Genomic DNA, 57,671 nt, shown 5'->3' on the forward strand with positions numbered 1-57,671 from the left:
ATCCGAGAGCAATAAAACCAAAGGCAAAGAAATACCCCAATAAAAAGAAAGCCAGTCAGCTTAACTGACTGGCATTATCCATTAGGCTCTTTTTTATACAAGTAAACCTCAGTTACTTTGAGTAACTCTTTTTGTCTCTAAAACGCTCTTATTAAAGAAATCTGCGCACTTGAACCTTATCTACCTGACTAAGCTCAAACAGCTTTACGTCTACAGGCAAGGGGATGGAATCTTTGGCATGGTCTTCATTTTTCTGGTCAATTTCACCAATCCAATAGGTTTTCCCTTTAAATAGGAATGAGACCGCTTTTTCGATAATCATGAGGAAAATCTGCAAGCGGATTTTGAATGATGTTCCTGATAAGGAGAAAACATACATGGCAAAGTACCTCGATATACATGGCAATGAAGAAGACCCAAATGAACTAGCGAAACTGCCAGAGGTACGGTTCAACGTTTTTCAGCAGCAACTCCCGATATAGTAACACTCTTAATCGATACGGTGCCCTATGCCTCGATTGCGGGTGTTCTAATTGCATGGATTAGAATTAAGCAAAAGTGTATAGGCTCAATCCTATCAAACATTGAAAAATTTCACCCAAACAAATACTGTTTATATATACAGTATTTGTTTGGGTGTTTTTATGTCTATCCGTAATCTGCAAGATTGCTCTAACAAGCCTTGGTTGTGTGAATGCTACCCACACGGGCGAGGTGGTAAGCGCGTGCGTAGGAGGTTCACCACCAAAGGTGAAGCAAAAGCGTTTGAGCTGTTTACCATGAAAGAGGTCGACGACAAGCCCTGGCTCGGTAAGAAGGCCGATCACCGTCGGTTACAAGACTTGCTTGATACCTGGTGGTCGGTTCATGGCCATACCGTCAAAACTGGTAAGAACTCCTACGCAGTAATGGAGAAAACCATCAAGATGCTCGGTAACCCACTCGCACGTTTGTTCACCGCGAGCGACTACTTACAGTATCGCGCCAATCGAGTCAGCCATCATCCAACAAGACCAGATATTGTCATCTCAGCTGCTACGCACAACATCGAACTTAAAACATTTCGAGCGATGTTTAACAAGCTGATTAAATACAACCAGTGGGATTTGCCCAACCCTTTGGAGGGAATCGAGTTAGTTGCGAGTAGTCAACGTGAGCTGGCGTTCCTGGCTAAGGAGCAGATCACGCCTTTTCTAGAGCGAGTGCGCCAAGATAACAGCCCTTCAGCCGAGCAAATCTGTGTGGCTTGCAAAGTATGTTTAGCGACAGGGGCGAGAATAGGGGAGGCGTTAAACTTGAAGCGTTCTCAGGTCAGTCAGTACAAATTGCTATTTACAGAAACGAAAGGCAAAAAGAACCGTTCCGTTCCAATATCTCGTGCTTTGTATAACGAGCTACACAATGTGGCGGTCAATGACTATAAAGTGTTTGATGTAAGTTATCACGCAGCATGGGAGTGTGTGAAACGCGCGTTACCTGAGCATGTTCCAAGTGGGCAAGCGACTCATATTTTGAGGCATACATTCGCTAGTCACTTTATGATGAATGGGGGGGGATATACTGGTACTGCAGCGTATTCTGGGCCATAGCAAAATCGAACAAACCATGGCTTATGCGCACTTCTCACCAGACCATCTTATGCAGGCTGTTCAGCTAAATCCTCTCGAAAACTAGCAATGAAAAAGTGGCGACAAAGTGGCGACAACTGTCAGTTAACCTCGGTTTTTGTCGGTTATTGTCAGTAAATCGCCACTATTTAGTTAAGCTGGTTTGTAATTAAATCAACTAGTTACGCTACATCAGTCTCTTCTGCTATGAATCCGCCTGTCTGATGAGCCCATAACTGGGCGTAGATACCGCCACTTTCAACTAGCTCTTGGTGGGTGCCTTGTTCAACGATTTCGCCTTTATCTAACACGATTAAGCGATCCATTGCAGCGATGGTCGATAGTCGGTGAGCAATCGCAATTACAGTTTTGCCTTGCATAAGCTCGTTAAGACTCTCTTGGATTGCCGCTTCTACTTCCGAGTCGAGAGCAGAGGTGGCTTCATCAAGGATAAGCAGCGGCGCATCTTTGAGTAGCACGCGAGAGATTGCGATACGCTGGCGTTGGCCACCCGAAAGTTTCACGCCTCGTTCACCTACTTGAGCATCGTAGCCCGTGTTACCAAACGGGTCACTGAGCGCTTGAATAAATTCATCAGCATGGGCTTGTTTAGTCGCTTTTAGAAGGTCTTCTTCTGACGCGTCAGGGTTGCCATACAAGATGTTATCGCGAATCGAGCGGTGTAGCAGGGACGTATCTTGCGTCACCATACCAATCTTGCTACGTAGGGAATCTTGAGTGACGTCTGAGATCACCTGACCATCAATTTTAATCTTGCCGCTTTCAACATCGTGGAAGCGCAATAGCAAGTTGACTAAGGTGGATTTGCCCGCGCCCGAGCGACCCACTAGGCCCACTTTTTCACCCGGCTTGATATTGAGATTTAAGTGGTTGATGACCCCTTTCTTTTTATCGCCGTAATGAAAACTGACGTCCTCAAATTCAATACCGCCTTGCTTAACTTCCAACGGCAGAGCGTTTGGCTTATCTTGGATATCAATTGGTTTCGCCATGGTTTTCATGCCGTCCACTACCGTACCCATGTTTTCGAACAGCGCACCGACTTCCCACATGATCCACATCGACATACCGTTGATACGCAGAGCGAGGGCGATCGCAATCGCGATAGCGCCGATACTGATTGAGTTGTCCATCCATAGATAGATCGATAGGGCACCAATTGAGAAGACTAAGATGTAGTTAGTAATTTCAACCGCGACATCAAAGCCCGTGACCAGTCTCATTTGGCGATAAACAGTGTCAAGGAAACCCGTCATGCCTTTTTCAGCATATTCAGTTTCCCTTTTGCTGTGTGAAAACAGCTTAACAGTAGCGATGTTGGTGTAACTATCTACGATACGCCCTGTCATAGTTGAACGGGCGTCTGCTTGCTCCGACGCGACTTGCTTCAGCTTTGGTACAAAATAAATTTGGATGCAGATATAGCAAGCTAGCCAGATCACCATTGGGATCATCAGACGCCAGTCAGCTTGAGCAAGTAAGACGACGATAGAGGTAAAGTAGACCGAAACGTAGACGAACACATCCATCGACTTCATTACCGTTTCTCGCACCGCAAGAGAGGTCTGCATGACTTTCGTTGCCACACGACCAGCAAAGTCATCTTGATAAAAGTTGAGACTCTGTTTGAGCAGATAACGGTGTGTGAGCCAACGAATCGACATTGGGTAGTTACCCAGTAATGTCTGGTGTACCAAAAGTGAGTAACAGACAACAAGAATAGGCATCACTACCAGAAGCAACATTCCGTAGAAAATGAGCGCGCTCTGGTTATCTTGCCAAAATGTCTCTGGGTTACTGTTTGACAGCCAGTCAACCAGATTGCCCATTGCGCCAAACAGGGATACTTCGACGATCGCAACAATGGTTGACATGATCGACATGATAATCAGCGGGATTTCAAACCCTCGAGTATAGTGACGGCAAAAGGCAAAGATGCCCGTTGGCGGCTGATCTGGCTCCTGTTGTGGGAAAGGCTGAGTAAAGCCTTCGAACTTCTTAAACATATGTATTTCCTAAACACGCAAATAAAGCAGAAGAGATGCCGTAAGGCACTAGCGTTCGTCCATAAATAGGAAGGGTTCGGTTATGGTATACCCTCGTTCTATGAAATGTAACCAGTTTATTATTCTTTCCCTTGCATAATATTCATCGACCTCTGGATGAGTTTCGTTCTGGCAGTAACTTTAACTGTTATACGTGGCTGGCTCAGTTAAACTTACTGAAATGAATGCATAATAACAGGTCAATTCAGTAATCTTTCGTTTAACAATATGTCTACAATTGGCGTTAGTGAGTGAGATTAATTGAGTTTGTCACAATGTTGAAACAGCAAGCCATACTAAAAACTAAACCATCTTCAGTACAGAACGCTAACTGCGTGGTCATGGTTCCACCTAAAGAATTTGCGTTTAATGCTGAAACGGCAAAAGACAATGAATTCCAGCATCAAGTGTCGGAATCGACCAGTCAAGTGCGTGAAAAAGCAATGCAAGAGTTCACGACTATGGTCGATACGTTGCGCAAAGCGGGTGTTCAGGTTGTGGTATTTGATTATCCGCTCGGTGGTGTCGAAACACCTGATGCGGTGTTCCCAAACAATTGGTTTAGTACCACCGCAGACGGAACGCTTTACACGTTTCCTATGGCTTGTAAAAACCGTCAGCAAGAAGTTAAGACCGATGCTTTGGTTGAAGCGTTAGAGTTCGCGGGTCGCCCTGTTTTAGGTCAGGATAGCCTGACTTCTTACCTAGCTCATGATGCTCATTTAGAGAGCACAGGTGTCATGGTAAAAGATCATGTTAATAAAACTGTCTACGCGGCGCTATCTCAACGTTGTGATCGCGAAGTTCTTGAAGACTACGCACAACGTATCGGTTATGACCGTGTGGTCTCTTTCCAAACCGCGCTGCCGTCAGGTAAGCCTATTTATCATACCAATGTGATGATGGCGATTGGTGAGAGCTTCTGTGTCGTTTGTGATGAAGTGATCCCTGAGTTTGAGCGTCGTTTTGTGATTAAGTCGCTGGCGAAAGATAAGCAGGTGATTTCAATCTCGATTGATCAGATGAACCAGTTCTGTGGCAACATTCTTCAGCTAGAAACGGTCAACGGTGAAAAAGTGATTGCGATGTCTCAGTCTGCATACGATGCATTTTCTCCAGCGCAACGTGCCCAGTTATCGAGCCATGGTAAGCTGTTGCCATTCAACGTAAAGACGATTGAAAACATTGGTGGTGGTAGCGTTCGCTGTATGCTGGGTGAAGTGTTTTTACCAAGCCGTACCCATCAGCTTTAAGCTGGGAACCGCAAATGAAACAGACAAAATCGACGCTTATAGGGCGTCGATTTTTTGTTTTTCTGGCGGACGAATGTGCTTCGGATACTGAGTGTTCGTACTACTGGTAGTATTTTTCAAGATAGTCGCGCAATACGTCAATATCGACGGGGACAATCCCGCCTTTATCAGGCCCTTTAGCCACTAATCCTTCGCTGATCAGTTCATGGATAATACGTGTATACGCTCTTTCGGTGCAGCCAAAGCGTTGTGCTTCCTGATACATATAGGTATGGCCGGATGAACGGGCGCTGTTACTGTATCGACTGACGAGATCTTTGATGATGTTAAATTTAAGCGGATACAGCGAACGCTCTATCGCAATATGCATAGTATTGAGATAGATGTTGGACATTCTATGTGTCATCCAAAATGCGACACTGCCGTCAGAAATCAGCAGTTCAGCAAACTTATCCCGTGGGATCACGATCAGTTGTGCATCTGTGGTGGCGATGACGCTGAATGGGCTGGGGGCATCGGAGAAAAACTCCATCTCACCAAAAAAATTATCTTCTATGTAATAGTCACCCAAACTGAGTGTTTTGCCATTTTCAGCGGTGTGCAGAACAGAAAATTGTGCCGCCTCTGACCAATAGACATCATTGACTTCGCTATGCTGACGTATGATGTGGTCGCCTTTTTGCACTTGAATAGTTCGGTATTGTTCATCTTTCACTAACTGACGGATTTTGTTCAGTCCATCATTTAAAATCTTGTTCTTATCCATAGTGAATTTTCTTTATTCAACAAAGTGTTGAATGATTTAGCCTCTGACCGGACAATTGTCGTGTTACTTATGTTAGATAATCATATAACATGAATTTTATTGTAATCAAAAACAAAGGATAAAGTGTGTGAATCACGATTATTGCTATAGTTGCAATAGCGTGTTGTTTTACCTCTTTATCGTATAAGCAGTGAAAGTTAGGACTGAACCCGATGAACTATTTTGATCTCCCGAAAATTGATCTCCATTGCCACCTTGATGGTAGCCTTCGCCCACAAACGGTAATTGATTTAGCTGCCGAGCAGAACATCGAGCTGCCAAGTACCGATGCGGATGTCATCAAAGAGATGATGGTTGCTCCAGAGACTTGTCCCAACCTGCAAGAGTACTTAGATCGTTTTGCACTGCCAATTAAAGTGATGCAAACAGCCGAAGGCATTGAGCGTATTTCGTTTGAACTGTTCGAAGATGCCGCAAAAGAGAACGTAAAATACTTAGAAGTGCGTTTTGCGCCACACCTTCACATTCAAAATGGTCTTAGCCATGAGCAGATTATTGAAAGTGCAGTAAAAGGTATGAAGCGTGCGGAAGCGCTGTATGACATCAAAGGTAACTACATTTTGTCTGCGGTTAAGTTCCTACCTTCAGACACAATCCCTCCAGTATTGGATGCGGGTGAAAAGTTCCTGGGTGATGGTGTTGTGGCGTTTGACTTGGCTGGCAGTGAGTTGGACAACTTCGCCCACGATTATGTGACTTACACTCAATATGCTCGTGACAAAGGCTACCGCATTACTATTCACGCGGGCGAGCAGGGCTGCGGTCAGAACGTTTATGATGCCATCGAATTGCTAGGCGCTGAACGTATTGGTCACGGTGTTGCCATTAAAGACCATGCGCAAGCTTACCAACGCGTTAAGCAAGATGCAGTGGGTCTGGAAGCGTGTCCAAGCAGTAATGTGCAAACGAAAGCGATCTCTGAGCTTAAGCTTCATCCGCTGAAAGATTTCCACAAAGACGGCCTACCGGTAACGATCAATACTGATAACCGTACGGTTTCTAATACCACCATGACTCAAGAAGTTGAAAAAGTGATGGAACTGTTTGAGCTAACGGCAGAAGACTATGCGCAAATCTACCGTGCAAGTGTTGAGCAGTGTTTTGCTAGCGAAGAAGTGAAACAGAAGCTGATGCAGTACATTTAAACGCTGAGGCTGAAAAGTGAACATGAAAACCGCCCAAAACAGGGCGGTTTTTTTCTTTTAGGTGATTAGAACTTAGGTGATTAGAACTTCACTTGGTAGTTTAAGGTGAATGTACGACCGCGACCTTTGTACTGATAAAGGGCATCGCTGCCTGTGTACCAGTATTGAGCACGTTGACTCCAAGTTGTGTAGTAGTCTTCGTTAAATAAGTTCTTGATCCCGAAGCCAAGGCTACCCACTGGAAGCTGATAAGCGCCACTAAAGTCAACCACGGTGTAACCATCGAGCTCACGCTGATCGGCATCTTTGTAATCAAACATAGTCAGGCTTTGTAGCTTCAAGCTGTAGTCATTGTCATACCAGCCAACCCAAGCCCCCGCTTTAGAGGTACTTGCTTCCATCACTTGGTGATCTTCCCATCCTGCATCGGTTTTGGTTTGTGTTACGACATAGTGGCCAGACAAACCAAGTTGCAGCATGTCTGTGGCCCAGTAGCTGACTTGAGCTTCTGCACCGTAGACACGTTTAGGATCGGCCAGTCCAGAGATAGAGAAATCATCTTCGTACTGAACTGTTGCGCTAGAGTGTGAGTAGTAAATCGCTGATTGCAGTGACAGATTATCTAGGTCATTGCGATAACCGATTTCGTAGCTGTCTGTTTTGATTCCTTCGAGTTTAGATGCCGCGACATCTTGCGTCGCACTCTTGCCATAGTAGCGATACAACTGAGGGATATCGAAACCTTGCGAGAAGTTAGCCCAAACTTGAGATGTTGGATCTAAGTGATAAATCGTACCAAGGTTGAAGAGACCTTCAGCGTAGTCGGTTGAACCACCAGGAACAAACGTCGAGCTTGGTGTAGCTTGAAAATCGGCAACATCAATGTCCATGTATTGGTAACGGTAGCCCGTTTGAACAGACCAGTCATCGGTGATTTGGTACTCCGCTTGAATAAAGCCAGCGAGAGATTGGCTGTCAATGCCAGGGTAACGGCCTTGGATGTCATTGATGACATGAACTAGGCCGCCAGTCGCCTCGGTCGTGGCCTGATCGTAGACGGCTTTGTCGCTATCGAATTTATCTATGTAACCATCAACACCGTAGGTCAACGTTAATGAGCCTAATGATTTATTCAGCGCCGCTTTCATCGCCAAAATATCGGTGGTTTGGCGAGAAGAGTTGGTTGAGAGTGTGCTTTTACCGTCGGATGTGTACGGCATGAACGTATGGTCTTCGGTTCGGTAGGAAAGCTCGGCAATCAGCTGGTGGCTCAAGAAGCTGTTATTGGTGTATGCCGCACTGAGCATTACACGCTCTGTCCCCTGCTGACGCTCTGCTGAGTATCCTTCTCTAACATCGACAAACTGAAACTTGCCGCTACCGTCTTTTTCAAAGTAGAGGCCGTAAGGAGTATCTTGCTGGCTATCGTAGTATTGCGCCAACAGATTTAGCTGCTGACCAGGTGCAAGATTGATTTGCAGGTTGCCCAACAGATCGATGGTTTCGTTGAACTGTGTTGATCCTTGTGTAATGTCGGGGGTAACGATTTTGCCATCAGCATCAAAGTAACCCTGAGTTTTGGTGTACGCGACCGACGCTCGACCTTGAACTTTTTCATTGCCACCTGCGATTGATTGCGCCAGTTTGTAGTCAAAATCTTCGCTGGATGAGAAGCCAGAAGTACCGCTGACAAAGGTTTCAAACTCAACGTCGTCACCTGAGGCTTTCTTGGTTACGATATTGATGACACCACCTGCCGAGCCCGCTCCATAAATCGACGTTGCGCCAGATAGAACTTCGATGCGTTCGATGTTGAATGGATCAATGGAGTCCAACTGACGGCTTAGTGAGCGGACAGACTGAAGCGACACGCCATCAATCATCACCATCAGGCTTCGACCACGCAGATTTTGCCCCGAGTGCGTACGGCCACCGCTGCTGACATCTAGCGAGGGAATTGTGGCAGCTAGAATCTCATCGAGGCTCTTGCCACCACGGTACTCCTGCTCGATGGTTTGTGAATCGATATACCAGACCGTGCCTGGAATATCGCTGATGGCTTTTGGTAGATGGCTTGATACCACGACCATCTTCTCATTGCTGGTGTATTCTTGGGCTTGAGCGGCAAATACCGTAGTCGCAGCAGCAACAGCAATAGCAATAGCGACAGTAGATAGTGGAAAACTTCCTTTTTTAACGTTCATTTTTTTCTCTATGTTTAATGTATAGGCGCGACAAGACGCTATGTCTTGTTCAATGGCCTTAGTTTCTTGCTTTGATAAATAGGTCTCGATCTACGCAAAGAGACCAAGTACCTAAATGGATCAGATCGTCGATGCCTTGCTAACAGAGGTTGGGCTAAGCCAATCGATCATCCCGCGACCGGAATCGGTCTCAAACAGTGTGTCTCCAGCCAGACTATTGATGATCCTTGCGCTTCTCCAAGCCATCAGACTGAGCTGCGGCTCAGCAATTCCGTGGCTGTGCATGCCTGCGTTTACGGCAAAGATTTTGTTGTTGTGCTGACCTTCCCATTTCAGTTCGAAATCGGCACTCATCTGATAGCGGTTATCCTCATCCATATCGAGTAAAGGCAATATGTCGCGCAAACAGGCTGGGTAGGGCGCTTCAAAACCGGTCGCGAGAATGACAACATCCGCATGATGTGTTTCAAGGTTTTGCCCCAGAGCGTTGTTGGCGGCTAACCTGAATCCATCAGACTCGTTGCTAATGTGAGTCACGGTGCGATGAGGCAGTAGTCTTACCCATTTCTCTTCTTTCAGAACGTCGAAGCGTTGGTAAAGCTCTTGATAAATGGTCAGCAGCGCTTTTTGTGTAATGCCGTCAGAGGTGAGTTTCTGATTGGCAATCTCTTTGTGTTTGACTGCTGGAGAGAGGTTGATAAATGCATCCACATAGTCTGGAGCGAAGAACTCATTGGTAAACGATGCCTCATCAAGTGGTTGGTAGTTTGACCGACGTGATAACCAGTCTAAAGATTTAGGCTTGCCCCATTTATGTTGCAGTGCGTTGATGAAGATATCGGCACCGCTTTGTCCTCCGCCAATGATCATCACACGCTTGTTGGTAAAATCTCGCTGGCGAAGACCGATTTCAGCAGCATGGAAAACACGTTCACCGATATGCGCTTTGGCACAGTCTGGAATAAAGGGCACTTTACCTGTACCAATACACAAGTTGTCAGCTTGATAGACACCTTGGTTGGTATGGAGATGGAAGGTTTTGCCCGTGTATTCGACTTGCTCAACGCGAGTGGAGAATTGAACGTTGTCCATTTGATGTGCCGCCCATGCCAAATAGTCCGAGAACTCATGACGACTGATGCACTGGAGTTCGGCCGACAAAAAGCGATAGAACTTTTTGTTTTTGACCAGATAAGAGAGAAATGAGTAGCGGTTTTCTGGGCTGATTGCTGTCACTAAATCTTTGAGAAACATGGTTTGCATGTTGGTGTTATCGAGTAACAACCCTGGATGCCACGCAAAGGTATCTCTGCTTTCGAAGAAGCGTGACGTTATTTGAGGTTTTTCAGTCAATAGAGCAGCAATACTGAGGTTAAACGGCCCAACACCGACACCTGCTAGATCGAGTTTGACGTTGTGAGTGTGTTCCATGATCACAATCCTTTTCTTGGTTTACTTTATGCGGCTTAACTTGCCGTTATGTATTGTTATAAGTCTTTAAATTTGGTGTTCTGCTCGCAGTGCTGTCACCAGTGGGTTGTCAAGCATGTCATCCATATCGGGTAGCATTCTTGATGAGCTGGCATCGGTACTGTGGCGGAACTTGGCTAAGTTAAGTCCGATACGCAATATGCGTGGTTTGAATAGATCGAACTTGGCGAATCGGTGCTGATAGTCAGGATGTTGTGCCATGTAGGCTTTGATACGTTGGCCTAACAGCGCGTAAAACTGACGCTCAGAAAAACCGAGTTTGGCGACTAAAGGCGAGATAAAACGTAGCGTCGTTACGAAGTGACCGGTTTGCAGATCATGAATGATCAACGCTTCGTCGAGTCGCACGGTGACCTCTTTTACCCTTGGGTCAAGCGTTGACTGTTCTGGGTAGTCATTTGAAACAAGACGCATGTCACCTTGGAAGTCTTTGAGTAAAATTCGTTTCGGCAGATCGTTTTCTAATACTAAGGTGACGTTTTGCCCGTGAGCGATCAGTGATACGCCATAGACACACAGCAGGTGGTAGTAAGGTATGACAACCGCATCAAATAAATGCGTTAGCCATGTCTCTACTGAGACGCCTGAGCGGTTTATGTACTCACTGATGAGTGAGTTGCCCTGATTGTCACTTTCCATCAGCGCGGCCATTAAGCTCGCCTGCTCGCCCTGTTTTAGCTTCGATGCCGCTGATTCACGCCAGATAACCCCAAGCAGTTCATGGTAGCGATAAGGTGCATGCTGCAAGGCGTGGTAATCGGCTTGAGCGGCGAACGCAGCCGCGGGCTCCTGAAGAACCTCGGCTTGAGTCTTGATCAACACCTCGTCATGGCGAAATAGAGATTCAATCCAATCGGATGCGATTGGGCCAGCAAGAATGTAGCGACCAGGAATTCCCCTGTAGCAGGAGGTGTTCATGATGGTTAGCGGCAATTTGATATCGTAGCTATCCGGTCGAGTGACGTTACTCAATGTGCGTAGAGAGAGCTGTGGTAGGAACTGATCACCAAACTCACCGATGTAGATCAGCTTTTTCTCACTCAGTTCACGAACAAAGAGCAGCGATAACTTCTGGCTCCATTGCCACGGGTGAACGGGCAAATAATGATAGTCTGCGATGTCTACGCCATAGGATGTGACGATACTGTCCATCACTCTGCGCTCCGACTCGCTGATTGAGCCATTGAGCAGATCTTGCCAACTGACTCTATTGTTCGTTGCGAGTTGCAGTATTGAATGCTCGACAGCAACCCAACCGAGTTGGAAAACTCGTTGGGACTCGGGAGCGTAGCGTTTGAGATCATCGCTTCCCCAGCCGCGTCGCCCTTTGTTGAAAGCAAACTTAGGATGTCCGTCAAAGTAGGTTTGTTGTTGTTCACATGGCATTAGTGACAAATCGAGTGCGGATATCCCTTCTTTTTTGAGCATCAATTTACAGTCGCCTAATAAGGTCGCATTCAGATCTTCTAGGTGCTCAGCAAACGCATCGTCCGACATATTGAGAAGCGTCTGTAAATCGCGCATCAATAGAGCTGCGGAAATGGTATTTTCCGGCTGGCGGCAAAGCGTTATTGGCTCGATGACGACCTGTCCCCAGATGTTTTCAGAGCCTTGGAATCGGTAGCTAACACCATTACTCAACGAAAGAGAATAGCCCGCATCCTCTTGGTTGAAGCGAAATGCCTGTTCATACGCAAATTCACTGATGATCTTGGCGACGAGTTTCTGGTTAGCCAAAGGCCAGTATTTATGTAGTGCTATCTGGTCCATTACCACTGCTCCGAGAAGAAACGGTCACGGGTCAACATCAGTAACGCAGAGCGTTTGTGAGGGAAGTTGAACTCAAAACACTTTTCATAGCCGAACGGCAAAATTCGATTGAATAGTCGCTGGTTATCCGATCTTGGTTCGAGAACCAGTCGTTGAGTGCGCACATCATCAAGGAAAAGATAGTGGCTAATCGCTTTCATCCACGCATTGAAGTGCTGAGGTCCACGAAAGTCTTGCTCGCCAACGAGAAGATGAATACCACGGTCATAGTCTTGTACGTCGTAGTAAGGGCTCAGCCTGTCTTCGGCGACCCAATAGACTTCAACGTAGCCAAAAGGTTGGCCGTTGAACTCTCCAATCAGTGGAATAATATGTGGGTCAGCCATACGCTGATGAAGGAATTCAGCCAGTTTTTCCTCACTCCATGCTTGTTCCCAGAAATGGGCGACGCGCGGGTCGTTCATCCAGCGCGTAAATCGAGCTAGATCCTTGTCGATATCGACGACACGGAAGCTGACTTGCAAGTCTGCGTCCTTGTCATGTCTCTGATAGACGCAACCTTCTGGCTTTGACGGCCTTAAAGGGTGAGGTCGGTATTGGTCGTTCGACTGAACTAAACGCTTTGGGAAATGAGTTGACGTTTTGTGCCTATGCCAAAGCAGTGGTAACTGGTAAAAACTCTTTCGGTGCAGCTCTCCATCGCTTAAAGAGAGCTCTTGAGTGACTTGCTGCTTAAGCTGTAGGTCATCAATAATCAGTGTCAGCGATTCAAGCTGTTTGTTGAGACTAAACAGTTGGTCGAGTTCGTTAACGAAGGTCTCGAACAGCGTAGGTTGATCGAGGTCGCTGGCTTGGAGAGTGACACGCGCACTTGGTGTAGGGTTATCTTGATAGATAACCGTTTTAAAATCAGACATGTGCAGTTTCCTTAACGCAAGCAAGAGGATTAGGAAGGTCGAAGTAAATCACCGCAGGATCGGGGATAGAGTTTTCGTTGAAGTTTTGCAAGTAGCAGAAAAAGTTACCTTTACAGCACAGCGTCTTACTTTCTAAAACATAGCGCAAACAGCGGTCATCATTGACCCCTGTTTCGAGTAGTGCAGTGAGCTTTTTATACAGAATCTCGACTAACTGTGACTCTTCAAGGTCGAGGTTGGTGCAAATCGCTGAGATAACATTGAACGTTGAATTGATGATTAGGTAATACGCAAAGTAACGTTCGACCTTCTCTTGGCTCCAGTAGTTCTCTAACGTGTCGTCTTCATCTCCTAATCGATCACCAAAGCGCTGCAAGGCGAGATCCGTGTAGCCAGTTCCCTGACAGTCACGATAGTACATACCGACAGGGAAGCCTTGTTCCAATTGCATCACGATATTCTGCTGGTGGGCTAAGAACACGATGCCGAAGTTGGCTTGAAGGTGGAAGAGAGATATCACGCAATGAGTACAATAGGCTTCAAACCATTGTTTTGCCGCTTGTTGCTGCGAAAGTTTGTTTTGCTGAGCGTAGTGACGAATTCGGGCGGCCACAAGGCTTTCACCGCCATAAGGATTCTGCTGAGTTAGCGTGGCGAGTACGACCGCTTCCTGCTGTGGTTTGTGTTCCAGTGGGTTGTCTCTAAATGCCACAAGACTCTCGTCAATAGTATGGCCGTCGATATCTTTTAGGCCAATATAAGCTGGCTCTTGCATCAGTTGGAAACCAAAGCCTTTACCCAGTTGCTGATCAAGCATGTCTTGTTGGAAGAGGTCGTTCAAACGTGTCCCGCGAATCACTTCTTTGAGTGATAGGTTACGAATTGAATTGGTCAGCTTTACACTGAGTGAGAACTTCAGCATATAAGGTAGCGACGGCGCATATAGCGAACGGGTTGATGAGGTCGGGTACCAGTTCACGCCGAATTGACCGAGATTATCGATTTGTCCTTTGTCTAGATAGTGAGTAATGGAAGGATTGTTGGTCATCACACGCCATTGCCAAGGGTGAACGGGGAGCAGACACTTGTCTTGGAGTTCTGCATCAGCGAGTGCCTGTGTGAGTTTGGGGTCATGGGCGACTAAGTCAGACATACGTTGCTGGCATGATATATTGGCAGAACTGCCTTGAACGATGAGTTCTTTGTCTACGCTGAGCCAGTAAAGCTGGAATTGCCCGCCAAGCTCTGGGGAATAAACCTTGGCATCTTCCAAGCTAAATTGTTCGCGACTCTTGGGTGCTGGGTGGAAGGAGTGCCCAATCAGCAGTCCCTGTTCTGCGGTCTTAAAATCAAGAGCGTCGCTGAAGAGTTTCGCTTGGTATGGGGAGTGTTGCACGCCTTGGCTCGTATTACGTTGACTCTCCAGTACTCGAGTGGCAAAGATCTGTTTTTGCTCGTCACTAATCAATCCGACAATCGCGGGCTCGCCAACAATTAAATCGATAAGCTCGTCGACTGATAATGCGGTCAGTGAGTCACCGTTAACCAGCAGTGCTGGCAGTTGGTATTCGTGACTTCCTAGCGATGAATAATAGCTAAGTGGAATATGAATAGATCGGTCACAAGACAGTGTTAAATGATAGGTGATGCTGTTCTCATGTGAATCGATGTGAACGGCTTGGCTTTCTCGGGCAAGCGAATTGAGAAAACATGCTAAGGCGGGGTCATTGTTGGTGACCTGTTGATTTGAAATCTCGCGGTTGAGCGAAGCGCTGGGATTCATTTTCTTTCTCGAATTATTATTAATTAAACTGACATCACGAATGCTAATTATTATCATTCTCATGATCAACTGTTTTTTAATAAATTATCGAATTTAGTAACAAGCTGGGTAAGTGTTGGTTTTATCAATAATTATATAGTATGGAATTCTATTGCTAGAGCGCCATACTATCGCCATCGCGCAGCTACGCGTTATTTCCTCATCAAATAGAGGAAGTACCCCCCACCAATTAATGACGCAAGTAACCCAGCAGGGAACTGCCACGGGAACCATAAGGTGCGGCCTATCCAATCTGCGCTGACCATGATAGTTGCTCCCAACAGCGCCGCCGTGATCATTTGCGGCAGAGCCCGGTATTGGTGTAGTGACCGTGCCATGTGCGGAGCGAGTAAACCAATAAAACTGAGTGGGCCAATAACGATGGTGCAGAGGGTGGTAAGTGCCGCAACAACCATCAGCAGTACGAGCCTGACCATGGTTGCGTTTAGGCCGATGCTGTTGGTCGTGACTTCACCGAGAGTGATCAATGTGATCCAACGCTGAAGCGAGAACGCTATTGCTCCCATCAATAAGACACCAGCCATCAGCAACCACATATCTTCACGACTGACCAGATAAGTGGAACCCGATAACCAAGTAAGCAATGCGGCTGCGTTGTCGTGTCCTGAACTCATCGCGACTCTCAACAGAGCATCGAGTCCTGCACTTAATGCAATACCAGTCAGTAAAGTGTGGGTTGGCGCGAAGTTGTGTTTTCTCCCCATTAGCCATACCAGACCTGTGACCGACACTGCACCTAGCGTGCCGAGTAGCATTTGTTGGTCTCGCTCTATCGCTATACCGCTTAGTGTGCCGAGTACCAAGGCTAAAGCCGCTCCAGAGCTTATACCGAGCACTTCGGGACTCGCCATTGGATTGTTTGATAACCGTTGGATGATGGTGCCTGCAAACGCGAGCCCAATCCCAGCGAGAAGTGCAACCATAACCCTTGGAAACCTGAGCTCAAATAGGGACTGGGTCAATGTTGCGTTCCAACCGATGGGAGTTCTCCCAACAGTAAGAGCAATGATGGTGGTGGCGAATAACATGCCCAGCAGTAAGGCGACAATCTTTGTTGGATCGACAGCTTTGTACTGGCTAAAAGATTCGTTTCTCGCTTTAAGGTATGACTGCAATTTGGTTCGCTGTAATAACCATAGCAAAAACGGCGCGCCGATTAGAGCGGTCATGGCCCCGGTAGGTAGCAACTCACCGCCAACACCAGAGAAGGGCTGAACGACGAGATCGACGATAAGTAGGAGTGTACTGCCGACTATTCCACTGACTAGGATCTGTTTCATCAATGAACGAGCGCCTAACATTCTGGCTATTGCTGGTGCCACGATGCCGACAAACCCGATCAGCCCAACCTCACTAACGACCGCCGCAGTGATAAAAATGGCCAGTGATAGGCAGGCAAGCTTAATTTGTTTGATATTCACGCCTAACGAGGTCGCGATATTGTCACCAAACTGCAAAACCGATAGCGGCCGTTGCAGGACTAACAAGAGTAGCGTGGGTAACGCGATAAGCGGCAGCAACAGTTGCGCACTCGTCCAGTCATTTTGGTTGAGTACGCCCGCACCCCAGACAAAGATGGTCGTGAGGCGTTGTTCATGCAATAACAGCAGCATGGTGTTTACTGAACCAAGAAACAGGCTGACGACCAACCCCGCTAGTACCATATGCAATGGCGAAAAACCTCTGCTGGAGCTGAGAGTAAACACCAGTCCTGTCGCTAAACAGCCACCAATAAACGCTGGGATAAAAGTAGCAATCCAGGTCGTGCTAGGCAGCAAAAGTAGCCCCATCACCATGCCAAACTCTGCCCCAGATGCAACACCGAGCGTCGTGGGCGAGGCGATAGGATTGCGCAGGACAAACTGCATAACGCATCCAGCAACCGCAAGGGCAAATCCACACATTACCGCGACAGTTAATCTTGGTAGATAGGTGTAATGGGTAATAATGTGCTGATAGTTTGTCTCATCAAAATGAAACACAGTTTGCCAGAGTATGCCAATCCCTTGTGAGTATGGCGCCGTAATCTGTAGCAGACCGCCAATCACCACCATACAGGTGACAGTTAGGAGTAAATAGCCGCTATTTGGGTATTCTCTGGTTTGTAGAAGCTTGGTCGCGTGCATTAAGGATGAACAAGTTGTTGGGTAATGTGGTCACTGAATCGTTGGGCGGCGATAAGACCACCAAAAGTCCAAATTGCAGGAAGTTCGTAGACTGAATCAGTACGAGTAAATGTCATTGCCTGCCAAAGTGGTGATTGAGCAAGGAGTTTGCGTTCCTTCTCTTTCAGAGGACCAAAGAGAAACAGATGGGTGTTTTGATGCTCGGCTAGCTTTTCAGTCCCAGCGGTGGTGAACCCCCACATATTGGTTGTTTCTTGCCAGTTATTACGCAGTCCCATGGCTGTAACTGTGTCTTGCGCTAGTGAACCTTGGCTGTGAATACGTAGAGTCTTGTCGTTGATAAAGCGTGCAAAGATAACCGGTTTATCGGCTAAGCCTGCCGCTTGAATCTTAAGTCCGTTGTCTGTCAGTCGTTGGCGCGTCTGATCAATAACATGCTCAGCTTGTTGCTGCTTGTCTAACAGTTGCCCTAAAGAACGGGTGATGGATTCCGCTGATTTAAGAGGCTGTTTGTCCTCGTTGTAGATGGTAAACACTAACACGGGTGCAATCTGACTGAGCGGTTGGTATGCCGCAGCCATATGTTTACTGATAAGTATCACGTCTGGTTTGAGCTCACTGAGCAGTTCAAGGTTAGGCTCTCTGCGTGAGCCGACGTCTGTCGCTGACGCATTTAAGTGAGGCTCTTCTACCCACTGTTGATAGCCTTGAGGATTTGCTACGCCATAGAGATCGACACCTAAACTCAAAACGGTTTCCGTTAATGCCCAATCTAACGCCACCACTTTCTTTGGTGGTTGGTCGAATGAGCTCACTCCCATCTCATGAGTAATGTCTATCGCGTGACTTTGACTAGAGGCGATGGCAAAAAACAAGATTAAGAAAAATTTTTTCACTATTCATTCCTTTGTGGTTTAGGGGATATAACTGATGGGCTGACCCGTATCGGGGTGGGGGAAAAGAGCTAGCTCCATACCGTATATCTGCATGAGAGTCTCTGGTGTCATCAAATCTTTTGGGGTACCTGACGCAATCACTTTGCCTGAGTGGAGAGCGATCAAGCGGTCGCTGAATTTGGCGGCCATGTTTACGTCGTGCAACACCATGATCACCGTGATTCCCAGTGACAGGTTGAGTTCACGAATTAAAGCGAGCAACTCGTGCTGGTGGGCAACATCCAAAGCGGAAGTGGGTTCGTCAAGTAAGATACATTGGCTTTGCTGAGCAAGTAGCATGGCGACCCATGCTCGCTGCCGCTCACCACCAGATAGGGTAGCGACATAGCGTTCAGCGAGCGAGGTCAGCCCCACTTGTTCGATTGCCGAATCGACGATAGCGTGATCTTGTTGGTTATAGCGACCAAAAGCGCCTTTCCAAGGGTAGCGGCCAAAGCAGACAAGTTCGCGAATGGTCACTCCATCGGTGAGTGGAGGATGTTGTGGCAGATACGCAACTTGATGAGCAAACTCTAGATGACTGAATGAAGCCACAGGCGAATCTTGGAACAATACTCTACCGCTACTGGCACTGTATTGTCGGCTTAGTAATTTCATCAGGGTCGATTTCCCACAACCGTTATGACCGAGTAAGGTGGTTATTTTTCCTTGCTCGAAATCGAGATTGGTTGAGGAGAGTATAGCCTTGCCGTCGATTTCAAACGACGCATCGACAAGTCGGTACATAGTAAATATCAAGTTGTGTTATTGATTCCGAGTCAGTAATGTTAACATATCGAAATATAAATGATAATTAATTTCATAATCATTTGGTTCGTGACGGTCTTTATGACTACGTTATGAGCTTGATTACGTATACAGTGCCTTCAATATGTTGTCAGTTACACAAAATAAAACCGCCCAATTGGGTGTTGTAGGCTTAGCGGCCGCATTAATGGGAATAGGTCAGAATGGCCTGTTGGTGTCATTGCCTTTTCTGGTTGAGCAATCTGCGTTTAGCTTGCCGACATGGTCGATACTCATTGCGGTTGGCAGCCTGCTGTTTCTACCATCGGCTCCTTATTGGGGAAGATATAGCGATAGATATGGCCCCAAGACCGTGGTGATAAAGGCCCTTGCGGGGATGGCGATCAGCTTTTTACTCCTGACTCTGTTCGCCTTCTTGAGTAAAGGACAAGAGACTTGGCTTAGCGTGTATTTAGCGGGGCTTTTGCTCGCGCGGATTATCTACGGTTGCACTGTGTCGGGTATGGTGCCTGCCAGTCAACATTGGGCGATTATCTTGTGTGGTGAAAATAACCGTTTACAGGCTATCACCTCAGTAAGCATTGGATTAAGTACGGGAAGATTAATTGGGCCACTTATCTCAATTCTGGCCTTGAAGATATCGCCTTATGCTCCGTTAATGGTGATGGTCGCCTTGCCTTGCTTCGCTCTGCTGGTTGCCCTCTATCTTCCAGCCCCCAAGGTCGATCCAAGCACAGGCTCTAGTGAGAAACCGCCCTTAGCTTGGTTTCCAGAAAAGAAACTGCTGCCTTTTTTAACCAGTGGGTTACTGCTCTGTGCTGCCATTGCGTTACTACAATATAGTTTTTCGCCTTTGATCAGCACAATCACGTCGTGGACAACGGCGCAAATCAGTGACGCAATCGGTGTTTTACTGACAGTTAGCGCCGCCTGCACGTTTGTCACTCAGGTGCTTGTGATTAAGAAGAAAAAACTGTCACCGCTAGCTATGTATCGAATGGGGTCTCTATGCTTAGCGTTCGGGTTCATGCTTTTTCTTACTGAGAACATATGGATATTTGGGATAGCGATGACGATAGTGGCTTGCGGTGCGGCGTTGCTTGTCCCTGCCTACACCTGCTCTGCGACCGAACAACAGCAGGATTCGCCGGGCGCTGTCGCTGGGTACATTTCGATGTTTCATACCATCGGATATGGGGTCGCTTCGTTGCTTGCATTTAGTGCAACGATATCCGCCAATTATCCAATATATCTTTGCGTCATGTTCGCTATCGCGATCGGTATCCTTGCCTACTTCTTTGCGGGCAAGCGACGGACTGAAGAGCAAAAAGCGTATTAGCGTTTGTTGTCTGGATGCCTAGGGCAGTCGCTACACAGTTGGCGTCCACTACATTTATAAACTAGGCAGCAGCTGGTTCTGGTCAGTTTCAGCTCGCGAGATTGCGGTAGGTATCGAAGTGAGCACAGCAGCTTTTCAGGCAGCTCACAAGCTTGTAACCAAAGTCTAGCTTGCTGCATTAGGTACTCTTCACCCAACTCAGGGGCAGACTGATGAAGTTTAACGATGCATCCAAGCACGCCATCGGCAAATAGATGGCGAGTAAATCCGGGTCTAATCCGTGTCCATTGACTCATTTCATCACGGAAATAGTTGAACAGCTCAATCAGTTGTTTGCCCGCATGGGTAATAAGCTCTGATTCATTACCTTGTCGATAATCTAATGATTCAAACTGATAGCCACTGACAAAAGTGGGTTGGAGTTTTTGAGCCATTGAAGTGAGGTTGGGTAAGCCACGACAGGTGTAGATTGAGATAAAAGCGACGTAAATGGGTTGCCAGCAGAGCAGTGTCCAAGTTCGTGTTAACCAGTAGGCCGAACCCGCTTCGGGATACTCTTGCTTTAGGCTTAAGTAGAGTTCTCGAATCGATGGTGAACTGGAGCGAGCAATATGAATGAGAGAAGGGTCACTCGTGAGCAAAGGGGCTATTTGTCCGTCAAGATACGGCGTGACCTGTTTAGAATGTTCGAACAGACGCTCAAAGAACGCATAATCACTCATTAGGTGGTACTTATCTGTGCTGATTAACAAAGCGACAGGATAAAGATTAGTGCGCCTAATTGCAATCAATTCTCATTAAGATTTGGTTTGGTGGGAAAAGCGGCTCTGCATCAAGCCGCTTTAAATTCGATTACAGATCGCGGTTCTCGGCGAATTTTTCTAGTCCGAGAACTAGTCCGATCGCACATAGCATTAGAATGATCGCGATACCCAGTTGCGCAGGTTGGGAGGTGAGAGCTTCAAAATCTGACGGGGAGAGGTTGTGCTGAATTAAAGGAACCTGTTCTCCTTTGGAATTAACACGCCAGCTGATGGTCTCTTTCCATGGCCAGATCTTTGGCAATGTACCGAGCATGAGGCCAGTCAAGAACACCAATGTAAGGTCGCGGAAGCGCTTTAGCAACCAAGAAAGAACGTGAGAAAAGCTCAGAAGGCCAATCACACAGCCAGACAAAAACAGCAGTAGGATCGGCAGATCAAAGGATTTTACCGCGCCGAGTACTGGGGTATACATCCCGATCAGAAGCAGGATAAAGCTGCCAGAAATTCCCGGTAGGATCATCGCACAGATAGCAATGCCGCCTGCGAAAAGGACGTTGATATTGGTCGGCTCTAACTGAAGTGGATTTAACACCGTAATGCTGTAGGCGAATGCTACCCCTAACGCGAGGAAGACTAAGCGGCTTAGGCTACGTTGTTCGATCTGTTTGAGCATATGGAACACAGAAACCAGAATCAGACCAAAAAAGAATGACCACAAAGGAATTGGATGAGTCACCAACAGCCAAGAAATGAGTTTTGCCAATGTCGCAATACTGGTCAGTACCCCACCAAACAGTGAGATAAGAAACAAACCGTTAATATGTTGGAAAGCCGCTTTGAATCCATCTCGCTTCCAAATCCCGATTGCCGATGGGTTAATGCGTCGAATGCTCTCAAGCAAGGTGTCGTAGATGCCAGTGATAAACGCAATCGTACCGCCCGAGACTCCAGGTACAACATCAGCCGCGCCCATAGCGATGCCTTTTAGAAAAGTCGTTAGATAGTTCATTATTGAAGGTTAACTAAATTTTGGTGCAGAGAGTATATCGGCTAAGAGATGAAAAAAGTATGAAAAATCATACTAGAGTCAAGTATTGATAAGAGTGTAGTTTAATATGCATTTGCAAATTATTGCAAAATGCAATTTTCATTTTGCATTTTGAAATGGTTATTTGGGCAAAAAGTGTGCTTTAGAACAAAAAACAACGTGCTTTTAAAGTTGGCACGTTAAGTGCATATATTAGAGTGACCCTTCTTAAGCCGAGGGTCACCTAGCCAACTGACGTTGTTAGTGAATGTATTTTGTTCACACTATATATAAGCCAATTGCACTATTGCGGTTGGCTATTTTTTTGCCTGTTTTGTCAGTTTTTCCTGCATAAAGTGTTATTTTTATTCCCGTTTTTACCTAAGTTTACATAGTCACAAAGTGTGAATTTTGCGTCTGCACTCGACAAGTAGGGGCAATATTATTAATAATGTGCGCTTTCATTTTCAAAACCCGCGTCGTTTTCGTTGGGTTAACTGTTGAATCGAGCATCTTGAGGCTGTTTGAATAAGGACAAATTTCAATAGAAAAGTTGAACCATTGAGCAATTGCTCCTCAGAGTCAAATAGGGCTCTGTACTCGTTAAGGAAGATGAGTGAATAACTAAAAAGAGGTTATATGAATCAGATAATTTCAGTTGGACCGCTAGAATCTTTCTTAATCGCAATCAGCGTTTTATTCCTAGGGCACTTTGTAAATTCCAAACTTCCAATCTTGAAGAAGTTTAATATCCCTGAGCCGATTGTTGGTGGTCTTATCGTCGCAGTTATCATCACAATAATGCACTTCAATGGCATTAATCTCGAGTTCTCTCTGCCGTTGCAGAAAGTCTTTATGCTAATGTTCTTTAGCACCGTTGGTCTCGCTGCCAATTACACTCAGTTGATGAAAGGTGGAGCGAAGGTATTCATCTTCCTAGCAGTCGCTTCGTTTTATATCATCATTCAGAACGGCGTTGGTGTCTCGATGGCGACCGCGCTAGGCCTAGATCCTTTAATGGGTCTTATTGCTGGCTCGATTACTCTGTCTGGCGGACATGGCACTGGTGCCGCTTGGTCACAAACCTTTTCCGATAACTACGGCCTGACTAATACTCTCGAAATCGCGATGGCTTCAGCCACTTTTGGTTTGATTATTGGCGGTATTATTGGTAGCCCAGTTGCGCAGAAGCTGATCAATAAAAATGGCTTTGAATCAGAGTATGGTTCAGGTACACAGACTCACGCGCGCTTTCCGGAACTCGTGACATACAACGAATATGAAGAAGATAAAGTGACGGCCAAAAAGGTCATCGAGATTCTTTTTATTCTGCTAATTTGTGTCACTGGTGCCAAGTATTTGGAGCAGTGGGTCGTGAGTTTCAACATCAGTTGGCTGATGATACCTGACTTTGTTTATGCGCTGTTTATTGGCGTGTTTATTACCAATGTATTGGAAGTGAGCAAAACCCATAAGATTGATGCCGAAACCGTTGATATTTTGGGTACGGTTTCTCTATCACTGTTTTTAGCAATGGCTCTGATGAGTCTGAAACTATGGAACATTTTTGACCTTGCGATTCCATTTTTAGTCATTCTCGCTGTGCAGTCTGTGGTGCTAGGGTTTTTCTCTTATTTCGTGACCTTTAAAGTGATGGGCTCTAACTATGATGCGGCAGTAATGGCTGGTGGACATTGTGGCTTTGGTCTTGGAGCGACACCGACCGCGGTAATGAATATGGGGTCTTTGGTCAATAAATACGGTCCATCGCCACAGGCATTTATGGTGGTTCCAATTGTTGGAGCGTTCTTTATCGACATAGTGAACTTAATCATTCTACAAGGCTACATCTCGTTTATCGGTTAAACAAATCGGTAAATAAAAAACGCCCTGCTAATTGAGCAGGGCGTTTTTTTATATGTGAGATTAGCGCAAGGTTAGTTTGGTGCCATTGAACTTTAAGTGGCCTAGGAGGATCTTGGCATTGTTCTTCCCATCATCAGTGAATGCGACACCATAGCGTGCGTAATGGAGTGAACGTTGGAGGTTACACACCTTGCCAAATAGGGGCTCAAAGCGTGGGCCTTTGGGAGTATTTAGCTGAACATGAAGAGCAATCTCTTCGCCAACTTGAAAAGGTCGACTTAACGGCGCCGTGATAAAGCGACAACCGCCTTTCGACAAGTCTCGAATTTCGCACTCTAGCCTGTGAGTGTTAGCTTCGACACGTGCTGAAAGATTCACTTCGAAACGAGGCTCTTTGCGTAACTGTGTCACTTGCATCGTTTTAGGTACAGACAAAGCGACCATCGGCACTGGAGCCGTCAGCACATGTTGCAGTTGTCCACGGAAATGCACGATAGCCCCTTCACCGCGAGGTGAGATCGCACGTACAGTTGCCCAGAAACCTTCTTGAAAGAAATACTCTAAGTCATCATCAGAAATCTTTGGCAGTTCTGCTAACACAATGTTGTTGGAATGCGTGCCAATAAAAGAGGTTTTACAACGAAAGCTTGTACCAACAGGCGTTGATATCCCGATCGTCAACTCACCACCATGTTCAATCATGGCTAGCGCATCGGTACTATTTAAAATAGAAACATTCTTATCGTTTGAGGAGCGAACTGTATGCTCCTTATGCGCCACCGCTGAGTTATTCATCTAGCCTCCATTGCTCCCACAATCATTATTCTTTTTACGTGTGGGTCTTTTTTAGTCATCTGACCTGTGAATTTTATACGGTCGGATAGAGTCAATTCTATGTGTGGTTTGCTAATTGTTCAAACATCAAATCTGACAATAAATTAGACGTGCGTATCATTTTTGAGAGATTCATCCAGCCAAAAGTGCAAGTAGTATGAATAATACTCACAGTTTTTGCGTGGATTAAGGGAGTTAGTCACGACAAGGCTTACCCCAAAGGGTAAGCCTAAAGTGTATTTACGCTTTAATTCGCGCCATATAGTAGGTGTCGATTAGTTCACCATCGCGAAAGGAGCCCCATTTGGCTTGCCCCTCGATTTCAAAACCAAACTTCTTATAGCAGGCGATCGCGACTTCATTATCACTGTTTACTTCGATCTGAACGCGTTTGATTTGCAGCCAGTTATCCGCAAGATCCAACACTGTCTCGATCAGCTTACTGCCAATGCCTAGACCATGATAATCATCATGAACACCTAATCCAAAGCTGCCACAGTGCATGGTACGTGGGCGTTGAGAGTGTTCGAAACCGATGTTACCGACAACTTTTCCATCCACTTCAGCAACAAAGCTGTATACACCTTGAGGGATATTTTCCAGTCGCTTCGTCCATGTGGTGAGTGAAGGCAGTGGCAGTTGGAGAGTCTCGCGTTGTGCTTTAGGTTGTGAGTAAATTTCACATAATGCTGCCGCATCACTGATTTGTGCCGGACGAATTGTTATTTCCATATTATTGTCTCTTCGACTGGTTAAACATTCGTTCACCATAACGGGATTTAGATTCGTGATAAAGGCTTGTTTTAACATTTTTTTTGACAAACGATTGAGGCTGACAAGTACTTAGAGACGGGTTTTGAGCCCTAAAGTAAAATTTGCAAATCTGATTGTTTCTTCTCTGCAAGCGATCTAATGTAACAACTTGTTTACTTGAGGAACCCGTCATGAATCAATCTGCGAGTTGGAAAACACCGCAAAACTTCCTGCTACTTATCTCGATTGTTGTCCCCATTGCTTTTTCTAGCTGGATGGCCTTGCTGAACAACTTCGTTATTGAAAGGGCGAATTTTGACGGTTCAGATATTGGTCTTTTACAGAGTGTACGAGAGATCCCAGGTTTTCTAGCCTTCACCGCAGTCTTTGTGTTGCTGTTTATTCGAGAGCAACGTTTTATGTTGCTGTCACTTGGCGCTTTGACTATCGGTACCGCGATCACCGGATTTTTCCCTTCGGTTTTTGGTCTGTTGTTGACCACGTTGCTAATGTCTACGGGTTTCCACTATTTTGAGACACTCAAGCAATCCCTCTCTTTGCAATGGCTGAGCAAAGAGGAGGCACCAGAGATGCTTGGTAAATTTATCTCTATCGGTGCACTGGCTTCATTGGTGACTTACGGCGCACTATGGATTTGTCTAGAAGTTTTGGTGATGGACTTTCAATGGGTCTATCTCACTTTTGGTGGGACGGGTTTCTTACTGGTGATGTGGATGGCATTTGCTTTCCCTCAGTTTGAGACGCATGTCCAGCAAAATAAAAAGTTAGTACTGCGTAAGCGATACTGGCTCTACTATGCCCTGACCTTTATGAGCGGTGCTCGCCGCCAGATCTTCACTGTGTTCGCTGGCTTTTTGATGGTAGAGAAGTTTGGCTATTCAGCGGCAGACGTAACCATGTTATTCCTGATTAACTATTTGTTTAACTTCTTGTTTGCCAAACGGATTGGTAAATTTATTGGTCAGGTGGGTGAGCGTAAAGCACTGATGTTTGAATACACGGGCTTGATTTGTGTGTTTGTTGGTTATGCGTTAGTGGAAAGCGCAGAGTGGGCCGCCGCTTTGTACGTGGTTGATCACCTATTCTTTGCCCTAGCACTCGCAATAAAAACCTATTTCCAGAAAATCGCCGATCCGGCGGATATGGCATCGACCGCTGGGGTTTCATTCACCATCAATCACATCGCCGCTGTGTTTATTCCAGTCACCTTCGGCTTTATTTGGCTAGTGTCACCCGCAGCAGTCTTTTACATTGGTGCGGTAATGGCTTTCGTTTCATTTATACTGTCGCTCAACATTCCTAAGTTGCCGCAAGAGGGCAACGAAGTCCGTATTTTGAATTGGAGTTAAACAGCGATGGAAAGTATCTAACTTGATGGTTCTTGGTTAAATCTCGTTTGAAGATAGTCTACAAACGCTTTGATCTGCTTAGGAATGAACTTTGATTGGGCATATTGTGCGATAACTTGTCCCTGATAATTGCCGCCGATATGCCACTCTTCGAGCAGTTCAACAACTTGACCTGAGTCGAGGTATTCTTGAATCGCAAATTCGGGAAACACCGAGATCCCAATTCCCCTCAATACCGCCTCGCGACGAATTTCACTGTGGTTAACCGCGAACGAGCCTCTAGCGTTGATCGAATACTTTTGTTCACCTTGGGTGAAATCCCATACACGGTCACGAGGGTTCTCCCCTAAGCACAGACAGTTATGAGCGTGTATATCTTCTGGATGCTCAGGGATGCCATTTTTTTCCACATAAGCCGGACTTGCACAGAGTATTAGACGGCACTGAGTCAGAGTTCGTGCTACCAGGCCAATGTTGGGTTTATCCGTAATATGGATGATGACATCGACTTCATCGCCAATGGGGTCGATATAATGATCGGCCACTTTGAGCTGTAAACTGATCTTGGGATACGCCTCGATAAAGTCGAGAATCATTGGCATCAAAATCTGACGGGAGAGCGCTTTGGGGGCGGCAATTCTCAGTACGCCAGAGACTTCTGATTTGTCTGTTTGCGCCGCAGACACGGCCATTTTGGCCGAATACATCATATCGGCGCAAAGACTATACACTTCTTGTCCCGTTACGCTCAGACGCATCTGACGTGTTGTCCGCTCCAGTAACTTTTCTTCCAGTGTGTTCTCTAGGCGTGTAATTGAACGGCTGACCGAAGAAGGGGAGACGCCAAGTTTCTTCGCCGTTTTGGAAAAGCTGCCAGACTCCACTACGTTGACGAAGATGGCCATTTCCGAGAGCAGTGGAATAAGCTTATTTGTGTCCATGGTGCAAAAATCCTTTGCAATGCAGCCATATTGTTTCACTTAAGTTACTTATGGATACTAGTGTAGTCAACAATGAAATCCCACTTATGGAGCGACATTGTGGACAGGTTAACGACTTACTCAGTGATCAATTTTTCAGGCGTTGTGTATCGCCTAAGGCGGGTAAGGCTAGGGTTGTCAGGGCATCAAGCCTCTACCGAGAATAAAATTGGTGGGGTGTGAGATGGATACAGATCTATTTGAACGCCACTTGATGGCGATTGCCGGATTGCTTGAACATCACCACTACGTTTTCATTAGCGGTCGTCAAATGACTCATATGCTGGAAACGAATGTTGATGAGGTCATCCGTTTTAAGAAATGTTGGGACAATCTAGAGCTGGATAGGTATATCTCAGGTGGCGCAATGTATCGTCATCGTCGATACGGTCAGTTTACAAAGCGCGCGACGCTTGAGGAGCTTACGCTACTGCCGCATCAACCCTTCTACCAGCCTACGTGTTTTAACTCGATCAGCGGAGGGATCGAGCGAACTTTTGCCCCGTTGACGCAAACATTTGTTCAGTCACCAGTCCTAAACAAACTCTTACTATTGCTGAGCGTTATTTTTGATTTAGCAGAGAGTAAACCAACGGATTGGGTGATCGGAGTACATCCTCAGCGAATAGTGGCTGAAGGAGTCAATCAGGGGTTATCTACGCCAGAGGGACTTCATCGCAACGGAGTAAGTTATATCGCGTCCATGCTGTTAAAAAGAAACAATGTTGTCGGTGGGGATACGACAGTTACCGATAGCAAGCACAATCTGTTGGAGTGCCTCGCCTTAGATAATCCCTTAGATATGGTGTTGGCTGACGATAGACATACCATGCATGAGGTGTCACCTATTACCTCATTATGGCGAGAAAGATGCGCGTACCGGGATGTACTCGTAGTGACCTTTACCAAGATGGAGAATAAATATGACAGCCACAACGGATCAACTGAAAAAAGGAACTTTCAGGCTACCGTTAACTGAATTGATGTTGCTTCTTGTCGCCATATTCTGGGGAACCAGCTATGGTCTGACGAAAAGTGCTCTAGTGTATACCAGTGTTTTGGTATTCATTTCTATCCGTTTTTCGATCACTTTTTTATGTATGCTACCTGTAGTGATTCGAGACTTTCGCCGAGGGTTGAATAAAGACTGGAAGATCGCCCTCCCCACCGGTCTTATCCTGTCGGCGATTTTTTTCTGTGAAGTGTTTGGGGTTTCACAAACCTCAGCATCCAATGCGGCGTTTTTGATCAGTTTGTCGGTGATATTGACGGCATTTGCGGAGCTGGTCATTAATAAGAAAAGAGTTAGCAATACTTTATGGCTACTGACACTCTGTAGTGTTGTAGGTGTACTGCTATTGACCAGTAATCAAGGTATAGAATTATCGCTAAACAGTGGCGATTACTTTATTCTGGCTGCCGCTCTATTGCGTGCCTTGATGGTGACATTGACTAAGCGTTTTACTGAAGGTAAAGAGATCACCACCAGTACCTTGACCTCCCTTCAATCTTTGGTTGTTGCTTGTGTGGCTATCGTCTGCGCGGTGACGTATTTGCCCGCCTCTGAGTTTGTGATTCCGACCAGTCCTGAATTTTGGATGACAGTGGCATACCTTGTCTTATTTTGTACTCTGTTTGCGTTTTATGTGCAGAACTATGCTGTACGTCGAACTTCGCCAACGCGAGTCTCGCTACTGATGGGAAGCGAGCCATTATTTGGTGCGATTTTCGCCATGGTGTGGTTGCAAGAGTCTTTAACCACTTTGCAAGTGGCTGGTGGGTTACTGATCTTATTCAGTGTCATCGTGACGTCGACCAAAGAAAGCTAGTCCTCTAATATTCAGGAACAAAAATTCAGCGTTGATGACTACTCTATTACATGGTTCCATATTAAAGTAGTCGCCAATAACAAACATAAGGCGTGCAGTGGATGTACGCCTTTCTTTGCTGAGGATGAAAATGACCAAACCGCTGAACGAATGTATTGTGCCTATGTATCCAACGATTCAGGCTTTAGATGTCAATGCGCTTGAACCAGGAGAGCATAAGTTCTGGTTTGCGGTTGCTACGGATGCGATTGGTCATCCACAAACCCTGCCTGTTCGGGTCTTTAAAGGGACCAAGCCGGGTAAACGTATCATGATCACAGCGGGCGTTCATGGCGATGAACAAAACGGTATATTGACTGCGCAGAAGTTAGCTCGCGAACTGGAGGGACAAGAACTTTCGGGATGCGTGACGATTGTACCTGCGGTTAATTTATCGGGTATTGCTCGCCATAGCCGCGATTTTCATTCCGCTGCACCAGACAGTTCATCAGCCAACCTCAACCGAGTTTTTCCCGGTAACCCTCATGGTGATGATGCTAGCCGTTATGCGTATAGCCTGTGGGAAAACTTACTAAAACCCAATGCGGATCTGGCTATTGATCTCCACTCTCAAACCAGTGGTAGTGCTTATCCTCTTTATGCTTTTGCCGATTACCGTATTGAAGATGCTATTCGAATGGCGAGACTCATCAACCCTGATGTGATTCTCAACGATCCGGGCGATCCTGGCATATTGGAAACGGTTTACAATCGCGCTGATATTCCATCCATTACCATTGAAGTGGGGGTGGGGCGGTACACTGATCTGGAGATGGTAGAACGTGCCACGACAGGTGTGCTCAATGTTTTGCGTTGTTACCAATTGCTTGATGGTGATGTTGCAGAGACAAACAGTGAGTGTGTGGAAGGCAATACGATTACCAGTGTCAGAGCAGAACAAGGGGGATTTGTAATTTGCCATGTTGAGTTGCTGGAAGCGGTCACACTCGGTCAGAAACTCGCGACTCAATACAACAGTTTTGGTGATGAAATACAGACTTACTACTCACCAACAGCGGGTGTGGTCATTAGCCATAACGTGGAATCTGTGCGTGCGCCAGGTTCTCTGGTCGTTCGATTGATCCACTAAGTTGGGGATGGTAGTGCCGACCTTCTTCAATTCACTGGATAAGGTCATCTTTGCCTCCACTCTGTCACTTTCGTGATCCTAATTCTGAAGTTTACCAATAGTAGAAAATCACCAAGCTGAGTTGAGAGTCCTTTCACAGTTTATTAATCGTTTGAATTTAAGCTACAAAATCACCTGTCTTACTATTCAAAATAAAAACTAGGATTTCTCTATGAAGAAACAACTCCTTGCCCTTGCTCTTGGTAGCGTCATTTGCTTAGCTTCTGCCCCCCACACTTTTGCTGCTAATGATAGAGCAATTGTCTCTGACAGTGACTACGCCCAACTCATCACTAAACGCCAAGTTGTAGACCAACTACTCAATGACGCAGTACAGGCGTTTAAATCCCCAGCCCGTATTTCTCATGCTGGGTTTACCGCCAAAATGCCAAGCAATATGGAAACCGTCACTGACCGTTTACTAGAAGCTTACCAACTGGAACCGTACCGTACTGATTTGCTTATCTCGGCAGCGAATGCGCAGATCTACAACAAGAATGTAGATAAAGCGATTGAGCTATTTGAACAAGCGCTATCCGTTGCGCCACAAGACGTCGACTTGCACGCTTACCTTGCGGTTTGGCAGCGCTTTAACAACAACCAAGCTGAGTCAGAGAAGCACATGGAGACACTCGCTAAGTTAAATGCAGGCAAAGCATCAGACATAAAGCGAATCTTTGCAACCGTTGATCGCGTGTTAGCTACCCCGCTTAAAAAACAAGCCAACAAAGGTCAACTAGGTGATCATGGTGCTATTGTCACATTAGGTTATGCATTGAACCCAGATGGCTCTATGCATCAGATACTTATCGAGCGCCTAGAAACGACATTACAAATGGCGAAGGACAACCCAGACGCCTTAATTATATTGACCGGTGGCGTGCCTAAAAATCATAAGACTGAAGGTAAGCTAATGGCTGACTGGTTAATTGAAAAAGGCATCAAGAAAGAACGAATTATTGAAGAAAATTACGCGACCAGCACGGTGGGTAATGCGCTCTTTAGTAGCTATGCACTAGCGCGCCACAATATTCAGCATGCGACTATTATTAGCTCCGCGAGTCACGTTCGCCGTGGTCAAACTCTATTTGAGATTGCTAGTTGGCAGACTGGGCCACAAGACATTACTTTTGATACGGTCAGTTACCCAGACAAGCCACTTAAAGAGCTTGAACAAGCGAGCAACAGTGAACTCCTTGGAATCTATCGCGACGCTTTAAGAACATATGGTATGTGGAGCTATCGTTCATACCCACTTGAATCACGTTAAGCCGCACGGACGCTAAAGGAAAAAACCAGCCTCTTTCAGCTGGTTTTTTAATGCCCATACGCTTAACGCCACTCCCTTTGATAATGAACTGAGTGAGAAACTCTGCCGCCTGAGGGCAATCTCTTCAATACGCCAATCTTGGTAACCCAGTCCACTCTGAGTTGATTTACTTCAATTGAACACGCGACAGAGGACTTAGTGGCTGCTACTTGCCATTGAACTGTGCTCGATACTGTTGTGGTGACACTCCAACAAGACGACGGAAGTGATGGCGTAAGGTCGTCGCATTTTCAAATCCAGACATGTTCGCGAGTCGCTCGATTGAATGTGCTTCTCCCTCCAACAGTCCTTTTGCTCGCTCGATACGTTGTTGAGTTAGCCACTCTTTAGGCGATAGGTTGAAGCTGGCGCGAAACTTACGGTCAAAAGTGCGTCGTGACATATTGGCTTTGTCAGCTAGGGTGTCAACCGTGATGCTTCTATCAAGCTGACTATTGGCCCAGTCGATTGCGGCTGAAAACTGATTGGGTACTTCTAACATAGGGGTTTCGACGAACTGTGCTTGTCCACCTAAACGGTGAGCGGAGATCACCAGTCGCTTTGCCACTTGATTGGCAATGTTATAGCCGTAGTCGTTACGAATTACAGCGAGGCCAAGGTCGAGTGCTGCCGCACTTCCCGCAGAACATCCAATGTTGTCGTCAAAGACGTAAAGCACATCTGGCTGATAGTGAACAAGAGGGAATTGCTGGCGAAACTTCTGCTCGTACATCCAATGTGTGGTTGCTGTTTTTCCATCAAGCAAACCTAATCGTGCTAGTAAGAATGAGCCAGAACATAGTGTGAGTACTTGCTTACCTTCTTGTATGAACAAGGTGATTTGTCGTTTGATTCTATCAGGAATCGGGTAATCCCAAGTGGGCCATCCAGGAATGATCAGCGTGTCGTAAGATTGCAGAGATTCAACGTATAGAGCGCGAAACAGCAAGTTTCCAGTGGTCTGAATGTCGCAGTCTTGTAAATTGACAACGTCCGTCTGGTACCAGTTTTCGAACTCAGGTCTTGGTAGAGCAAACAATTCTATCGCACACGACATTTCGAACAGAGTGACATGTGTATGGGCGAGGATCGCGACTTTTTTCATCTTCATTCCTTGAGATAACCAGCTTGGCTGAAAATTAACGATAACTGTCTTTTACGCCAATGTCACCTGTTACGATTTGACGGCAAGATAGTATTGTCATCAATCACACAAGGAGTACGTAATATGTCGAGTGCAGTATCAAGAGTGGCGGCGGCGAACAGCCAAGAGGCGTTGGCTCATTTTGAGCAACGACTAAAGTTTGAAACAGATTGCTGGGATGTGCACCACGCGTTGACCAATGGATTACAGGATTTTGTCTTAGTCGATGTCAGAGCTGAAGTGCTGTTTGAACAAGGGCATGTGGACGGGGCGATCAACATTCCGCATCCAAGGCTCAATGAGAAGCGCTTGGCTGAGTTTCCATCAGAGACGTTGTTTGTGGTCTATTGTGCAGGACCACACTGCAATGGGACGGAAAAAGCAGCGATACGATTGGCTAAGTTAGGACGGCCGGTCAAGAAAATGATTGGTGGTGTTACGGGTTGGCTAGATGAAGGGTTTGAACTTGTTCCCTGCTTGGTTGAACAGCAGTAAACATGCAGCCAATGCATAGTGGAATTGACCAAATGTCATTTGAGTCATTGCGCGTCGATCCTTACACTTCGCGCTCTTTGTTAAACCCACGCTGAGAATTTGAATCATGTTTTCTCAATCACTTTTCGCTCAGCTTGTGAGAATGAGCTTGTTGCTAATACTGTCCCTGATTGTTGTTCACCACTCTCCAACTTTGTTGGATCTGTTGGCACAACAAGCCGTTGATAGTGGTTGCCACCAGACGTTAGGCGATCAAGCCAGCCATTCTCATGATCATCATCACTAAGGTACTGCGATGAGTATTTTTCGATTTCCCGTTATGGTTTGGCTAGGTATTGCCATTCTGATTATCTGTCTAGGGATTAGACAATCTTTCGGTATCTTTATGATGCCAATTTCTGAACATTTTCAGACAGGACGCGAATTTTTTAGTTTTGCTATTGCGTTGCAAAACCTATTATTTGGCGTGTTTCAACCGGTTGTTGGCATGGCATCAGATCGATATGGTGCTAAGCGCATCATTATCCTTGGTGCCATCGCCTATGGCTTAGGTTTATACCTGACCTCTATCGCTATGGAGCCTAGCTTGCTTTACCTTTCTCTTGGGGTATTGGTGGGCTTAGGTTTAAGCGCAACCAGTTATGTGATTGTTTTGGGGGCTGTCGCCAAAGTCGTGCCTGCTGAACATGCCGCTAAAGCGTTTGGCCTGACTACGGCGGCGGGTTCATTTGGTATGTTTGCCATGATTCCAGGAGCACAAGCTTTGCTAACGGATTTTGGTTGGCAAACCGCGCTTCAAGCTTTCGCTCTTTTGTGTAGCACTATGATCGCGTTTGCACTGTTTATGAAAAACAGTACGCCGAAGCAAGCTACGTCCGTCGGCAGTGTTGAAGAGAATCAGACGCTGAAACAAGCATTGCAAGAGGCGTTTTCTCACAAGGGGTATTGGTTGATCCACCTTGGCTTCTTTGTTTGTGGTTTTCACGTTATGTTTATCGCCACTCACCTGCCAAGCTACCTTGCTGACAAGCAATTACCGGCTTCCGCAGCCGCAATGGCTTTGGCGTACGTGGGTATATTTAACATCTTTGGCTCCTATTTTTGGGGAGTAATGGGTGACCGATTTAATAAGCGTCATGTAATGGCTGCGCTGTACATCATGCGTACCTTGGTGATCGGAGCTTTTGTAACCTTGCCTGTTACTGAACATACTGCCGTTATATTTGGTGGGGCAATTGGCTTTTGTTGGTTGGGAACCGTGCCTTTGACGTCGGGGCTAGTGCGCCAGATCTTTGGAGCCAAATATCTCTCCACCCTGTACGGCTTGGTATTTTTTACTCACCAAGTAGGGAGTTTTTTGGGGGCTTGGGCTGGTGGCCGTATTTACGATTACTACGGATCCTATGAGCCAATCTGGTGGTCGACTGTGGTATTGGCTTTTGCTGCGGCGCTGATTCATCTGCCAATTAATGATAAGCCAGTACAACGTTATGCCGTTGCGTAATAAATGAAAATAGTGAGTCCGTTTTAATCAAACTTCGATTATGATGGACTCATTCTAATTCTCATCTTTGTTATTTATATGTTCGCTGAATGGGTCTCGTCAGAGGCATTGATTGCTGCTTTTCTTATCTTTTTGGGGTCGTTTGTTCAAACGGCGATAGGATTTGGTTTAGCGATTGTTGCTGCGCCACTGTTGATTTTAGTTTCACCTGATTATGTCCCCGCGCCTATCTGTTTGGTGGCTCTGTTTATTTCAATACTCAATGCACTTAAACATCGTGCGAGTGTCGAGATTGGTGGTCTAAAAATGGCGTTGATAGGGCGAGTTCCGGGTTCTATTGCTGGTGGCGTATTGTTAGTCATGGTGTCCACTGATGTGATGACACTCTGGCTCGGGTTATTGGTGTTGTTCGCGGTGGTGGTGAGCCTGCTCCCATTCCGTATCGAGCCGACGCCAATGCGAATGGGCGTCGCTGGCTTTTTCTCTGGTTTTTTTGGCACGAGTTCAGCGATAGGCGGCCCTCCAATGGCATTATTGCTGCAACATCAGGAAGCGAATCAACTACGAGGCAATCTTTCTGCGTTTTTTGTCTTTAGTTCGTTTATCTCATTGCTTATTCAAATGCCGGCAGGGTTTTTGACACTCCATCACCTCTGGATCAGCGTGCCACTCATCCCAGCAGCTTGGATCGGTTACAAGCTCGCTCAGTTGACGACTCACTCATTGCCAAAAGAGAAAATTCGTTTTGGTGCGCTATTGTTGTGTAGTATCAGCGGCGCAACCGCAGTCTGGCAGGGTTTGTCTTAAACTGTTCATGTTAGGTTAAGGAACGATCCTGATACTGGTCGCTAGTAAGGAAGGCACGTTCAAGCTCATTTTATACACCCTTCCTAGTACTGAAGTACGATGATTGCTCAGTGGCTAAGGTTTTTCACAAAGGAGAGAGTCAGTGTTAAGAACACTTGGAAACATAATTTGGTTCCTGTGCGGTGGTATCGTCATGGGTTTAATGTGGTGGTTTTTTGGATTGCTGGCGTTTATCAGTATTATTGGCATCCCTTGGGGACGAGCGTGTTTCGTTATGGGCAACTTCTCTTTCTTCCCGTTTGGGCAAGAAGCTATCGCTCGTGATGAGCTGACTAATGAGACAGATATAGGTACCAGCCCGTTGGGACTGGTGGGTAATATCATCTGGTTTGTTTTCGCCGGTATTTGGTTGGCGATAGGCCATATCATGTCCGCAGTGGCCTGTTTTATTACCATCATTGGTATTCCTTTCGCGCTCCAACACTTAAAGTTGGCGTACATTTCACTCGCGCCAATTGGTAAAACAGTGGTGCCGAAAGAGCAGGCTGCGTTAGCAAGATACTCTAAGTAGCAATTAGCCTGTTGATGGCGTCATTGAAGAAAAGATCCCTAATGGGATCTTTTCTGTTTTTTTATCGCCAAATCTGAGCAGTGGATATTTTTCCGTGTTGACCAGAAAATATGCAAATAACAGATTGATTTGACGAATGAATTGATTATAGTAGCTGCGTTCGCTGACCAGCCCACGGAAGAATAATACTGGATATGTTGCCGCGATTGACTCACACATTTTATTCATCTCTTGCCTTATTCAGTGCAGTAATAAGTACTGGCTCATTTGCCGAACCCATCAAATTGGATCTCTATACTCAGGAGTTTCCTCCGCTGCAAGTACAAGTCGACAACAAGCCTGAGGGATATGTGGTCAAATTTGTCGAAGCCTTAGTCGAACACGCATCAAAAAGTGTCGAGATGGAAATCGGTGCCGTCCATTTTGTTCCGTGGAAGCGAGCTATTCGTACGACTCAAGAGAGTGACAATGTGTTGTTTTTCTCTCTTTCGCGCACACCCAATAGGGAAGAACAGTTTCAATGGATAGGGGCAGTGTCTCCCTATGAAGTTGCAGTTTATCGTCATATCGAAGGTCCATCTGTTGTTCCTACCTCCCTGACGGAACTGAGAAACCATAGCTTTGCCGCGCAGGTAGGTAGCTCGTTCGAAGAAGTGTTAAAAGATGAAGGGTTTGGCAATATTATTCCTGTCAATTATGGCAAGGTTGCCATTAAGCTGTTGCGTGCTCATCGTGTCGACTTTGCGCCATTGGTGACGTCGAGCTATTACTACCGTATGGAACAGTATGGTTTTAATCCAAACGAATTTGTTGAGGTTATTCGGGTCGACAAGCTTTGCAAGGATTTATGGTTGGTGACGGGAAACAACACCTCACCTCTGGTGGTCGATGCCTTGCGCGAGAGTTTTGCGCAGTTGAAGAATGAGGGTGTGCTTGATCAGTTGATCGCGCACTACCAACCTGACAGCGAAGTGATGGTTAAGTATCGAAACGCAAAGTCTAAACAGTAAAAAGAGGCCAAATGGCCTCTTTTTGTTTACTCGACTTATCGCTCTTCGCCATAAATATCGAACGAAAAGTACTTGGCTGCGATCTTGTCGTAGGTACAGTGAACGACGATTAATACGCCTTGATACCAAAAGGTTTTAGTTTAGCTGGCAGCACTTCGTCCAGCTTGTCTATCTCATCAGGGAACACCTCTATTAGTGCAAAATGATGCTCCTCATAGATGGCTCTAATTTTATGCTGCTGTTTTTCTGGAGTTGTCGCGTTGTCGTCACCCCAATATTGAAGATAGACTTTTCCGGTTGGCAGATAAAAATCACTCAGTACATCTTGTTCAATCGGTAGCTGACGGTCATAGGCATGGACGACACCATTCATGTAAAGCCAATTATCGATGATCAGTTCTGCTTTAGAGCGCACATAGTGCCCGTCTAGCGTGCGATGCTTAGCTTCGAACTTTTGCCTGAAACTCGACAACGATTTGTCCGTAGCGTGCGCTTGGGCATCTTGTCCTGAGAACTCAATAACTGACTGTCTCAAACGTTTGTTGCGAACAATCGAGTCATGCCAAACGACAAAGTGTTGTTCACGCTCTTTGTCTTCGCGCTGATAACCGCCTACAGTGAGACCAGACGCAGTGACATGCCAGCCATTGTCGCCTTTGGTGATCCAACCCAATTCCTGTAGTAACTGATTGACCTTTTTCGCGTTGAGAGAAAAGCGTTGACCAATTTGGGTGGCGCTCATGGTTTTACCGCTGGTGGCGGTGGAATCGATAAGGAGGTTTTCTGGCCAAACAATAAACTGGCCAAATTTAGTATGATCGATGTACTCACCACCAAATTTAATCCCAAGCTCTGTCAGAACCCAGCCATCATCTGAGCGATTGATATAGCCTGCAACTTTAAGGTCGCTAAACAGCTTCTTAGCATCCATTTCACGTTGTTTTGCCAAGGCGGTGGTAGAGATTTTGTCTGACATTCTATTCTCCTTATCATTGGTGCTATTGTTAAATCAAAGCCCCGTTTAATCAAGAAGATATAGGAAAATAGTAGACTTGCTGTCGACAATGTAGTGCGCTGAAAAGTGTCGGTTAGAGCCTGATGGGAGTTGAACAGAGCCAAGGAGGAGAGTCCCTCCTGACTCACTATTGATAGAGTATCCCATCAACCATTACGGCCTGGCTTTGGTAGTCGTCATCCAGTATGGTTGCAGCTGCACGGAAATGGGGCTGGAGCATTCCAAGATCGTCGCAATGAAGCGCTTGAGCTGGGTAGGTTGCGGCCATTTTTAACGCTTCTTCTTCGTCAATTCCCCATCGGATGACATTCGCCACAGATTGATCCATGCCAATATGGGCTCCCGCCAAACTGCCTCGACTGTTAACCAGTTTATTGTTAACTACCTTGATCGTTTCTCCATCGAGAACAAACTGATTGGTTTTGCTACCCACTGTCGCCATTGCATCCGTAACGATCAGCAGTTTCCCTTGTGGCTTCGCCTTGAGAGCAAGCATTACGTTTTGAGGATGAACATGGATCCCATCAGTAATGATCGAGCACCAGCTATGATCTGAGTAGAGTGCTGTACCAACCACGCCCGGCTCGCGACCTTCTAAGGGAGACATTGCATTAAATAGGTGGGTAAAACCATCGATAAGCAAGCGTTTTTCATCTGGCAGTTGAGCCGCTTTGGCGTTGCTGTGACCACATGACAGAATAACCTGATGCTCTTTCATCCACAGTAGTGCGGAGAGGTCGATATTTTCTATCGCGGCGGTGACCAGAACCTTGCCTTGTTTAGGCCATTGGAACGATTCGAGTTGCTCTACCGTTGGTGAGTAAAACAAGTTGGCATCGTGCGCCCCTTTCTTCTCTTCATTTAACCACGGCCCCTCTAAATGAACACCCAGTACACCAGCAACCGACTCTTCCATCGCCTGCTGCGTGGCGTTGAGGGCATGTTGAATATTTTCAGGTGTCGAGCTAATGAGTGTTGGCAGTAAATAGGCAGTACCATGTTTTCTATGGGCTTGACATATGGTTGCCATTCCGAGTGTTGTGATGTCATTGTTGAACATCACATCGCCACCACCATTAACTTGTATATCAATAAATCCAGGGGCGATTAAACCCGTCGGGAAATGTTGATGCTCTATTTCATTAGGCAATTCACCAATAGGGAGTATCGAGGCTATCTGGTTTTCCTCCCAGACTAAGGCGCAATTATAGTGGTAGTGATTTCCATCGAAAATTCGTGGTGCAGATATCGCTTTAAGCGTCATGATTTACTCTCCAAACTGAAATGCAGCACCAAGTAAGCAGGCGTCATAGTCGCCTTTGGCTGCCACAACAGGCACTTGAAATACCGCTGGACGACGTTTTATCGCTTGATCGACACGAGCAATATAGTTCTTTGCCAGCCCGATGCCGCCCCCCAAGACAATGACATCGAGATCCAAACATGCTTTTAAGTTACAGCATAGTAGCGCAATGGCTTGTGCGCTTTGGTCAATGATCACTTCGGCGTCGGTATTGGTCTGCGCTTGTTCGAACAGTTCAATGTTTGATACTGGTGAGGAAAAGCGTTGTTCGCTCGCTCTTTGGATAGCGGTTCCGGAAGCGATAGCTTCAACACATCCCATTTGACCACAGCCACATTTAGGGCCGGTTAGAGATACTGACATATGTCCTATATGTCCAGCGAGTCCGGACTGACCTTGATGCAATTTCCCATCGATAATAATCCCACCACCCACTCCGGTTGATACAGTAATGAACGCCATGTTTTTCACTTGATCATCCAACTGAGTATATTCGAACCATGCAGCGGCCTGGGCGTCATTCAGTATTTGGACAGGCAGTCTTACGTGTTTTTCTATAGCCTGAACTAAAGGAAAGGGAGCGGGAAAGGCGAGGGTATCGGGATTAATGGCACTTATTCCCAGCTCAGTCACTAAACCTGTGGTTGAAATCCCGATATTGTCACACTCTTTTACCCAATCACTGCTGCTCGTGAGTAGAGTGTGGGCAAAGAGGTCGACATCGTTGACAACCGGTGTCGAGATTTGTTTACGCTCAATTAACACGCCTTGTTCAACCAGCCCTAAGGCGATTTTTGTCCCACCGATGTCGATTGCTAATGTGCGCATTCCTTTGCTCCTGCTGCCTGAGTGGCTGAGTTAAACCATTGAGTGACGATTTCAAGACGAGTGATAGCAGAACCGACCGTCACCGCCGTTGCGCCACACTCAATGGCTTTAGCCGCTAACTCAGGTGTGTTGTATCGTCCTTCTGCCATTGTAAAGAATCCAGCTTGTGAAAACTGTTTGACTAACTGCAAATCTGGTTCTGTTGGTTCAGTCTCTCCAACGTAACCCGATAATGTTGAACCGATTATTTCCACTCCTTGTTGATGAGCCCAAACACCATCTTCAAAACAAGAACTGTCAGCCATTGCGATACAACCTGAATTTTTGATGGCTTGAGCGATATGTTCTCTGCTTTCAGGACGTGGTCGATCAGTGGCGTCGAATGCGATGATCGTTGCCCCAGCGTTAGCTAAGTCATCAACGTCACTGGCAAAAGGTGTGATGCGCACAGGACTGTCCTGCAAGTCACGTTTCACTATTCCAATAATTGGTACACTGACGGCTGCTGAGACTGCTTTGACATTTTTTACACCCTCGATACGAAATGCTTTAGCCCCGGCTTGTTCAGCTGCAACCGCCATGGCGACGATAAAATCGGTGTTTTCTAAAGGGCTGCCTACCACTGGCTGTATCGATACTACGGTTTGACCGAGCAGAGACTGCTTTAATTCATTGATACTTATACTTTTTGTGTTCACAACGGGCCTCGTAACTTGAGTAATGCTAGTGCGGAGTGAAGGAAAAAAAACCGTCACAATTCGTCCAATCAGTGTGCCAATTGATATGTCTGGCGAATTTTTGTCCGCGATCACATTTTGTAAAAAGTTAATTTGAAAATAATCTTCATGGCAATAATAATCCATAACGAAGATTTTTTTCAAACAAAATAAAAGTTTTTTTTGAAAATGGTGAAACCAGGTATAAATCGTATAAAAAGGGAACAATATGAAAGCCATCAATAAGATCACTCTCGCTCTGCTGACCCTGAGCTGTGCCACTAGTCTACAAGCAGCTACAACACTGAAAATGGGGATGCAAGCCTCAGTCGGTTCTGTGGAGTACGCTTCAGCTAAACTCTTGGCGGACACCATGGAGGAGATGAGTAAAGGCGAATTGAAACTCGCTCTTTATCCGAGTGCACAGCTTGGTGATGACCGCGCGATGCTACAGCAGTTAAGCATGGGTGATTTGGATATTACTTACGCTGAGTTTGGCCGCATGGGTCTTTGGATTCCACGTGCTGAAGCCGTGACATTGCCTTATGTTGCCCGTGATTTCGAACACTTACGCCGTATGTTCGATTCTGATTATGGTATTGGAATCCGTGAAGAGATGCTGTCCAAGTTCAACTGGCGCGCTCTCGATACTTGGTACAACGGTACTCGCGAAACCACTTCTAACCGTCCTCTTAATTCAATTGAAGACTTCAAAGGTCTGAAATTACGGGTACCTAATGCTAAGCCAAACCTCAACTACGCTAAGTTGTCGGGTGCATCGCCAACACCAATGGCGTTTTCTGAAGTGTATCTTGCACTGCAAACCAATGCGGTAGATGGCCAGGAAAACCCATTACCAACCATCAAAACCATGAAGTTCTATGAGGTTCAGGGCAACCTTGCCATGACCAATCACATTGTCAATGACCAGATGGTGATCATCTCGGAATCCACTTGGCAAAAACTGTCTGACAAAGAGAAGAAGATTGTAGAAGAAGCAGTCGCTAAAGCGGGTAAAGCGCATACAGCGTCGGTGAAGAAGCAAGAAGCGGAATTGGTTTCATTCTTTGAAGAGCAAGGGGTTAACGTGACTTATCCCGATTTAGCGCCTTTCCGTGAAGCGATGCAGCCACTCTATGCTGAGTTTGAAGATAAGGTGGGTCAGCCTATCGTTAAGAAACTCGCGGCTATGTAAGAGAGTAGCGTTAGCTATTTTCGTTTGTTCGGGCTGGCCGTAAAGGCCAGCCATGGAGCTCAAGATGTTACGTAAGATAATTAATAATATTGAAGAGATCATTACCGTACCTTTGATGGCTGCTTTGTTAGTGGTTCTGACATGGCAGATAGGTACGCGCTGGTTGCTCAATGATCCTTCCCTTTGGAGTGAAGAACTCGCCCGGGTTCTGTTTATGTACATGTCGCTGATTGGTTGTGCCATTGCCATTAAACGCAGCACTCATGTCAACATCACTTTCTTCTCAGACAAACTGCCAGAGAAAGCTCGCTTGTGCTTAGTGTTATCGCTTGAGCTCGCGGTTCTGGTGTCGATTTTTGCAATTATTGTATTGGGTTATCAGCACGTTCAGCGCACAGCTTTCTTTGAGCTGATCACGCTTGGAGTGTCGAGCAGTTGGATGAACTACAGCTTGCCAATTGGTGGCGTGTTTATGGTGTTCAGACAGCTGGAGAAAATGGTTGGTATTGGTAAGCAATTGTTCAACAGCAGCCAATCAGTATCTTCCACAGATTCGCAAATAGCTCAGAGGTAGGGATTCCATATGGCGGGTTCAATTTTTGGCTGGCTAGGGCTGCTATTTGCAGGAATGCCAGTAGGTTTTTCTCTTATTTTCGTTGCCTTAGTATTTTTGGTTTTAACCAATAGTACAGGGATAAATTTCGCTGCTCAGCAGATGCTGGGTGGTATCGATAACTTTACTTTGTTGGCCGTTCCTTTCTTCGTTCTGACCGGGCACTTAATGAACAGCGCCGGCATTACTGAGCGAATTTTCAATTTTGCTAAATCCATGGTCGGTCATATAACAGGTAGCCTTGGTCACGTAAATATCATGGCAAGCTTGTTGTTCTCAGGTATGTCAGGATCAGCATTGGCAGATGCTGGTGGCCTAGGGCAGTTAGAAATCAAATCCATGCGTGATGCAAAATATCACGATGACTTTGCCGGTGGTCTAACGGCGGCTTCTTGTATCATTGGTCCATTAGTTCCCCCTTCTGTCCCTTTGGTGATATACGGAGTGGTATCCAATACGTCCATCGGCGCTTTATTCCTCGCAGGTGCTATTCCCGGTCTATTATGTTGTATCGCGCTAATGACGATGAGTTACTTCATCTGTAAGAAGCGTGGCTATATGACGTTGCCTCGCGCGACTCGAAAAGAGCAGCTGACGTCATTCAAAGAAGCTTTCTTATCACTGCTTACTCCGGTAATCATCATTGGCGGTATCTTTTCAGGTAAGTTCACTCCGACGGAAGCCGCGGTAGTCTCTTCTCTGTATGCGCTTTTCCTTGGTACTGTTGTTTACAAGCAGCTTACCCTGGGTGGTTTTGTTGAGATTCTTAAAGAGACGGTAAACACGACTGCAGTTGTCGCTCTAATGGTAATGGGTGTGACTGTATTTGGTTGGATCGTTGCCCGTGAACAGTTACCGCAGATGTTGGCTGATTACTTCCTGACAATCAGTGAAAACCCGTTGGTGCTGCTGCTACTGATCAACTTGCTACTACTCTTCCTTGGTACTTTTATCGAGTCATTGGCGCTGTTGCTACTCTTAGTTCCATTCCTTGTTCCGGTTGCTGCGGCGGTTGGTATTGACCCAGTTCACTTTGGTGTAATGGCAATCCTGAACCTGATGATCGGCATTCTTACTCCACCGATGGGCATGGCACTTTACGTGGTATCCCGCGTGGGAGATATCCCATTCCACGTTCTGACTCGCGGTGTTCTACCGTTACTGGTTCCACTGTTTATCGTATTGGCGCTTGTTGCTGTATTCCCACAATTTACTCTGCTGTTACCTGAGCTAATGCTTGGTTACGGACAGTGATGACAATTTGAAGTTAAGGTAATTAAGATGAAAAAACTAACTGGCCTGATTGCTGCTCCACACACTCCTTTTACCGTGGACAACAAGGTGAACTTTGCTGCAATTGATCAAATTGCTCAACTGTTAATCGAGCAAGGGGTAAAGGGCGCTTACGTATGTGGTACGACGGGTGAAGGCATTCACTGTTCCGTAGAAGAACGTAAAGCGATTGCTGAGCGTTGGGTCAAAGCCGCAGACGGTAAGCTGGATCTTATCCTGCACACTGGTGCGCTGAGTATTGTCGATACCATCAACTTAACTGAGCATGCGGAAACGTTAGATATCCTGGCAACGTCAGCGATTGGTCCGTGCTTCTTTAAACCAGGCAGTGTTGATGATTTAGTTGAATACTGCGCTCAGGTTGCAGCTGCTGCGCCGTCAAAAGGTTTCTACTACTACCATTCAGGTATGTCAGGAGTGAATCTGGATCTTGAGCAGTTCTTAATCAAGGGTGAGCAACGTATTCCGAACCTGTATGGTGCTAAATTCAACAACGCAGATTTGTACGAGTATCAACGTTGTGTTCGTGTCTCAGGCGGCAAATTTGATATCCCGTTTGGTGTTGATGAGTTCCTTCCTGCCGGTTTGGCTGTCGGTGCTGTGGGAGCGGTTGGTAGTACTTACAACTATGCGGCGCCACTTTACCTGAAGATTATTGAAGCCTTCAATCAAGGTAAGCATGAAGAAGTGGCGGCATTGATGGATAAGGTTATCGCTATTATCCGTGTGTTGGTCGAGTACGGTGGTGTTGCAGCTGGCAAAGTCGCAATGCAGCTGCACGGTATTGACGCTGGCGATCCGCGTCAGCCTATTCGTGCCCTGACCGCCAAACAGAAGTCTGATGTTATGGCTAAGATGCGCGACGCTGACTTTATCTAACTTCCACAGGGAGGTTAGCCTCCCTGCCTTTATCAACCTTCGCTTCTGTTAGACCCGGACGCCAAACAGAAGATAACTGACAAGTTTGAAACGTTTGATTTCAATTAGTTTATTATAGCGAGATAGTTCGATTGTTGGTGTTCAAGAGACACTGAGTCTGATACTTTTATCTAAGCCAAATAAATCTGAAGAGGCCGTTGTGAATTCGCCTAAAAATCTAATGGTTCGATTACGTTCAAATATCGAACCTTTGAGTAAAAAATTGAGACTGGTTGCAGACTACGTGCTTGAAAATGCACATGATGTCCAGTTTCAAACCATTACTGAGCTTGCTCGCAATACACAGACGAGTGAAGCAACGGTAGTGCGCCTATGTCGTGATATGGGCTACAAAGGATACTCTGACTTCAGAATGGCTCTTGCCGTGGATTTGAGCCAGACAGCCAGTCAAAATCAGCCTCAGGTAGAAGGCGATATCTGTGATGTATCTGCCCAAAGTGCTGTAGATAGTTTGCAAGATACTGCTAAGTTGATTGATCGAAAAGCATTAAGCCGTATTTGCGAACTGGTTCATAACGCCCAGTTTATTGGTTGTGTGGGGGTTGGCGCATCAAGCATTGTTGGCCGGTACCTGGCTTACCGTTTGGTACGTATTGGTAAAAAAGCCATCATGTATGAAGATACCCACTTAGCGGCAATGAGTGCTGGGCGCAGCAGTGAAGGTGATTTGTGGTTCTCGGTTTCTAGCTCTGGCTCTACCAAAGAAGTTATCTACGCCGCCAGTCAGGCACATCGTCGTAATGTCCCTGTGGTTGCTCTGACTAATATCAGCCATAGCCCTTTATCTGCGATTTCTGACGAACTTCTCGTTGCAGCTCGTCCTGAAGGGCCTTTAACCGGTGGTGCGTTCGCATCTAAAGTTGGTGCGCTATTATTGGTTGATGTGCTGATCAACACCTTGCTGGATACTTATCCTGAATATACTGGGTCTGTAATGGAAACTGCAGAAGTGGTTCTGCCACTGATGAACAGCTAGTATCTATATGATATTAAAGTAAAATACATAAAGCTCACTACTCGGTGAGCTTTTATTTTCTCTATTGGTGAAAATATTTTTTATTGTTAAGTTGATCAAAGAAATATTTTTTCATTGATCGATAATTAGTATGAAATCTAACCAACATGGAACAAGGGTTTGAGCCGATTGCCAACTCTGAAGTCGGTTATTCAAACTACTTTCCAATAAGGAAATAACAATAATGAACATCAAAAATCATCTGATTCACACACCATTGCTTACTGTTTCTCTGTTGCTAACTGCTAACGCCAGTGCGGCGAATCAGTGGCCGGATTTACCTGTTGGGATTAAAAGTGGTATCGGCGCGCAGGTTGGCGACAAAGTGTTTGTCGGACTGGGTTCGGCAGGCCAAGACTTTTTTATGTTGGATCTGAACAACATTGCGAAAGGTTGGCAGCAGAAAGCGAGCTTTAATGGGCCTGCAAGAAGTGGAGCTACCGCCTCAGTCGTTGGTAATGAAATCTATGTTTTTGGTGGTTCAGGTAAAGCCAATTCAAGCGATCCTGCCCCGATCCTGTTTGATAGCGTATACCGTTACGATGTTGAAAGTGACTCATGGTCACAGGCCAATACCTCTACACCAGTGGGACTGTTAGGAGCCTCTTCCTATTCGCCGGACGGCAAACAAGTGGTGTTTTTTGGTGGTTACAACAAGGGTTACTTTGATCGGTATTTAAATGATGTGATGACCACCGACAAAGCCGCTGAGCCTAAAGCGTGGCAAAAGATTGTCGATGACTATATGGGCATGAAGCCGCTTGACTACAAGTGGAACCGACAGGTCGTCAGCTACAAGCCGGAAACGGGTCAATGGAGTGATCTTGGCTCCTCGCCTTATTTGCCAAACTGCGGTAGCGCTCTGGTTGCTGAAGGCGCGAAAGCAACCTTGATTAGTGGCGAAATTAAACCGGGTCTGAGAACCGCAGAAGTGAAGCAGTATCAGTTCTCACAACAGCAGCCGTGGCAGAGTATGCACTCACTTCCAGCACCTAAAACAAGTTCGGTTCAGGAAGGAGTCGCAGGTGCCTTTGCCGGGCAAAGTAACGGGGTGATAATCGTAGCAGGCGGCGCTAACTTCCATGGGGCAAAAGCAGCGTTTGAAAGCGGAAATATGTTCGCTCACAACGGCTTTGGTAAAGCATTCAATCCCGAGATGTATGTACAGCAAAATGGTTTATGGCAACAGGTTAATGCATTACCTGAAGGCCTTGCTTATGGTGCGTCGTTCTCAACGGGTACTGGGGTCCTGATTGCTGGTGGAGAAAAGAGTGACCGTAGCGCCAGCAAAAAGGTATACCTGCTAGCGTGGAATGGCTCAAGCGTTGATATTGCGGATTAATCAGGAGACCAGTTATGTCGTTACTTATTGACTCATTTCCAGCTTTGCCTGTCGGGATCAAAAATGGCATTGGAGGTCTGCTTGGCAAGCGACTCTATGTTGGTTTGGGCAGTGCAGGAAAACAGCTGTTTTATTATGACTTAGAGCAACCAGCATCTGGTTGGCAGCAAGCGGTCGACTTTCCGGGTACTGAGCGTAATGATGCCTGTTATGTGGTAAGTAACGACAAACTTTATGTTTTTTCCGGAGCGGGCCAGCGCGAACACGAGCAATCGCCTGTTGTGCTCGACGACGCCTATTGTTTCGATGCTAAGAGAAACCTCTGGACTAAACTAAACACGCAGATACCGGTTGGTTTGCTTGGGGCATCTGCTTGTACCTTGCCGACAGGCGAACTGGTTTTCTTCGGCGGTTACTGCAAAGAAACGTTTGATTCATTCGTCGCCAAGTTATCATCGATTGATCAAAAGTCACAACCCGAAAAACATCAGAGTGTGTTGAATGAGTTTATGTCTCGCCCGGTTTTTGGCTATGGCTGGAATGGGGATATTTGGTCTTTTGACCTAACTCGTGAAAAGTGGGCGATATTAGACAAGAACCCATTTGCTGCCAATTGTGGGGCAGGGATCGTGCAGCAAGGAAGTACCGTTACCTTGATTGAGGGAGAGATAAAGCCTGGACTTCGCAGTCTGCAAACGAAACAGTTCCAGCTTCACTCACCAAGTCATATCAGCAGTAAGTTATGTGCCTCGATATTTGATATTCAAAGCCAGCATGAAGGATTAGCAGGGCATTTTTGTGGCCAAATACAAGGTCAGATCTTTGCGGTGGGGGGGGCGTATTTTATAGGTAGCCAGAATAACTTCAACAACCACCAATGGTATACGCATAAAGGGTTAACGAAGCACTACAGCAATAGTATCTGGCGTTTTGATGGTAAAGTCTGGTATCGCGAACGTGCCTTGTCACAAGGGGTGGCATACGGGGTTGCGATTTCAGCTGACAATAGAATCTACATCTTAGGTGGCGAGAATAAATTTGGAATAGCGCAGAGCCTTTGTTACGTATTGAGTTGATTTTGCTGTATAAATATACAGTAATTTATTGTTCTCACCGAGCGCTCGTTGTATGTTATTGCGCAACAGTAATCTAAATGGACAGAGACCAATGCGAGACTCATTACGAGGCAAAATTATCGAGGTTTGCACTAAGAAAATTAACCAGAAAGGGGACAATGTCGGTGTTTCATTTTATGCCTTCTTTGCCAACAAAAATGATGATCCAGTGCTGTTGATGGAGGCCGCTACCTGGTGGATTCAGACGCATAAACTAGACCATTTTGAGAAAGCTCATAAAATTCTCGATATGGTTAAGTCCGGTGAATAGAGGTAGTTGTTGCTTACTTGCCAAGTCGACTGGATAGAGTTGGCTAAGTAAGCATAAATAGAATCTAGCGTGACTTATTACTCTGCATAACAAGGGTGTATAACCCACCAACTAACAGCCCCCAAAGCGTCGAGCTAATACCAAGTAGACTCATTCCTGAAAGAGTAACCAAGAAGGTTAACAGGGCTGGTTCACGTAGATTGTCACTCTGAAATGCAGTTTGCAAACACATCAGTAACGTGCCGAGTAGGGCGAAGCCCGCTAGCATATGTGTAATCTGTAAAGGCAGTGAGACGAATAGTGCGACAACGGACGAGGCGAGTATCCCAGCGACCAAATAGAAACCTCCCGCCCACAACACTGCTTTATAGCGCACATTTTTATCTCTATCGACGTCTTCAGTCATACAGAGTGCGGCTGAAATAGCCGCGAGATTGAGACTGAATCCACCAAATGGAGCCGATAGGAGATTGGTTATCCCAGTACCGAGCAGTATGGGTTTGACTGGCGCTTGATACTGATAACTTCTCATCATGGCGATACCCGGCAAATTTTGTGAGAGCATGGTGACTATGTACAAAGGAATTGAAATGTTCAGCACGGTCGATAGGTCGAATTGTGGCGTGACCCAGTTTGGCTTCGCTAGTTTCAAGACCGATGTACTCAAGGCTGCTTGGTCTGACTGAAACGCGAAGAATAGACCGATGAGCAGTAAGATAAGCATGGTGTACTTAGGCACAAAACGTTTGCTGACAAGATAAGCCGAAAACATTACTCCAAAGATGATAGGCATGGTCATGACAGGCTCAAATGCTTTCACACAGAAAGGCAGTAAGATTGCCGCTAACATTGCGGTTGCGAGCGGAGAAGGAATACGTTGCAGTGCTTTGGAAAGGGGCGAAATTAAACCAGTTACAAATATCAGTAGTCCGGTTACAGCAAAGGCCGCGACTAGCGCTGGTAACGAATATTGCGACGCGGAACTGACCAATATCGCCGCTCCAGGTGTCGACCAAGCCATTAAGATTGGCATTTTGTAATACCAAGAGTAACCGATGGATGTTACTCCCATTGTGATTCCGAGTGCCAATAACCAGCTTTCAATTTGACTGGCGCTTGCTCCCGAAGCCGCGGCGGCTTGGATGATAATTACCACCGAGCTGGTGTATCCGACCAATACCGCTGTAAAGCCAGCGGTAATGTGGCTTAAAACCGATGATTTTTGATTCATTGTTACTCCACTCTCTATGGTAAGCTATGCCGTGCGTCATAACGCACAGTTGCCAAGATAGCATTGTGCGCTATAGCGCACAATAGGAGTTGTATTAATGAAAGAGACGATTTTTAAGTCGCAAATTGCCAATCATTTAAAGTCGGAAAGAAAAAAGAAAAAGCTGAGCTTAGATGCAACGGCCAAGCTGACTGGTGTATCTAAAGCAATGCTAGGTCAAATAGAAAGGAAAGAATCAAGCCCTACGATTGCCACTCTTTGGAAAATTGCCAGTGGTTTGGAGACCTCTTTTTCGGCTTTTTTTGCCAACGAACCTAATTTGCAGTCACCGGATAGGGTGTTTCCTGAAGATCCGCGCATGAAGGTAAAAACGTTGTTCCCATACAAAGAAGATACTGGTCTTGAAGTATTCGAGATTACTTTGTCCCAACATCATCAACAGATGTCTGATGCACACAGTGCTGGAGTCGTTGAGCATGTACATGTAATCAAAGGTGAAGCGAGGATTTACTTCGATCAAGAATGGCATTCGCTCAACGAAGGCGAAAGCTTACGCTTTTACAGCGATCAACCCCACGGGTATCAAGCGGTAACGGAATCCATGGTATTCCACAATATTGTCTGTTATCCGAAGTAATGAATGTAGTGTAGGGAAGTGCATGTCCACTTCCCGTTAACATTCCTAAAACGTATTCAGCACCACTTGATTGCGGCCAAAGCCTTTGGCTTGATACAAGGCTTTATCGGCTCGGCTTATCGTACTGTGTGAACTAATCTGGCTATCGGTGATACCAATGCTAATGGTATAGCTGATATCAGACTCATCCAGTTCTACACATGACTGTTCCACCATCTGACGTAGCAGTTCACATTGCTCATAGGCGTGGTTTTCATCATTGGCATGAAACAAAATACAGAATTCCTCGCCACCATATCGAGACAGGCTGAGTGAACCTGGCTTTGGAAAACAACGCCTCATTAAATCGGCGGTATGATAAATGACTTTGTCACCGCCTAAGTGACCGATGTTGTCATTGATGGTTTTAAAATGGTCGATATCAATCATCGCAAGGTACAAACCATGACGCTCAATGTTTTGTTCAATGTGCTCCGTCAGCGCCAACTTGTTGTCTAGGTGTGTCATCACATCACTATTTCGTAGCTGTTGGTGAAGTATTAGGTTAGACAAGGCGATTTCAGAGTAATCTCTGATCATGGTCAGTATCGTGCGGTAGATTGGTATATTGGCATTGATGTACATCACTGCGATTAAGTTGTCTTTGTCAAACAACGGGATCGTATAGTGTCGAGACGCGATGTGCAGTTTCTTTGCAAGTGGATCGACATATTGCCTTGTCGTGTAACTCATCGAATTCGGAGAAAAGCGCTTAGCCAGAGTAGAGTCAGTCAGCACGACTTTTGTATTGCCATGATAGTCTATCGTGGTGAAGTGTCCGTAATCCGAATCATAAAAACATAGCTGCATTCCTTTGTGGTGACAGAAACGATCCAGCACGGCTTTTAAATAGCGTTTAAAGTCCGCCAAATTTTCTCGGTTATTCAATTGTGCAAGACTTTTGTTGAGTTGATACGTGAGATAGTTAATCGCGACTGCTAACAGCATCAGTGAGGCAATAACAATAGCAGACAGCGCAAACTGATAAGAAGTGGCTAAGATATTGGCTCGATCGGTACCCGCGATAAATACCCAGTTATGTTGATTATCAGCACTAAAGACGGACATCTTATACTGACCTTGGTAATAATATTCATGCTTGCCGAAATAGAGCCCACTACCGATCAACTCACTAATGCCAGCAAGGTAACTGATTGATGGTGTACCTAGTCGCTTTGGATCTGGGTGGAAAACCAGCCTTCCGCTAACAGCGTCAACGACAAACACATATCCACTGTCTAATGTCCGCAGAGCACGCAAACTTTGTGTGGCAGATTTTAGGTCAAATTCTATCCAAATTTCGCGGTACTCATCCGGTATATACCTGACGGCAAATACCCATTGATTGGACGCTTTAGGGTAGATAGAGGACACGGTGAATTTTGTAGAGATTTCATCCAGCGGTTGCCAAACGATATCCGAGTGTTGCTCTGAATAAGTCGCTTTGTGCTGTATAGATTGATATTTGGTGTGCTGCTTATTTCTGTAAATGATATCACTGTAAGCTGGGGTATATTTGAGAATACGTTGAGCTGTAGAGACAAAATCCTCCTCGTTAGACGAATCGGCTAAGAGAAACAGTTTACTGGAGGCTGCTTCGAGTTGTGAAGATACTAAGTCGGAAGCGGTTTTTATATTCACAAATGATTGCTGGTAAGCATTGTATTCCGACTGTTTAAGTTGCTGAAAAGCAGCATAGACCATACCTATAACTAATAGAATGATGTACGGCTTTAAGGTTCGAATTACCAACTTGGGTAATGCCATGGATTGCCAACTGATGTTTTAGGGGAACGGACGATGGCCGATAGTTTAAACTGATTTCATATTCACATCAATCAACACAAGTCCAGATTTTTTGTAGGAAAAGTGTTAAAAATTAGCGACATATCACTATGTCGCTAGATTGATCATTAGGCTTTTAAGTGGAAGATGGCTAAAGATGCAGGGGCCACCAAAGCTTGTTTATGATCTATGGTTTGATGGAGCTCGTGTGAGTCGGTATTGCACACCATTACCCACTCTTTGCCATTAGTCTCTGGAAGCGTAAATCGAGCGGGCGCATTGGTTTGGTTGATACAGTAGAACAACTCATCACCATGTTTGCCAATGCCCAGATGCAAGGCGACTGAACTGAGGCGATTCCAATCATCGTGTTCCATGAAACTGCCGTCGATTCTGCGCCAGAAAATACGGTTGTTATTGCGTTTTGCACCACTGAAAGCACGAATAAATGGCACCATATATTGCTGGCGAGCTTTTACCATATCGGCTAACCACGACTTGAAACTCTCTTTGTCTGGGGTTATATGCCAGTTAATCCAGCTTAACTCGTTATCCTGACAATACGCGTTGTTGTTGCCATTTTGAGTATGGGAAAGAACGTCGGCGGTCAGAATATGTGGAATACCAAAAGCAAACAGCAGGCTGGCCATAAAGTTACGCTTCTGCTTTTCACGCTTCTCTATGATCACCGGATTGTCGCTCTTGCCTTCCACACCATAGTTATCCGAACGGTTGTCACCGTGTCCATCACGGTTCTGCTCCCCATTGGCCTCATTGTGCTTGTGCTTGTACGAGACAAGATCCTGCATACAGAAACCGTCATGGTATGTGATGTAATTGACTGTCAGTTTATACGGCCAGTTAGCGGCACTGTAGAGATCTCGTGACCCCATTATTCGAGTGGCAAACTCCTTTAGAAATCCTTGATCACCACGCCAAAAGCTTCGCGTGATATCGCGCAACCGGTCATTACATTCATTCCAACCAAACGGAAAGTTTCCTACCTGATAACCGTTAGGACCAATATCCCAAGGCTCTGCGATCAGTTTTACTTCTTTCAGAATCGGGTCTTGAGCGACGGCTTTAAAGAACGCAGCTTCAGGGCTAAAGTGTTCACCGTTGCGACCGAGTGTGGCGGCTAGATCGAAGCGGAATCCGTCGATTTTATATTCGCTAACCCAATAGCGCAGCGTATCCATGACCAGATTCAAACTTGCCTGATAGGATAAATCGAGTGTATTGCCACAGCCTGTATAGTTGGTGTAGTGATCGCCCTGTTTAAAGTAATATCGCTTGTCTAAAGCTTTTAAGTTAAAGATTGGGCCATCAGCGCCACCTTCGGCGGTGTGGTTATAGACCACATCGAGAATCACTTCGATCCCGTTTCGATGTAATTCACGGATAGCGGTTTTTAGTTCCGTGACAGCATCGTGAGCCGCATATCTAGGGTCTGGCACCATGAATAAGTAAGGGTTATATCCCCAGTAGTTGACCTTATCCATGTTCAACAGGTGTGGCTCGTGCATGCAGGCGGCGACAGGGAGTAGCTGGAGTGTATTGATGTTCTGTTGTTTATAGAAATCAAGCATCGCATCACTGACTAAGCCCAGATAGCGCCCTTTGTGACGCTCTTCGACTTGTGGATGCAGCTTTGATACGCCTTTTACGTGCGTTTCAAATAGGACCATTTCGTCACGAGGTCTGCGTGGGCTCTCCACTCCCTGCCAGTCAAAACTGTCATCGACAACCACACATTTTGCCAGAGCAAAGCTCTGTTCACTGTTGAATGGCACTTGATAAAACAGTGGTTTTTCTAAGCCTTTGGCATAAGGATCTGAAATCAGATGTGGATTACCGTTGCGCTGCACCACATACGCATACTTTTGGCCTTTGCGAATGTGCGGAACAAAGGTGAAGCGTATGCCCGCGTACTCTCCGTCCAAAGGATAGGTGGTGATCTGATCCTTTTCATCAAACAGCGCAAGCTGAATAGATTTCGCATCAGGAGCAAAGATAGAGAAATTACATCCTTCGGTGCTAAGGGTGGCACCTAGAGGATAGGGACGAGAGCACTGCATCATCATGACTTATTAAAATATTTTATTGTTTGATCTTTAGTAAATAGTTTTGCAATGAATTGGTCAAGCGCCTCTGACAAAAATAATAATTGTAATTTTATTTCATAATTATGACGCTCTGGCGTGGTTAAGTGAGCTATCTAACATTTGGCGCGAGATATTTTTGTCAGAAAGTTATTTCTCACCCTAATTTTTGTGATTGAAGCCTAAAAAACATTGTCCGGTATGATTTCTCATCCTTTCTCATCCCCCCTAACTATTTTTCATCTGGATGAGTTGCCATTTCTACTCCCCCGTTAATCTTGCAGCAGTTGAAACAAACGGGGACAAGGCCTCTAGCCTGACTCCCATTTTACCTCTCTTTTATTAACAATCTGTTTCTGCCTTTACAGAGTGAGCCAAGAAGAGAGCCAAAGAATAATAATCCCTAAATGGAGTTAAAAGTTTAATTGCTGCTGCAGTGGCGACGACTTTATCTGCTGGCGCATTCGCAGCCGACGTGGACTTCCATGGTTATGCGCGTGGTGGTGTAGGTCTGAGCGGTGAAGGTTCTCATGTCACTTATGAAAAGAATAAAGTAGGCCGTCTAGGCAATGAAGACGACCTATATGCAGAAATTGGTCTTAACGCTGAGTTGTACAACAAAGACGACGTAACGTTCAACCTAGAAACATTGGTTGCATACGGTCAGGCTGGTAACAATAACTGGGAAGGCAATTCTAACGCTCTGCGTGTTATGAATGTTCAAGCTAAAGGCCTTTTCGAATCAGATAAAGAAGCTGTACTTTGGGCTGGTCAACGTTACTACCAACGTAAAGATATCCATATCACAGACTTCTACTTCCTAGACACGTCTGGTGGTGCTGGTGGCGGTATCGAAAATCTGTCAGTTGGCGGCGGTAAACTATCTGTAGCTGTAATGCATGATGATGGTAGCCAAAAGGTTGATGATGGTTTTGAAAGCGTACTTACTGATGCTGGCTCAAAAGCATTTGCAAACTGTAAAGGTGACAAAGCTTGTGAGCTTGCAATTGAGGGTGATGCTAACAACTACAAAACAGTTGCTAAGACGAAAGATGAAACCGTTTCTGGCTACACATTGGACCTTCGTTACGCAGGTATCAACTTGTGGGAAAATGCTAACCTAGAGCTAGCGGTTGCTTACGATTTTGCTTCTGAAGCGAAGAACCAAAATGTTCAAGCTGATGATGGCGTTCTTTTAACTGCGGTGATTGGTCAAGGTTTATCTAACGGCTTCAACCAGACTGTTCTTCAGTACGGTACTGCATCATACGGTAAGCAAATGGCTACGTACGGTGGCGGTGGTTGGTATGACCGCAAAGGTGGAAACAACGATGCTGATGGTTTCCGTATCATCAACTGGGGTGTAACAGGTCTAGGTGAGTCATGGGAACTAGGTCACGTAGTAATGTACGCTCAAGCATCTGATACTAACGATGGTGATATCACAGCTTACAATGCGGTTGTTCGTCCAGTGTACAAATGGGATGAAAACATGAAAACTGTATTTGAAGCAGGTTACTTCGCTGATGAAACTAAGAAAAGCGGAACAACCACAGACGCATCAGGTTCTAAGTTGACTGTTGCTCAAGCATGGTCTGCAGGCTCTAGCTTCTGGGCTCGTCCTGAAATCCGTGTTTACGGTTCTTACTTCATGGATCATGAAGCAGACAGCTTTGCAAAAGGGACTGACGATTCTGAGTTCAGCGTTGGTATTCAAATGGAAGCTTGGTGGTAAGATAGTTTCCGAGTCCTATAAGTCCTAAGTAATAGCCGGCTTACTTAAGTCGGCTTTTTTCGTTCAGTGGAGAGGTTTAGATGAAGCATTTAGTTCTAGGCTGCGCAATTAGTATGGCCCTGTTAGGCTGTACGGCAACAGAAACGGTTGTATTTGATACTCAAAATGTATCTCAAGTCGCTGAATCTTATTCAGAGATAGAATGGGTTAAAGTTGAGCCAACCAAGCGAATTAACTTCTCAATTGATGAAAAGAACCAGAATTATCAATTTCCTACGGGTATGAGTCCAATAGCGGCTTTCGATATTAATACTCAAGGAAAAGAACTTGAACTCGAAATTATTAGCCATTTCAAAAAGAGTGTTTTCTATCCAAATGCTCTGCTTTTGAATGAAAATAACCAAGTATTAAAAGCATTCAGCACAGAAGATTTCGAGTATAAACATGCCTACGGTTTAGAAGGCGATAGACTGACCACAGAGATCACTATCCAGCCAGTAGGGCAGCAACGCGTTAAGTTACTAATTTACACTACTCCTGAGTTGACCAAAGGAAAGTCGGAAATCCTTCATCCCGTTAAGCTTGATGCGATTGCACGTGGCAACTACCCACCAGACGTTCCAAACCCTATCACTCCTCATGCTCAGCATGGGCTATTGAGTATTGTCGCGAAAGTTGACAGTGCAGTTGTTGTTGAAGAACCATTGACTGTTTCCAGCACGGATACTGCCCAACAGAAGTTCAAAGGCGAGTTAGCTGCTCAAGAGAAACAGAGC

At 45.8% G+C, this 57,671-nt stretch carries 51 protein-coding genes and 1 pseudogene (1 of these 52 running past the window's edge); 27 read left to right on the top strand and 25 right to left on the bottom strand.

Annotated features, from left to right (window positions below; genetic code table 11):
• Window positions 1-151: 151 nt before the first annotated feature.
• A complete protein-coding gene (locus tag ACQEXR_RS08290; protein ID WP_427020103.1) occupies window positions 152-379 on the bottom strand; it encodes a hypothetical protein in 228 nt (75 codons plus the stop codon).
• Window positions 380-644: 265 nt separating this feature from the next.
• On the opposite strand from ACQEXR_RS08290, the pseudogene ACQEXR_RS08295 reads away from it, so the two are divergent.
• Window positions 645-1,674, top strand: a pseudogene (locus tag ACQEXR_RS08295) (phage integrase).
• A 115-nt stretch (window positions 1,675-1,789) separates the two neighbouring features.
• Here ACQEXR_RS08295 and ACQEXR_RS08300 read toward each other — a convergent pair.
• Window positions 1,790-3,634, bottom strand: coding sequence for an ABC transporter ATP-binding protein (locus ACQEXR_RS08300; RefSeq protein WP_138972656.1), 1,845 nt, complete (start codon window positions 3,632-3,634; stop codon window positions 1,790-1,792).
• A gap of 314 nt (window positions 3,635-3,948) precedes the next feature.
• Here ACQEXR_RS08300 and ACQEXR_RS08305 point away from each other — a divergent pair, with 314 nt between their 5' ends.
• Window positions 3,949-4,926, top strand: a complete 978-nt coding sequence (locus tag ACQEXR_RS08305) for an arginine deiminase-related protein (protein WP_427020104.1) — start codon at window positions 3,949-3,951, stop codon at window positions 4,924-4,926.
• Window positions 4,927-5,026: 100 nt separating this feature from the next.
• Here the strand turns inward: ACQEXR_RS08305 and ACQEXR_RS08310 are convergent, their stop codons facing one another.
• Entirely contained in the window at window positions 5,027-5,692 is a 666-nt protein-coding gene (locus ACQEXR_RS08310; protein WP_426952105.1) for a Crp/Fnr family transcriptional regulator, read from the bottom strand.
• A gap of 212 nt (window positions 5,693-5,904) precedes the next feature.
• Between ACQEXR_RS08310 and add the strand changes: the two genes are divergently transcribed.
• On the top strand, window positions 5,905-6,897 hold the full coding sequence (add, locus tag ACQEXR_RS08315) for an adenosine deaminase (protein WP_138972659.1): 993 nt from the start codon (window positions 5,905-5,907) through the stop codon (window positions 6,895-6,897).
• Window positions 6,898-6,977: 80 nt separating this feature from the next.
• Here the strand turns inward: add and ACQEXR_RS08320 are convergent, their stop codons facing one another.
• From ACQEXR_RS08320 to ACQEXR_RS08355, 8 genes are all read right to left on the bottom strand, one after another.
• Complete coding sequence (locus ACQEXR_RS08320) at window positions 6,978-9,101, bottom strand: TonB-dependent receptor (RefSeq protein WP_427020105.1); 2,124 nt, start codon at window positions 9,099-9,101, stop codon at window positions 6,978-6,980.
• Window positions 9,102-9,221: 120 nt separating this feature from the next.
• The gene (locus ACQEXR_RS08325) at window positions 9,222-10,532 is read right to left on the bottom strand and encodes a lysine N(6)-hydroxylase/L-ornithine N(5)-oxygenase family protein (RefSeq protein ID WP_427020106.1); all 1,311 of its coding nucleotides are present in this window, start codon (window positions 10,530-10,532) and stop codon (window positions 9,222-9,224) included.
• Window positions 10,533-10,598: 66 nt separating this feature from the next.
• On the bottom strand, window positions 10,599-12,362 hold the full coding sequence (locus ACQEXR_RS08330; RefSeq protein ID WP_427020107.1) for an IucA/IucC family protein: 1,764 nt from the start codon (window positions 12,360-12,362) through the stop codon (window positions 10,599-10,601).
• Entirely contained in the window at window positions 12,362-13,279 is a 918-nt protein-coding gene (locus ACQEXR_RS08335) for a GNAT family N-acetyltransferase (protein ID WP_427020108.1), read from the bottom strand. The genes ACQEXR_RS08330 and ACQEXR_RS08335 overlap by 1 nt, the downstream gene beginning before the upstream one ends.
• Window positions 13,272-15,062, bottom strand: a complete 1,791-nt coding sequence (locus tag ACQEXR_RS08340) for an IucA/IucC family protein (RefSeq protein ID WP_427020109.1) — start codon at window positions 15,060-15,062, stop codon at window positions 13,272-13,274. The genes ACQEXR_RS08335 and ACQEXR_RS08340 overlap by 8 nt, the downstream gene beginning before the upstream one ends.
• A 191-nt stretch (window positions 15,063-15,253) precedes the next feature.
• Window positions 15,254-17,248, bottom strand: coding sequence for a Fe(3+)-hydroxamate ABC transporter permease FhuB (fhuB, locus tag ACQEXR_RS08345; protein ID WP_427020110.1), 1,995 nt, complete (start codon window positions 17,246-17,248; stop codon window positions 15,254-15,256).
• Entirely contained in the window at window positions 17,248-18,144 is an 897-nt protein-coding gene (locus tag ACQEXR_RS08350; RefSeq protein ID WP_427020111.1) for an ABC transporter substrate-binding protein, read from the bottom strand. The genes fhuB and ACQEXR_RS08350 overlap by 1 nt, the downstream gene beginning before the upstream one ends.
• An 18-nt stretch (window positions 18,145-18,162) precedes the next feature.
• Window positions 18,163-18,930: an ABC transporter ATP-binding protein gene (locus tag ACQEXR_RS08355; RefSeq protein WP_426952119.1), complete on the bottom strand. Its 768-nt coding sequence runs from the start codon at window positions 18,928-18,930 to the stop codon at window positions 18,163-18,165.
• Between the two features lie 145 nt (window positions 18,931-19,075).
• Between ACQEXR_RS08355 and ACQEXR_RS08360 the strand changes: the two genes are divergently transcribed.
• A complete protein-coding gene (locus ACQEXR_RS08360; protein ID WP_427020112.1) occupies window positions 19,076-20,290 on the top strand; it encodes an MFS transporter in 1,215 nt (404 codons plus the stop codon).
• Here the strand turns inward: ACQEXR_RS08360 and ACQEXR_RS08365 are convergent.
• Together ACQEXR_RS08365 and ACQEXR_RS08370 are read right to left on the bottom strand one after the other, a co-directional pair.
• A complete protein-coding gene (locus ACQEXR_RS08365; protein WP_427020113.1) occupies window positions 20,287-21,012 on the bottom strand; it encodes a siderophore ferric iron reductase in 726 nt (241 codons plus the stop codon). The two genes, ACQEXR_RS08360 and ACQEXR_RS08365, sit on opposite strands and share 4 nt — an antisense overlap.
• Window positions 21,013-21,142: 130 nt before the next feature.
• Window positions 21,143-22,063, bottom strand: a complete 921-nt coding sequence (locus ACQEXR_RS08370) for a DUF368 domain-containing protein (protein WP_138972660.1) — start codon at window positions 22,061-22,063, stop codon at window positions 21,143-21,145.
• Window positions 22,064-22,720: 657 nt separating this feature from the next.
• Here ACQEXR_RS08370 and gltS point away from each other — a divergent pair.
• Window positions 22,721-23,947, top strand: coding sequence for a sodium/glutamate symporter (gltS, locus tag ACQEXR_RS08375; RefSeq protein WP_138972661.1), 1,227 nt, complete (start codon window positions 22,721-22,723; stop codon window positions 23,945-23,947).
• 60 nt (window positions 23,948-24,007) lie between these two features.
• Here gltS and ACQEXR_RS08380 read toward each other — a convergent pair whose 3' ends face one another.
• Together ACQEXR_RS08380 and ACQEXR_RS08385 are read right to left on the bottom strand one after the other, a co-directional pair.
• Entirely contained in the window at window positions 24,008-24,742 is a 735-nt protein-coding gene (locus tag ACQEXR_RS08380; RefSeq protein WP_426952126.1) for a flagellar brake protein, read from the bottom strand.
• A gap of 279 nt (window positions 24,743-25,021) precedes the next feature.
• Window positions 25,022-25,513, bottom strand: a complete 492-nt coding sequence (locus ACQEXR_RS08385) for a GNAT family N-acetyltransferase (RefSeq protein ID WP_269375823.1) — start codon at window positions 25,511-25,513, stop codon at window positions 25,022-25,024.
• 212 nt (window positions 25,514-25,725) lie between these two features.
• Here ACQEXR_RS08385 and ACQEXR_RS08390 point away from each other — a divergent pair, with 212 nt between their 5' ends.
• Window positions 25,726-26,904 carry an MFS transporter gene (locus ACQEXR_RS08390; protein WP_138972663.1) on the top strand — a complete coding sequence of 393 codons (1,179 nt, stop codon included), beginning with the start codon at window positions 25,726-25,728 and terminating at the stop codon, window positions 26,902-26,904.
• A 17-nt stretch (window positions 26,905-26,921) separates the two neighbouring features.
• Here ACQEXR_RS08390 and ACQEXR_RS08395 read toward each other — a convergent pair whose 3' ends face one another.
• The gene (locus tag ACQEXR_RS08395; protein WP_427020114.1) at window positions 26,922-27,845 is read right to left on the bottom strand and encodes a LysR substrate-binding domain-containing protein; all 924 of its coding nucleotides are present in this window, start codon (window positions 27,843-27,845) and stop codon (window positions 26,922-26,924) included.
• Between the two features lie 211 nt (window positions 27,846-28,056).
• Between ACQEXR_RS08395 and ACQEXR_RS08400 the strand changes: the two genes are divergently transcribed.
• The 4 genes from ACQEXR_RS08400 (at window position 28,057) to ACQEXR_RS08415 (ending at window position 32,151) form a co-directional block, all read left to right on the top strand.
• On the top strand, window positions 28,057-28,863 hold the full coding sequence (locus ACQEXR_RS08400) for a 2OG-Fe dioxygenase family protein (protein ID WP_426952129.1): 807 nt from the start codon (window positions 28,057-28,059) through the stop codon (window positions 28,861-28,863).
• Entirely contained in the window at window positions 28,808-29,713 is a 906-nt protein-coding gene (locus tag ACQEXR_RS08405; protein WP_426952131.1) for a DMT family transporter, read from the top strand. The genes ACQEXR_RS08400 and ACQEXR_RS08405 overlap by 56 nt, the downstream gene beginning before the upstream one ends.
• Before the next feature lie 130 nt (window positions 29,714-29,843).
• Window positions 29,844-30,842, top strand: coding sequence for a succinylglutamate desuccinylase/aspartoacylase family protein (locus tag ACQEXR_RS08410; RefSeq protein WP_138972667.1), 999 nt, complete (start codon window positions 29,844-29,846; stop codon window positions 30,840-30,842).
• Between the two features lie 211 nt (window positions 30,843-31,053).
• Window positions 31,054-32,151, top strand: coding sequence for an ElyC/SanA/YdcF family protein (locus ACQEXR_RS08415; RefSeq protein ID WP_427020115.1), 1,098 nt, complete (start codon window positions 31,054-31,056; stop codon window positions 32,149-32,151).
• Window positions 32,152-32,356: 205 nt separating this feature from the next.
• On the opposite strand, the gene ACQEXR_RS08420 is transcribed toward ACQEXR_RS08415, so the two are convergent.
• Entirely contained in the window at window positions 32,357-33,295 is a 939-nt protein-coding gene (locus ACQEXR_RS08420; protein ID WP_427020116.1) for a helix-turn-helix domain-containing protein, read from the bottom strand.
• Between the two features lie 123 nt (window positions 33,296-33,418).
• Between ACQEXR_RS08420 and ACQEXR_RS08425 the strand changes: the two genes are divergently transcribed.
• From ACQEXR_RS08425 to ACQEXR_RS08445, 5 genes are all read left to right on the top strand, one after another.
• On the top strand, window positions 33,419-33,829 hold the full coding sequence (locus ACQEXR_RS08425; protein WP_138972670.1) for a rhodanese-like domain-containing protein: 411 nt from the start codon (window positions 33,419-33,421) through the stop codon (window positions 33,827-33,829).
• Window positions 33,830-33,935: 106 nt separating this feature from the next.
• Window positions 33,936-34,115: a hypothetical protein gene (locus ACQEXR_RS08430; protein WP_138972671.1), complete on the top strand. Its 180-nt coding sequence runs from the start codon at window positions 33,936-33,938 to the stop codon at window positions 34,113-34,115.
• 9 nt (window positions 34,116-34,124) lie between these two features.
• Window positions 34,125-35,333, top strand: coding sequence for an MFS transporter (locus ACQEXR_RS08435; RefSeq protein ID WP_426952134.1), 1,209 nt, complete (start codon window positions 34,125-34,127; stop codon window positions 35,331-35,333).
• Between the two features lie 78 nt (window positions 35,334-35,411).
• Window positions 35,412-36,140 (top strand): sulfite exporter TauE/SafE family protein, encoded by a 729-nt coding sequence (locus ACQEXR_RS08440; protein WP_269375809.1) that lies wholly within the window; start codon window positions 35,412-35,414, stop codon window positions 36,138-36,140.
• A 142-nt stretch (window positions 36,141-36,282) separates the two neighbouring features.
• A complete protein-coding gene (locus tag ACQEXR_RS08445) occupies window positions 36,283-36,711 on the top strand; it encodes a YccF domain-containing protein (RefSeq protein WP_138972674.1) in 429 nt (142 codons plus the stop codon).
• A 3-nt stretch (window positions 36,712-36,714) separates the two neighbouring features.
• Here the strand turns inward: ACQEXR_RS08445 and ACQEXR_RS08450 are convergent, their stop codons facing one another.
• Entirely contained in the window at window positions 36,715-36,930 is a 216-nt protein-coding gene (locus ACQEXR_RS08450) for a hypothetical protein (protein ID WP_427020117.1), read from the bottom strand.
• On the opposite strand from ACQEXR_RS08450, the gene ACQEXR_RS08455 reads away from it, so the two are divergent.
• On the top strand, window positions 36,918-37,721 hold the full coding sequence (locus tag ACQEXR_RS08455; RefSeq protein ID WP_427020118.1) for a substrate-binding periplasmic protein: 804 nt from the start codon (window positions 36,918-36,920) through the stop codon (window positions 37,719-37,721). The genes ACQEXR_RS08450 and ACQEXR_RS08455 overlap by 13 nt on opposite strands.
• Before the next feature lie 109 nt (window positions 37,722-37,830).
• On the opposite strand, the gene ACQEXR_RS08460 is transcribed toward ACQEXR_RS08455, so the two are convergent.
• The 4 genes from ACQEXR_RS08460 to ACQEXR_RS08475 form a co-directional block, all read right to left on the bottom strand.
• Window positions 37,831-38,697, bottom strand: coding sequence for a glycerol kinase (locus ACQEXR_RS08460; protein ID WP_426952136.1), 867 nt, complete (start codon window positions 38,695-38,697; stop codon window positions 37,831-37,833).
• Between the two features lie 166 nt (window positions 38,698-38,863).
• Window positions 38,864-40,000, bottom strand: a complete 1,137-nt coding sequence (nagA, locus tag ACQEXR_RS08465) for an N-acetylglucosamine-6-phosphate deacetylase (protein ID WP_427020119.1) — start codon at window positions 39,998-40,000, stop codon at window positions 38,864-38,866.
• Between the two features lie 3 nt (window positions 40,001-40,003).
• Entirely contained in the window at window positions 40,004-40,867 is an 864-nt protein-coding gene (locus ACQEXR_RS08470) for an N-acetylmannosamine kinase (RefSeq protein WP_427020120.1), read from the bottom strand.
• Window positions 40,855-41,565 (bottom strand): putative N-acetylmannosamine-6-phosphate 2-epimerase, encoded by a 711-nt coding sequence (locus tag ACQEXR_RS08475; RefSeq protein WP_427020121.1) that lies wholly within the window; start codon window positions 41,563-41,565, stop codon window positions 40,855-40,857. Before ACQEXR_RS08475 ends, ACQEXR_RS08470 begins: the two co-directional genes overlap by 13 nt.
• A 247-nt stretch (window positions 41,566-41,812) precedes the next feature.
• Here ACQEXR_RS08475 and ACQEXR_RS08480 point away from each other — a divergent pair, with 247 nt between their 5' ends.
• The 8 genes from ACQEXR_RS08480 to ACQEXR_RS08515 all read left to right on the top strand — a co-directional run bounded on the left by ACQEXR_RS08480 (window position 41,813) and on the right by ACQEXR_RS08515 (window position 49,366).
• A complete protein-coding gene (locus ACQEXR_RS08480; RefSeq protein WP_427020122.1) occupies window positions 41,813-42,778 on the top strand; it encodes a sialic acid TRAP transporter substrate-binding protein SiaP in 966 nt (321 codons plus the stop codon).
• 64 nt (window positions 42,779-42,842) lie between these two features.
• Complete coding sequence (locus ACQEXR_RS08485) at window positions 42,843-43,352, top strand: TRAP transporter small permease (protein ID WP_427020123.1); 510 nt, start codon at window positions 42,843-42,845, stop codon at window positions 43,350-43,352.
• 9 nt (window positions 43,353-43,361) lie between these two features.
• Window positions 43,362-44,645 carry a sialic acid TRAP transporter large permease SiaM gene (gene siaM, locus ACQEXR_RS08490; RefSeq protein WP_331416820.1) on the top strand — a complete coding sequence of 428 codons (1,284 nt, stop codon included), beginning with the start codon at window positions 43,362-43,364 and terminating at the stop codon, window positions 44,643-44,645.
• A 27-nt stretch (window positions 44,646-44,672) separates the two neighbouring features.
• The gene (locus ACQEXR_RS08495) at window positions 44,673-45,563 is read left to right on the top strand and encodes a dihydrodipicolinate synthase family protein (protein WP_239943410.1); all 891 of its coding nucleotides are present in this window, start codon (window positions 44,673-44,675) and stop codon (window positions 45,561-45,563) included.
• 199 nt (window positions 45,564-45,762) lie between these two features.
• A complete protein-coding gene (locus ACQEXR_RS08500) occupies window positions 45,763-46,599 on the top strand; it encodes a MurR/RpiR family transcriptional regulator (RefSeq protein ID WP_426952144.1) in 837 nt (278 codons plus the stop codon).
• Window positions 46,600-46,822: 223 nt separating this feature from the next.
• A complete protein-coding gene (locus ACQEXR_RS08505) occupies window positions 46,823-47,980 on the top strand; it encodes an N-acetylneuraminate epimerase (RefSeq protein ID WP_427020124.1) in 1,158 nt (385 codons plus the stop codon).
• A gap of 14 nt (window positions 47,981-47,994) precedes the next feature.
• Window positions 47,995-49,056, top strand: coding sequence for a YjhT family mutarotase (locus ACQEXR_RS08510; RefSeq protein ID WP_427020125.1), 1,062 nt, complete (start codon window positions 47,995-47,997; stop codon window positions 49,054-49,056).
• A 91-nt stretch (window positions 49,057-49,147) separates the two neighbouring features.
• Window positions 49,148-49,366 carry a DUF6500 family protein gene (locus ACQEXR_RS08515; RefSeq protein WP_426952148.1) on the top strand — a complete coding sequence of 73 codons (219 nt, stop codon included), beginning with the start codon at window positions 49,148-49,150 and terminating at the stop codon, window positions 49,364-49,366.
• Window positions 49,367-49,430: 64 nt separating this feature from the next.
• Here ACQEXR_RS08515 and ACQEXR_RS08520 read toward each other — a convergent pair whose 3' ends face one another.
• A complete protein-coding gene (locus ACQEXR_RS08520) occupies window positions 49,431-50,615 on the bottom strand; it encodes a benzoate/H(+) symporter BenE family transporter (RefSeq protein ID WP_426952190.1) in 1,185 nt (394 codons plus the stop codon).
• Between the two features lie 79 nt (window positions 50,616-50,694).
• On the opposite strand from ACQEXR_RS08520, the gene ACQEXR_RS08525 reads away from it, so the two are divergent.
• Window positions 50,695-51,234, top strand: a complete 540-nt coding sequence (locus ACQEXR_RS08525) for a helix-turn-helix domain-containing protein (protein WP_427020126.1) — start codon at window positions 50,695-50,697, stop codon at window positions 51,232-51,234.
• Window positions 51,235-51,279: 45 nt separating this feature from the next.
• Here ACQEXR_RS08525 and ACQEXR_RS08530 read toward each other — a convergent pair whose 3' ends face one another.
• Together ACQEXR_RS08530 and glgX are read right to left on the bottom strand one after the other, a co-directional pair.
• Complete coding sequence (locus tag ACQEXR_RS08530) at window positions 51,280-53,040, bottom strand: sensor domain-containing diguanylate cyclase (RefSeq protein WP_427020127.1); 1,761 nt, start codon at window positions 53,038-53,040, stop codon at window positions 51,280-51,282.
• Between the two features lie 146 nt (window positions 53,041-53,186).
• Complete coding sequence (glgX, locus tag ACQEXR_RS08535) at window positions 53,187-55,136, bottom strand: glycogen debranching protein GlgX (protein WP_427020137.1); 1,950 nt, start codon at window positions 55,134-55,136, stop codon at window positions 53,187-53,189.
• Window positions 55,137-55,584: 448 nt separating this feature from the next.
• Here glgX and lamB point away from each other — a divergent pair, with 448 nt between their 5' ends.
• Together lamB and ACQEXR_RS08545 are read left to right on the top strand one after the other, a co-directional pair.
• Entirely contained in the window at window positions 55,585-56,895 is a 1,311-nt protein-coding gene (gene lamB / locus ACQEXR_RS08540; RefSeq protein ID WP_427020138.1) for a maltoporin LamB, read from the top strand.
• 80 nt (window positions 56,896-56,975) lie between these two features.
• Window positions 56,976-57,671, top strand: the 5' portion of a protein-coding gene (locus ACQEXR_RS08545; protein ID WP_331416829.1) for a MalM family protein. 201 nt of this gene lie beyond the right edge of the window; the window shows 696 of its 897 coding nt (coding positions 1-696); the start codon lies at window positions 56,976-56,978; its stop codon lies off the right edge, out of view.

The sequence above is a fragment of the Vibrio sp. TRT 2004 genome (assembly GCF_050113735.1).
Classification (GTDB): domain Bacteria; phylum Pseudomonadota; class Gammaproteobacteria; order Enterobacterales; family Vibrionaceae; genus Vibrio.

Excerpts from the sequence above, each read along its gene's own strand:
- ACQEXR_RS08290 (WP_427020103.1), bottom strand. The coding sequence starts at position 379 with ATGTATGTTTTCTCCTTATCAGGAACATCATTCAAAATCCGCTTGCAG.
- ACQEXR_RS08300 (WP_138972656.1), bottom strand. The coding sequence starts at position 3,634 with ATGTTTAAGAAGTTCGAAGGCTTTACTCAGCCTTTCCCACAACAGGAG.
- ACQEXR_RS08305 (WP_427020104.1), top strand. The coding sequence starts at position 3,949 with ATGTTGAAACAGCAAGCCATACTAAAAACTAAACCATCTTCAGTACAG.
- ACQEXR_RS08310 (WP_426952105.1), bottom strand. The coding sequence starts at position 5,692 with ATGGATAAGAACAAGATTTTAAATGATGGACTGAACAAAATCCGTCAG.
- add (WP_138972659.1), top strand. The coding sequence starts at position 5,905 with ATGAACTATTTTGATCTCCCGAAAATTGATCTCCATTGCCACCTTGAT.
- ACQEXR_RS08320 (WP_427020105.1), bottom strand. The coding sequence starts at position 9,101 with ATGAACGTTAAAAAAGGAAGTTTTCCACTATCTACTGTCGCTATTGCT.
- ACQEXR_RS08325 (WP_427020106.1), bottom strand. The coding sequence starts at position 10,532 with ATGGAACACACTCACAACGTCAAACTCGATCTAGCAGGTGTCGGTGTT.
- ACQEXR_RS08330 (WP_427020107.1), bottom strand. The coding sequence starts at position 12,362 with ATGGACCAGATAGCACTACATAAATACTGGCCTTTGGCTAACCAGAAA.
- ACQEXR_RS08335 (WP_427020108.1), bottom strand. The coding sequence starts at position 13,279 with ATGTCTGATTTTAAAACGGTTATCTATCAAGATAACCCTACACCAAGT.
- ACQEXR_RS08340 (WP_427020109.1), bottom strand. The coding sequence starts at position 15,062 with ATGAATCCCAGCGCTTCGCTCAACCGCGAGATTTCAAATCAACAGGTC.
- fhuB (WP_427020110.1), bottom strand. The coding sequence starts at position 17,248 with ATGCACGCGACCAAGCTTCTACAAACCAGAGAATACCCAAATAGCGGC.
- ACQEXR_RS08355 (WP_426952119.1), bottom strand. The coding sequence starts at position 18,930 with ATGTACCGACTTGTCGATGCGTCGTTTGAAATCGACGGCAAGGCTATA.
- ACQEXR_RS08360 (WP_427020112.1), top strand. The coding sequence starts at position 19,076 with ATGTTGTCAGTTACACAAAATAAAACCGCCCAATTGGGTGTTGTAGGC.
- ACQEXR_RS08365 (WP_427020113.1), bottom strand. The coding sequence starts at position 21,012 with ATGAGTGATTATGCGTTCTTTGAGCGTCTGTTCGAACATTCTAAACAG.
- ACQEXR_RS08370 (WP_138972660.1), bottom strand. The coding sequence starts at position 22,063 with ATGAACTATCTAACGACTTTTCTAAAAGGCATCGCTATGGGCGCGGCT.
- gltS (WP_138972661.1), top strand. The coding sequence starts at position 22,721 with ATGAATCAGATAATTTCAGTTGGACCGCTAGAATCTTTCTTAATCGCA.
- ACQEXR_RS08380 (WP_426952126.1), bottom strand. The coding sequence starts at position 24,742 with ATGAATAACTCAGCGGTGGCGCATAAGGAGCATACAGTTCGCTCCTCA.
- ACQEXR_RS08385 (WP_269375823.1), bottom strand. The coding sequence starts at position 25,513 with ATGGAAATAACAATTCGTCCGGCACAAATCAGTGATGCGGCAGCATTA.
- ACQEXR_RS08390 (WP_138972663.1), top strand. The coding sequence starts at position 25,726 with ATGAATCAATCTGCGAGTTGGAAAACACCGCAAAACTTCCTGCTACTT.
- ACQEXR_RS08395 (WP_427020114.1), bottom strand. The coding sequence starts at position 27,845 with ATGGACACAAATAAGCTTATTCCACTGCTCTCGGAAATGGCCATCTTC.
- ACQEXR_RS08405 (WP_426952131.1), top strand. The coding sequence starts at position 28,808 with ATGACAGCCACAACGGATCAACTGAAAAAAGGAACTTTCAGGCTACCG.
- ACQEXR_RS08410 (WP_138972667.1), top strand. The coding sequence starts at position 29,844 with ATGACCAAACCGCTGAACGAATGTATTGTGCCTATGTATCCAACGATT.
- ACQEXR_RS08415 (WP_427020115.1), top strand. The coding sequence starts at position 31,054 with ATGAAGAAACAACTCCTTGCCCTTGCTCTTGGTAGCGTCATTTGCTTA.
- ACQEXR_RS08420 (WP_427020116.1), bottom strand. The coding sequence starts at position 33,295 with ATGAAAAAAGTCGCGATCCTCGCCCATACACATGTCACTCTGTTCGAA.
- ACQEXR_RS08425 (WP_138972670.1), top strand. The coding sequence starts at position 33,419 with ATGTCGAGTGCAGTATCAAGAGTGGCGGCGGCGAACAGCCAAGAGGCG.
- ACQEXR_RS08430 (WP_138972671.1), top strand. The coding sequence starts at position 33,936 with ATGTTTTCTCAATCACTTTTCGCTCAGCTTGTGAGAATGAGCTTGTTG.
- ACQEXR_RS08435 (WP_426952134.1), top strand. The coding sequence starts at position 34,125 with ATGAGTATTTTTCGATTTCCCGTTATGGTTTGGCTAGGTATTGCCATT.
- ACQEXR_RS08440 (WP_269375809.1), top strand. The coding sequence starts at position 35,412 with ATGTTCGCTGAATGGGTCTCGTCAGAGGCATTGATTGCTGCTTTTCTT.
- ACQEXR_RS08450 (WP_427020117.1), bottom strand. The coding sequence starts at position 36,930 with ATGTGTGAGTCAATCGCGGCAACATATCCAGTATTATTCTTCCGTGGG.
- ACQEXR_RS08460 (WP_426952136.1), bottom strand. The coding sequence starts at position 38,697 with ATGTCAGACAAAATCTCTACCACCGCCTTGGCAAAACAACGTGAAATG.
- nagA (WP_427020119.1), bottom strand. The coding sequence starts at position 40,000 with ATGACGCTTAAAGCGATATCTGCACCACGAATTTTCGATGGAAATCAC.
- ACQEXR_RS08470 (WP_427020120.1), bottom strand. The coding sequence starts at position 40,867 with ATGCGCACATTAGCAATCGACATCGGTGGGACAAAAATCGCCTTAGGG.
- ACQEXR_RS08480 (WP_427020122.1), top strand. The coding sequence starts at position 41,813 with ATGAAAGCCATCAATAAGATCACTCTCGCTCTGCTGACCCTGAGCTGT.
- ACQEXR_RS08485 (WP_427020123.1), top strand. The coding sequence starts at position 42,843 with ATGTTACGTAAGATAATTAATAATATTGAAGAGATCATTACCGTACCT.
- siaM (WP_331416820.1), top strand. The coding sequence starts at position 43,362 with ATGGCGGGTTCAATTTTTGGCTGGCTAGGGCTGCTATTTGCAGGAATG.
- ACQEXR_RS08495 (WP_239943410.1), top strand. The coding sequence starts at position 44,673 with ATGAAAAAACTAACTGGCCTGATTGCTGCTCCACACACTCCTTTTACC.
- ACQEXR_RS08505 (WP_427020124.1), top strand. The coding sequence starts at position 46,823 with ATGAACATCAAAAATCATCTGATTCACACACCATTGCTTACTGTTTCT.
- ACQEXR_RS08510 (WP_427020125.1), top strand. The coding sequence starts at position 47,995 with ATGTCGTTACTTATTGACTCATTTCCAGCTTTGCCTGTCGGGATCAAA.
- ACQEXR_RS08515 (WP_426952148.1), top strand. The coding sequence starts at position 49,148 with ATGCGAGACTCATTACGAGGCAAAATTATCGAGGTTTGCACTAAGAAA.
- ACQEXR_RS08525 (WP_427020126.1), top strand. The coding sequence starts at position 50,695 with ATGAAAGAGACGATTTTTAAGTCGCAAATTGCCAATCATTTAAAGTCG.
- ACQEXR_RS08530 (WP_427020127.1), bottom strand. The coding sequence starts at position 53,040 with ATGGCATTACCCAAGTTGGTAATTCGAACCTTAAAGCCGTACATCATT.
- glgX (WP_427020137.1), bottom strand. The coding sequence starts at position 55,136 with ATGCAGTGCTCTCGTCCCTATCCTCTAGGTGCCACCCTTAGCACCGAA.